The 56448-nt window shown below is 72.1% G+C and carries 53 protein-coding genes (2 of these 53 running past the window's edge); 24 read left to right on the top strand and 29 right to left on the bottom strand.

Going from position 1 to position 56448, the window contains the following annotated elements; genetic code table 11:
* Nucleotides 1-1154, bottom strand: the 5' portion of a protein-coding gene (gene mdeB, locus DA075_RS12355; RefSeq protein ID WP_099953485.1) for an alpha-ketoglutarate dehydrogenase. It extends 1579 nt beyond the left edge of the window; 1154 of the gene's 2733 nt are visible here — the first part of the coding sequence; it begins with the start codon at nt 1152-1154; its stop codon lies off the left edge, out of view.
* Nucleotides 1155-1506: 352 nt separating this feature from the next.
* On the opposite strand from mdeB, the gene gcvT reads away from it, so the two are divergent.
* The 3 genes from gcvT to gcvP all read left to right on the top strand — a co-directional run bounded on the left by gcvT (nt 1507) and on the right by gcvP (nt 6053).
* Nucleotides 1507-2658, top strand: a complete 1152-nt coding sequence (gene gcvT, locus DA075_RS12350; RefSeq protein WP_099953484.1) for a glycine cleavage system aminomethyltransferase GcvT — start codon at nt 1507-1509, stop codon at nt 2656-2658.
* A gap of 82 nt (nt 2659-2740) precedes the next feature.
* On the top strand, nt 2741-3103 hold the full coding sequence (gene gcvH, locus DA075_RS12345; RefSeq protein WP_099953483.1) for a glycine cleavage system protein GcvH: 363 nt from the start codon (nt 2741-2743) through the stop codon (nt 3101-3103).
* A gap of 100 nt (nt 3104-3203) precedes the next feature.
* Nucleotides 3204-6053 carry an aminomethyl-transferring glycine dehydrogenase gene (gcvP, locus tag DA075_RS12340; RefSeq protein ID WP_099953482.1) on the top strand — a complete coding sequence of 950 codons (2850 nt, stop codon included), beginning with the start codon at nt 3204-3206 and terminating at the stop codon, nt 6051-6053.
* A gap of 169 nt (nt 6054-6222) precedes the next feature.
* Here the strand turns inward: gcvP and DA075_RS12335 are convergent, their stop codons facing one another.
* From DA075_RS12335 to DA075_RS12310, 6 genes are all read right to left on the bottom strand, one after another.
* Complete coding sequence (locus tag DA075_RS12335; RefSeq protein ID WP_099953481.1) at nt 6223-6693, bottom strand: hypothetical protein; 471 nt, start codon at nt 6691-6693, stop codon at nt 6223-6225.
* A 298-nt stretch (nt 6694-6991) separates the two neighbouring features.
* A complete protein-coding gene (gene dnaQ, locus DA075_RS12330; RefSeq protein ID WP_099953480.1) occupies nt 6992-7705 on the bottom strand; it encodes a DNA polymerase III subunit epsilon in 714 nt (237 codons plus the stop codon).
* A 51-nt stretch (nt 7706-7756) separates the two neighbouring features.
* Complete coding sequence (gene coaE / locus DA075_RS12325; RefSeq protein WP_099953479.1) at nt 7757-8362, bottom strand: dephospho-CoA kinase; 606 nt, start codon at nt 8360-8362, stop codon at nt 7757-7759.
* Entirely contained in the window at nt 8359-9222 is an 864-nt protein-coding gene (locus DA075_RS12320; protein WP_099953478.1) for a shikimate dehydrogenase, read from the bottom strand. Before DA075_RS12320 ends, coaE begins: the two co-directional genes overlap by 4 nt.
* Nucleotides 9223-9234: 12 nt before the next feature.
* Nucleotides 9235-9855 carry a Maf family protein gene (locus tag DA075_RS12315; RefSeq protein ID WP_099953477.1) on the bottom strand — a complete coding sequence of 207 codons (621 nt, stop codon included), beginning with the start codon at nt 9853-9855 and terminating at the stop codon, nt 9235-9237.
* 6 nt (nt 9856-9861) lie between these two features.
* Entirely contained in the window at nt 9862-10692 is an 831-nt protein-coding gene (locus DA075_RS12310) for a pyruvate, water dikinase regulatory protein (RefSeq protein ID WP_099953476.1), read from the bottom strand.
* A 531-nt stretch (nt 10693-11223) separates the two neighbouring features.
* On the opposite strand from DA075_RS12310, the gene hemE reads away from it, so the two are divergent.
* From hemE to DA075_RS12290, 4 genes are all read left to right on the top strand, one after another.
* Nucleotides 11224-12312, top strand: a complete 1089-nt coding sequence (gene hemE / locus DA075_RS12305; RefSeq protein WP_099953475.1) for a uroporphyrinogen decarboxylase — start codon at nt 11224-11226, stop codon at nt 12310-12312.
* A 256-nt stretch (nt 12313-12568) separates the two neighbouring features.
* Nucleotides 12569-12991, top strand: a complete 423-nt coding sequence (gene hemJ, locus DA075_RS12300) for a protoporphyrinogen oxidase HemJ (RefSeq protein WP_099953474.1) — start codon at nt 12569-12571, stop codon at nt 12989-12991.
* Between the two features lie 37 nt (nt 12992-13028).
* Nucleotides 13029-13892, top strand: a complete 864-nt coding sequence (locus DA075_RS12295; RefSeq protein WP_099956559.1) for an alpha/beta fold hydrolase — start codon at nt 13029-13031, stop codon at nt 13890-13892.
* 5 nt (nt 13893-13897) lie between these two features.
* On the top strand, nt 13898-14656 hold the full coding sequence (locus DA075_RS12290) for an acid phosphatase (RefSeq protein WP_099953473.1): 759 nt from the start codon (nt 13898-13900) through the stop codon (nt 14654-14656).
* Nucleotides 14657-14745: 89 nt separating this feature from the next.
* On the opposite strand, the gene DA075_RS12285 is transcribed toward DA075_RS12290, so the two are convergent.
* Together DA075_RS12285 and DA075_RS12280 are read right to left on the bottom strand one after the other, a co-directional pair.
* The gene (locus tag DA075_RS12285) at nt 14746-15486 is read right to left on the bottom strand and encodes a TerC family protein (protein WP_099953472.1); all 741 of its coding nucleotides are present in this window, start codon (nt 15484-15486) and stop codon (nt 14746-14748) included.
* Nucleotides 15487-15501: 15 nt separating this feature from the next.
* Nucleotides 15502-16416, bottom strand: a complete 915-nt coding sequence (locus DA075_RS12280) for a lipid kinase (protein ID WP_099953471.1) — start codon at nt 16414-16416, stop codon at nt 15502-15504.
* Between the two features lie 500 nt (nt 16417-16916).
* Between DA075_RS12280 and DA075_RS36555 the strand changes: the two genes are divergently transcribed.
* Together DA075_RS36555 and DA075_RS12270 are read left to right on the top strand one after the other, a co-directional pair.
* Entirely contained in the window at nt 16917-17732 is an 816-nt protein-coding gene (locus tag DA075_RS36555) for a hypothetical protein (protein ID WP_099953470.1), read from the top strand.
* A 123-nt stretch (nt 17733-17855) separates the two neighbouring features.
* Complete coding sequence (locus DA075_RS12270) at nt 17856-18965, top strand: thermonuclease family protein (protein ID WP_099953469.1); 1110 nt, start codon at nt 17856-17858, stop codon at nt 18963-18965.
* 22 nt (nt 18966-18987) lie between these two features.
* Here the strand turns inward: DA075_RS12270 and DA075_RS12265 are convergent, their stop codons facing one another.
* Both DA075_RS12265 and DA075_RS12260 read right to left on the bottom strand, forming a co-directional pair.
* The gene (locus DA075_RS12265) at nt 18988-20076 is read right to left on the bottom strand and encodes a nitrogen regulation protein NR(II) (protein WP_099953468.1); all 1089 of its coding nucleotides are present in this window, start codon (nt 20074-20076) and stop codon (nt 18988-18990) included.
* Between the two features lie 238 nt (nt 20077-20314).
* Nucleotides 20315-23188 carry a phosphoenolpyruvate carboxylase gene (locus tag DA075_RS12260; protein WP_099953467.1) on the bottom strand — a complete coding sequence of 958 codons (2874 nt, stop codon included), beginning with the start codon at nt 23186-23188 and terminating at the stop codon, nt 20315-20317.
* Nucleotides 23189-23563: 375 nt separating this feature from the next.
* Here DA075_RS12260 and DA075_RS12255 point away from each other — a divergent pair, with 375 nt between their 5' ends.
* The 4 genes from DA075_RS12255 to DA075_RS12240 all read left to right on the top strand — a co-directional run bounded on the left by DA075_RS12255 (nt 23564) and on the right by DA075_RS12240 (nt 25409).
* Entirely contained in the window at nt 23564-23767 is a 204-nt protein-coding gene (locus tag DA075_RS12255) for a hypothetical protein (protein WP_099953466.1), read from the top strand.
* Nucleotides 23768-23868: 101 nt separating this feature from the next.
* Nucleotides 23869-24336, top strand: a complete 468-nt coding sequence (locus tag DA075_RS12250) for a hypothetical protein (RefSeq protein ID WP_099953465.1) — start codon at nt 23869-23871, stop codon at nt 24334-24336.
* A complete protein-coding gene (locus DA075_RS12245) occupies nt 24333-25046 on the top strand; it encodes a hypothetical protein (protein WP_174800087.1) in 714 nt (237 codons plus the stop codon). Before DA075_RS12250 ends, DA075_RS12245 begins: the two co-directional genes overlap by 4 nt.
* Before the next feature lie 102 nt (nt 25047-25148).
* On the top strand, nt 25149-25409 hold the full coding sequence (locus DA075_RS12240; protein ID WP_099953464.1) for a hypothetical protein: 261 nt from the start codon (nt 25149-25151) through the stop codon (nt 25407-25409).
* Between the two features lie 126 nt (nt 25410-25535).
* Here the strand turns inward: DA075_RS12240 and DA075_RS12235 are convergent, their stop codons facing one another.
* Both DA075_RS12235 and DA075_RS12230 read right to left on the bottom strand, forming a co-directional pair.
* On the bottom strand, nt 25536-25811 hold the full coding sequence (locus DA075_RS12235; protein WP_099953463.1) for a hypothetical protein: 276 nt from the start codon (nt 25809-25811) through the stop codon (nt 25536-25538).
* A gap of 7 nt (nt 25812-25818) precedes the next feature.
* Nucleotides 25819-26028: a hypothetical protein gene (locus DA075_RS12230; protein WP_164712166.1), complete on the bottom strand. Its 210-nt coding sequence runs from the start codon at nt 26026-26028 to the stop codon at nt 25819-25821.
* 435 nt (nt 26029-26463) lie between these two features.
* Here DA075_RS12230 and DA075_RS12225 point away from each other — a divergent pair, with 435 nt between their 5' ends.
* From DA075_RS12225 to DA075_RS12210, 4 genes are all read left to right on the top strand, one after another.
* Nucleotides 26464-27207, top strand: a complete 744-nt coding sequence (locus tag DA075_RS12225) for a Crp/Fnr family transcriptional regulator (protein ID WP_099953461.1) — start codon at nt 26464-26466, stop codon at nt 27205-27207.
* Nucleotides 27191-28276: a PAS domain-containing protein gene (locus tag DA075_RS12220; RefSeq protein ID WP_099953460.1), complete on the top strand. Its 1086-nt coding sequence runs from the start codon at nt 27191-27193 to the stop codon at nt 28274-28276. Before DA075_RS12225 ends, DA075_RS12220 begins: the two co-directional genes overlap by 17 nt.
* 187 nt (nt 28277-28463) lie before the next feature.
* Nucleotides 28464-29180 (top strand): AzlC family ABC transporter permease, encoded by a 717-nt coding sequence (locus DA075_RS12215; protein WP_099953459.1) that lies wholly within the window; start codon nt 28464-28466, stop codon nt 29178-29180.
* Complete coding sequence (locus tag DA075_RS12210) at nt 29177-29497, top strand: AzlD family protein (RefSeq protein ID WP_099953458.1); 321 nt, start codon at nt 29177-29179, stop codon at nt 29495-29497. The genes DA075_RS12215 and DA075_RS12210 overlap by 4 nt, the downstream gene beginning before the upstream one ends.
* 532 nt (nt 29498-30029) lie before the next feature.
* Here the strand turns inward: DA075_RS12210 and DA075_RS12205 are convergent.
* From DA075_RS12205 to DA075_RS12190, 4 genes are all read right to left on the bottom strand, one after another.
* Entirely contained in the window at nt 30030-30452 is a 423-nt protein-coding gene (locus tag DA075_RS12205) for an arsenate-mycothiol transferase ArsC (protein ID WP_099953457.1), read from the bottom strand.
* A gap of 103 nt (nt 30453-30555) precedes the next feature.
* On the bottom strand, nt 30556-31044 hold the full coding sequence (locus DA075_RS12200; protein ID WP_099953456.1) for a UPF0262 family protein: 489 nt from the start codon (nt 31042-31044) through the stop codon (nt 30556-30558).
* 107 nt (nt 31045-31151) lie between these two features.
* Nucleotides 31152-32441 carry a histidinol dehydrogenase gene (gene hisD, locus DA075_RS12195; protein ID WP_099953455.1) on the bottom strand — a complete coding sequence of 430 codons (1290 nt, stop codon included), beginning with the start codon at nt 32439-32441 and terminating at the stop codon, nt 31152-31154.
* Nucleotides 32442-32508: 67 nt separating this feature from the next.
* Nucleotides 32509-32958 (bottom strand): DUF2948 family protein, encoded by a 450-nt coding sequence (locus DA075_RS12190; protein WP_164712308.1) that lies wholly within the window; start codon nt 32956-32958, stop codon nt 32509-32511.
* A 270-nt stretch (nt 32959-33228) separates the two neighbouring features.
* Between DA075_RS12190 and DA075_RS12185 the strand changes: the two genes are divergently transcribed.
* On the top strand, nt 33229-33552 hold the full coding sequence (locus DA075_RS12185; protein ID WP_232388472.1) for a hypothetical protein: 324 nt from the start codon (nt 33229-33231) through the stop codon (nt 33550-33552).
* 190 nt (nt 33553-33742) lie between these two features.
* Here the strand turns inward: DA075_RS12185 and DA075_RS12180 are convergent, their stop codons facing one another.
* Together DA075_RS12180 and DA075_RS12175 are read right to left on the bottom strand one after the other, a co-directional pair.
* Nucleotides 33743-35131, bottom strand: a complete 1389-nt coding sequence (locus tag DA075_RS12180; protein ID WP_099953452.1) for a sensor histidine kinase — start codon at nt 35129-35131, stop codon at nt 33743-33745.
* 24 nt (nt 35132-35155) lie between these two features.
* A complete protein-coding gene (locus DA075_RS12175; RefSeq protein ID WP_099953451.1) occupies nt 35156-35833 on the bottom strand; it encodes a response regulator transcription factor in 678 nt (225 codons plus the stop codon).
* A 234-nt stretch (nt 35834-36067) separates the two neighbouring features.
* On the opposite strand from DA075_RS12175, the gene DA075_RS12170 reads away from it, so the two are divergent.
* The 4 genes from DA075_RS12170 (at nt 36068) to pepT (ending at nt 42648) form a co-directional block, all read left to right on the top strand.
* Nucleotides 36068-37333: an efflux RND transporter periplasmic adaptor subunit gene (locus DA075_RS12170; protein WP_099956558.1), complete on the top strand. Its 1266-nt coding sequence runs from the start codon at nt 36068-36070 to the stop codon at nt 37331-37333.
* Between the two features lie 7 nt (nt 37334-37340).
* Nucleotides 37341-40502, top strand: a complete 3162-nt coding sequence (locus tag DA075_RS12165) for an efflux RND transporter permease subunit (RefSeq protein WP_099953450.1) — start codon at nt 37341-37343, stop codon at nt 40500-40502.
* 272 nt (nt 40503-40774) lie between these two features.
* Nucleotides 40775-41395, top strand: a complete 621-nt coding sequence (locus DA075_RS12160; RefSeq protein WP_099953449.1) for a glutathione S-transferase family protein — start codon at nt 40775-40777, stop codon at nt 41393-41395.
* A gap of 17 nt (nt 41396-41412) precedes the next feature.
* Nucleotides 41413-42648 carry a peptidase T gene (gene pepT / locus DA075_RS12155; RefSeq protein WP_099953448.1) on the top strand — a complete coding sequence of 412 codons (1236 nt, stop codon included), beginning with the start codon at nt 41413-41415 and terminating at the stop codon, nt 42646-42648.
* 1 nt (nt 42649) lies between these two features.
* On the opposite strand, the gene DA075_RS12150 is transcribed toward pepT, so the two are convergent.
* From DA075_RS12150 to DA075_RS12140, 3 genes are all read right to left on the bottom strand, one after another.
* Nucleotides 42650-43918, bottom strand: a complete 1269-nt coding sequence (locus tag DA075_RS12150) for a TetR/AcrR family transcriptional regulator (protein WP_232388477.1) — start codon at nt 43916-43918, stop codon at nt 42650-42652.
* A gap of 28 nt (nt 43919-43946) precedes the next feature.
* Nucleotides 43947-44960, bottom strand: a complete 1014-nt coding sequence (locus tag DA075_RS12145) for an NAD-dependent epimerase/dehydratase family protein (protein ID WP_099953447.1) — start codon at nt 44958-44960, stop codon at nt 43947-43949.
* Between the two features lie 96 nt (nt 44961-45056).
* Nucleotides 45057-46697, bottom strand: a complete 1641-nt coding sequence (locus tag DA075_RS12140; protein WP_099953446.1) for an inorganic phosphate transporter — start codon at nt 46695-46697, stop codon at nt 45057-45059.
* A gap of 330 nt (nt 46698-47027) precedes the next feature.
* Here DA075_RS12140 and DA075_RS12135 point away from each other — a divergent pair, with 330 nt between their 5' ends.
* Nucleotides 47028-47261 (top strand): GcrA family cell cycle regulator, encoded by a 234-nt coding sequence (locus DA075_RS12135; RefSeq protein ID WP_048430796.1) that lies wholly within the window; start codon nt 47028-47030, stop codon nt 47259-47261.
* A 54-nt stretch (nt 47262-47315) separates the two neighbouring features.
* Here the strand turns inward: DA075_RS12135 and DA075_RS12130 are convergent, their stop codons facing one another.
* The 4 genes from DA075_RS12130 to crcB all read right to left on the bottom strand — a co-directional run bounded on the left by DA075_RS12130 (nt 47316) and on the right by crcB (nt 52073).
* Entirely contained in the window at nt 47316-48626 is a 1311-nt protein-coding gene (locus tag DA075_RS12130; protein WP_123834266.1) for a CHASE3 domain-containing protein, read from the bottom strand.
* A gap of 100 nt (nt 48627-48726) precedes the next feature.
* Nucleotides 48727-51261, bottom strand: coding sequence for a sensor histidine kinase (locus DA075_RS12125; protein ID WP_099953444.1), 2535 nt, complete (start codon nt 51259-51261; stop codon nt 48727-48729).
* 68 nt (nt 51262-51329) lie between these two features.
* On the bottom strand, nt 51330-51635 hold the full coding sequence (locus tag DA075_RS12120; protein WP_099953443.1) for an Rdx family protein: 306 nt from the start codon (nt 51633-51635) through the stop codon (nt 51330-51332).
* A 66-nt stretch (nt 51636-51701) separates the two neighbouring features.
* Nucleotides 51702-52073 carry a fluoride efflux transporter CrcB gene (crcB, locus tag DA075_RS12115; RefSeq protein WP_099956556.1) on the bottom strand — a complete coding sequence of 124 codons (372 nt, stop codon included), beginning with the start codon at nt 52071-52073 and terminating at the stop codon, nt 51702-51704.
* A 204-nt stretch (nt 52074-52277) separates the two neighbouring features.
* Between crcB and DA075_RS12110 the strand changes: the two genes are divergently transcribed.
* The gene (locus DA075_RS12110; RefSeq protein ID WP_099953442.1) at nt 52278-54776 is read left to right on the top strand and encodes an esterase-like activity of phytase family protein; all 2499 of its coding nucleotides are present in this window, start codon (nt 52278-52280) and stop codon (nt 54774-54776) included.
* 155 nt (nt 54777-54931) lie between these two features.
* Here the strand turns inward: DA075_RS12110 and DA075_RS12105 are convergent, their stop codons facing one another.
* The 3 genes in view from DA075_RS12105 to DA075_RS12095 are tightly spaced (at most 5 nt apart) and all read right to left on the bottom strand, a layout consistent with a single transcriptional unit that may run on beyond the window.
* Nucleotides 54932-55927 (bottom strand): P1 family peptidase, encoded by a 996-nt coding sequence (locus tag DA075_RS12105; RefSeq protein ID WP_099953441.1) that lies wholly within the window; start codon nt 55925-55927, stop codon nt 54932-54934.
* A complete protein-coding gene (locus tag DA075_RS12100; protein ID WP_099953440.1) occupies nt 55924-56391 on the bottom strand; it encodes a cytochrome c-type biogenesis protein in 468 nt (155 codons plus the stop codon). The genes DA075_RS12105 and DA075_RS12100 overlap by 4 nt, the downstream gene beginning before the upstream one ends.
* A 5-nt stretch (nt 56392-56396) precedes the next feature.
* On the bottom strand, nt 56397-56448 hold the 3' portion of the coding sequence (locus tag DA075_RS12095) for a heme lyase CcmF/NrfE family subunit (RefSeq protein WP_099953439.1). Its footprint extends 1946 nt past the window's final position; 52 of the gene's 1998 nt are visible here — the last part of the coding sequence; its start codon lies beyond the right edge, outside the window; its stop codon occupies nt 56397-56399.

The raw sequence follows: 56448 nt of genomic DNA, 5'->3' as shown, positions 1-56448 counted from the left end.
TTGAGCTTGTCGACGTCGGCATCCGACATGTGGGAGACCAGCGCCTTCACCTCCTCGTCCTCGCCGAAGAAGTGGGCGAGGTTGTAGGCGCCGTCCTTGGCCCCGAGCGTCTGGTACTTGCCGTCGACGGTGGCAGCGAAGCGGCGCAGCAGGGCGTGGTTGGTGTCGCGGGCGAAGATCGCGTCCCATTCCGAGCCCCACAGCACCTTGACGACGTTCCAGCCGGCGCCGCGGAAGACGCTCTCCAGCTCCTGGATGATCTGGCCGTTGCCGCGCACCGGCCCGTCGAGGCGCTGCAGGTTGCAGTTGATCACGAAGGTGACGTTGTCGAGCTTTTCGCGGGCGGCGAGCGTCAGGGCGCCGATCGATTCCGGCTCGTCCATCTCGCCGTCGCCGAACACGCCCCAGACGTGCTGGCCGGCGGTGTCGGCGAGGCCCCGGTCGCTCAGGTAGCGCATGAAGCGCGCCTGGTAGATCGCGTTCATCGGCCCGATGCCCATCGAGCCGGTCGGCACCTGCCAGAACTCGGGCATCAGCCAGGGATGCGGGTAGGAGCAGAGTCCCTCGCCGGCGATCTCCTGGCGGTAATGCTTCAGGTTGGTCTCGGAGAGCCGTCCCTCCAGGAAGGCGCGGGCATAGACGCCGGGCGCCGAATGCGGCTGGAAGAACACGAGGTCGGCGCCCGCACCAGACGCGTCGCCGGCCTGGAAGAAGTGGTTGAAACCAAGCTCGAAGATCTCGGCGGCCGAGGCATAGCTGGCGACGTGGCCGCCGAGCTCGCCATAGGCCATATTGGCCCGCACCACCATGGCGAGGGCGTTCCAGCGCATGATCGAGGTGATGCGCTCCTCGACCGCGAGGTCGCCCGGATAGGGCGGCTGCTTCTCGAGCGGAATGGTGTTGCGGTAGGGCGAGTAGGGCGGCGTCTCCTCGACGACACCGATCTCCCGGGCCTTCTGCTCCAGCCGGTCGAGCAGGAAGCGGGCCCGGGCCGCGCCGCCGTGGCGTAGGACGGATTCGAGCGAGGCGAGCCAGTCCGCGGTCTCGGCCGGATCCGGATCGGCCACGCCGCGCGGTCCCAGAATGGCTTGCCCGTTCGGGCGCTCGTTCGCGTTGACCGGCACGGCCGGGATCGGCTTGGCGCTCGCGCTCATGGCCCTGGTCCTCCCTGTGATCACGCCAGGATAATCCCCCGGTCGCGGCAGAAGCTGCTTCGTTTGCCGCCGGTCCGGGCGTCAGCGCAAAACATTTTCGCGAGACCGGTCGTGCGCGGTCGATCTTGCCGCAGCGCGGCGAGGCGGCCTTCCGCCCATCCAGGCGTCCGATATGGCCTCCCGGGTCGCTCACCGGGTAGCGTCAATGCCACCTTTGTCCTAAGGTCTGCCCAGAGTCGGGCCGTGCGGGGCCGGCCTTCCCGTCGCTCCCCTCGCCGAGGCCGCTTCGGCAGGGGATTTCGGGGTCGCCTGCCCATCTGCGCCCGCGCATGCCTCGGGACACAGCCTCGCGATGACCGCCGATCCGGCCTCCGGCCTCAGCCTGCTCCAGACCCCCCTGCACGCGCTGCACCAGGAGGTCGGCGCCCGGATGGTGCCGTTCGCCGGCTACATGATGCCGCTGCAATACCCGCTCGGGCTCCTCAAGGAGCACCTGCATACCCGCAAGGCGGCCGGGCTGTTCGACGTCTCCCATATGGGCCAGATCGCCGTGCGGGCCCGCTCCGGCGATCTCGGCGACGCCGCCCGCGCCCTCGAGACGGTGCTGCCGGTCGACGTCGTCGGACTGGCGCCCGGACGCCAGCGCTACGGCTTCCTGACGACGCAAGGCGGCGGCATCCTCGACGACCTGATGCTCGCGAATGTGGGCGACCACTACCTGCTGATCGTCAACGCCGCCAACAAGGCCGCCGGCCTCGCCCACCTGCTCGACGCGATCGGCACCGAATGCAGCGTCGAGCCGGTCGACCGGGCGCTGATCGCGCTCCAGGGCCCGGGGGCGGAAGCGGCGCTGGCCCGCCACCTGCCGGTGGTCGCCGAGATGCGCTTCATGGATGCGCGGCCGGTCACCTTCGCGGGCGAGGACGGCGTGGTCGTCCGGTCCGGCTATACCGGCGAGGACGGGTTCGAGATCGCGCTGCCGGCCGACTCCGCCGTGGCGCTCGCCCGCGCGCTGCTCGCCGACCCCGAGGTGAAGCCGATCGGCCTCGGCGCGCGCGACTCCTTACGCCTCGAAGCGGGCCTGTGCCTGCACGGCTCGGACATCGACCACGACACCTCGCCGGTCGAGGCCGGCCTGTCCTGGGCGATCCCGAAGGTGCGCCGCCGCGGCGGGGACCGGGCGGGGGGCTTCCCCGGTGCCGAGCGCATCCTGGCCGAGCTCGCCGACGGCCCGTCGCGGCTGCGGGTGGGCCTGCGGCCGGAAGGACGCACCCCGGTGCGGGCGGGCGCCGCGCTCTACGAGGCGGCCGACGCGACCGAGGCGGTCGGCCGGGTGACCTCCGGCGGCTTCGGGCCGAGCCTGGAAGGGCCGATCGCCATGGGGGTGGTGCCGAGCGCGCTCGCGGTTCCCGGCACACCGGTCTTCGCCGAGGTGCGCGGCCAGCGCCTGCCCTGCGCGGTGGTGCCGTTGCCGTTCCGCCCCGCCGGCTTCAAACGCTCGTAGGCAGAATGGCCTCGGGCCATTCTGCGCGATCCATCATCGTGAGCATCCTTTCAGAGAAATGATGCTTGGAGAGGACGATCCCATGCTGAAATATACCGACGAGCACGAGTGGCTGCGCCTGGAGGGCGACGTGGCGACGGTGGGCATCACCGACCACGCCGCCGAGCAGCTCGGCGACCTCGTCTTCGTCGAGCTGCCGAAGGTCGGCGCCACGCTGACCAAGGGCGCTGCCGCCGCGGTGGTGGAATCGGTCAAGGCCGCCTCCGACGTCTACGCGCCGGTCGACGGCGAGGTGACGGAGGTCAACGAGGCCGCGGTGAGCAACCCGGAGAGCGTCGGCACCGACCCGCAGGGCGCCGGCTGGCTCTACCGCGTGCGCCTCTCGGACCCGTCCCAGCTCGACGGTTTGATGGACGAGGCCGCCTACCGCGCCTCCCTGGCCTGACCTCTCGGGCCAAAGGATCACTCCCGACGGGCGGAGCGTCCCGACGTTCCGCCATTCGCATTTCGAGCCGCCGACAGGGCTCCGACCGAGGCACCTTTCCATGCCGATGGACAAGTACGACCCCTACGACTTCGCCAACCGCCGCCATATCGGCCCGTCGGTGGACGAGATCGCCCGCATGCTGGAGGTGGTCGGTGCCGCGAGCCTCGACGCCCTGATCGACGAGACCCTGCCGGCGGGGATCCGCCAGACCGAAGCGACCGAGTTCGGCGCCGCCCTGTCGGAGCGGCGGGCGATCGAGCGCCTGCGCGCCACCGCCAACAAGAACAAGCTGCTGACCTCGCTGATCGGCCAGGGCTATCACGGCACCACGATGCCGCCGGCGATCCAGCGCAACATCTTCGAGAACCCGGCCTGGTACACGGCCTATTCCCCCTATCAGCCCGAGATCAGCCAGGGCCGGCTCGAGGCGCTGCTCAACTTCCAGACCTGCGTCAGCGACCTGACCGGGCTCGACATCGCCAATGCCTCGCTCCTCGACGAGGCGACCGCGAGCGCGGAGGCGATGGGCATGGCGCGCCGCATCGCGAGCGCCAAGCCCGACACGTTCTTCGTCGATGCGCAGTGCCTGCCGCAGACCATCGCGGTCCTGAAGACCCGGGCCGAGCCGTTCGGCTGGCGCATCGTCGTCGGCGATCCCTTCACCGACCTCGATCCGGCCTCAGTCTTCGGCGCGATCTTCCAGTATCCGGGCGTCGAGGGCGCCGCCCACGACTTCACCGACGTGATCGCCAGGCTCCACGACGCGGGCGCCATCGCCGTGGTGGCGGCCGACCCGCTGGCGCTGACGGTGCTCAAGCCGCCGGGCGAGATGGGGGCCGACATCGCGGTCGGCTCGATGCAGCGCTTCGGCGTGCCGATGGGCTATGGCGGGCCGCACGCCGCCTACATGGCGACGCGCGACGCCCACAAGCGCTCGCTGCCCGGGCGCATCGTCGGCGTCTCGGTCGATTCCCGCGGCAACCGCGCCTACCGGCTCTCGCTCCAGACCCGCGAGCAGCACATCCGGCGCGAGAAGGCGACCTCGAACATCTGCACCAGCCAGGTGCTGCTCGCGGTCATCGCCTCGATGTACGCGGTGTTCCACGGGCCGCGCGGGCTCAAGGCGATCGCGATGCGCATCCACCGCGACGCGACGCGGCTCGCCGCGGGCTTGAACCAGCTCGGCTTCGAGACCCATCCGGACGCCTTCTTCGACACGATCACCGTCACGGTCGGGCCGTTCCAGGGCGTGATCCTGAAGAACGCCGTCGCCAACGGGATCAACCTGCGGAAAGTCGGCAGCGACCGCATCGGCATCACGGTCGACGAGCGCACCCGGCCCGACATCGTCGAGGCGGTGTGGCGCGCCTTCGGGGGCGATGCGCTGACGTATGACGAATCCTGGCCCGAGCCGCGCCTGCCGGCGGACCTCGTCCGCACGTCGGACTACCTGACCCATCCGATCTTCCACATGAACCGGGCCGAGAGCGAGATGACGCGCTACATGCGCCGCCTCGCCGACCGGGACCTCGCCCTCGACCGGGCGATGATCCCGCTGGGCTCCTGCACGATGAAGCTCAACGCGACCGCCGAGATGCTGCCGATCTCGTGGCCGGAATTCTCGGAGCTGCACCCCTTCGCGCCGAAGGACCAGGCCGAGGGCTATGCCGAGATGATCGCCGATCTCTCGAAGAAGCTCGCCGACATCACCGGCTACGCGGCGATCTCGATGCAGCCGAATTCCGGCGCGCAGGGCGAGTATGCGGGCCTGCTGGCGATCCGCGCCTACCACCTGTCGCGGGGGGAGGGGCACCGCACAATCTGCCTGATCCCATCCTCGGCCCACGGCACCAACCCGGCCTCGGCGCAGATGTGCGGCATGAATGTGGTGGTGGTCGGCGCCGACCGCAACGGCAACGTCGACGTGGCCGATTTCCGCGCCAAGGCCGAGCAGCACGGAAAGAACCTCGCCGCCTGCATGATCACCTACCCGTCCACCCACGGGGTGTTCGAGGAGGCGGTGCGGGAGATCTGCGACGTCACCCACGCCCATGGCGGCCAGGTCTATCTCGACGGCGCCAACCTCAACGCCCTCGTCGGCCTCGCCCGGCCGGGGGACATCGGGGCGGATGTCAGCCACATCAACCTGCACAAGACCTTCTGCATCCCGCATGGCGGCGGCGGGCCCGGCATGGGGCCGATCGGCGTCAAGGCGCACCTGATCCCGTTCCTGCCCGGCCACGTGGAAACCGACGGGCGCGAGTTCTCGGTCTCGGCCGCGCCGTACGGCTCGGCGGCGATCCTGCCGATCTCCTGGAGCTACTGCCTGCTGATGGGCGGGCGCGGGCTGACGCAGGCGACGCGCATCGCGATCCTCAACGCCAACTACATCGCCAGGCGCCTCGCCGGCGCCTACGACGTGCTCTACACCGGCACCCACGGACGCGTGGCGCATGAATGCATCATCGACGCCCGCCCGCTGATGAAGAGCGCGGGCGTCAGCGTCGAGGACATCGCCAAGCGGCTGATCGATTGCGGCTTCCACCCGCCGACGATGAGCTGGCCGGTGGCCGGCACCCTGATGATCGAGCCGACCGAATCCGAGACCAAGGGCGAGATCGACCGCTTCTGCGACGCCATGCTGGCGATCCGGGAAGAGATCCGGGCCATCGAGGAGGGCCGGATGGACCGGGCCGACAACCCGCTCAAGAACGCCCCCCACACGGTCGAAGATCTGATCGGTCCCTGGGAGCGGCCCTATTCCCGCGAGGCGGCCTGCTTCCCGGCCGGCGCCTTCCGGGTCGACAAGTACTGGCCGCCGGTCAACCGGGTGGACAATGCCTATGGCGACCGCAACCTGGTCTGCGCGTGTCCGCCGGTGGAGAGCTACATGAAGGCGGCGGAGTAGATATCGCGTCTCTGGAGACGTTCCGGGCCCCCGGAACGTCGAGGCGACGGACAACGACGATGCCCGGGCAGAGCGCGCCCGGTCATCGCCTCGAGCCGGCATCGCGAGGCTCGCGTTGCCTATGCGGGCGATGGCACGCTCCTTCACGGGATTGTTCGCCGCACCCGCATCAGGGACGATGGCCATCCTTCAGAGTCGGCATGGCCGGCGTGAAGGCGAGGTCGTGCTTCGCATCCACGTCGAAAGACCCCAGAAACGCCGGGCACTTCTCCTTGAGGGCCGGTCGCCGCGCGAGCGAGGGGGCTGTCGTCCCCGTCGCCGCCTCGGTGGTGCCCAAGGCGTCGTGAACGAGGATGCTGCCCGTTCCGGAGCGACAAACCCCGACGCGGGTCAATCCGCCCGTATCCATGCCGATGTCGAGCCGGGCTTCACCGCCGCCTGCCTGCTTCACCGTCAGGCTGCGGTAATATTCCGCCAGGAACGGATGAGCGAACCGTCGCTCGAGCGTGACGCTCAGGCCGGGCAGTTCCGCCGTCGCCGCGTCGCGGAACTCGCCGACCCTGTCGTTGCTCCACATCATCCATCCCACGAGGAGGATCGGCAGGCCGGCGACGATCAGGAGCAGCGCTCCTGCCGCCATCAGGGCGTATGTCAGCCCACGCCTCACCCTGCCCTCCGCCCGTTCTGAACTTTGTCGAGCTGATATCCCGCGTCACGACGCGCCGCGTACGGGACGGCACGCAGATCGTCTAAGCAGATCTGCATCGGGCAACTCTGCTCAGCTCCTTGTTTGCGCATCATTTTCGCCGCCGAACCGGCGGCTACTTCGGCGAATGGTGCTTAGTGCGCTGCCATGAAACTTGAACGCCTTCATGCGACGATCCTGCGAGGATTTTTACTCTTCTCGCCTGCCGCAATCCCCGGTCCACGCGGAAGCCTCACCCCGCCTCCCCGAGGTAATCCCGCCAGACCGCCTTCTCCCCCAGCCCCGCCGCGAAGGCGGCATGGGCCGCCAGCTCGGCCTCGGTGAGGCGGCTGCGGGTCGGGCGGGGGCCATGCGCGATCGGCGCAGCCCGCAACGAGGGCCCGGACGGGCCGGCTTGGCCCTCGACCGTCAGCCCGAGCGTCGTCTGCTTACCACCCAGAAGCTCGATATAGACCTCGGCGAGGATCTGCGCGTCGAGGAGCGCGCCGTGCTTGGTGCGGCGGGAATTGTCGATGCCGTAGCGCGAGCAGAGCGCGTCGAGGTTGTTGGCCGCGCCCGGATGCTTGCGGCGGGCGATCGCCAGGGTGTCGACGACGGATGCCAGCTCGATCGCCGGCGGGGCCCTGTCGCCGAGGCGGGCATATTCGGCGTTGAGGAAGCCGACGTCGAAGGCGGCGTTGTGGATCACCAGGGTCGCGTCGCCGCAGAACTCCAGGAAGTCGGGCAGGATCTGCGCGAAGAGCGGCTTGTCGGCGAGGAAGGCGTCCGAGAGGCCGTGGACCCGGAACGCGCCCTCCGAGACCGGCCGCTGCGGGTTGATGTAGCGGTGGAACTCGCGGCCCGACGGGATGTGATTGAGAAGCTCGATCCCGCCGATCTCGATCAGCCGGTCGGTCTTGGCCTCGGTGCCGGTGGTCTCGGTATCGAGGACGATCTCGCGCAGCATCGTGCGGCTCCCTTCGAGAGAGGTGTTCGGGCCTTGTGTAGCGACGAAGCGTTAACCGGCCCGCCTCGCCGTCACGGCGGCGATCACCGCCTCGACTTGCGCCTCGGCCTGGGGAAAGCCCCGATCGGTCTCGATCAGGAAGTCGGCGCGCCGGCGCTTCTCGGCGTCGGGCATCTGCTTCGTGAGGATCTGCGCGAAGGCGTCTTCCGTCATCCCCGGCCGGGCCAGCACCCGGGCGCGCTGCACCTCGGGCGGGGCGGTGACCACCGCGACGGCGTCGCAACCCGCCTCGCCGCCGGTCTCGAACAGGAGCGGCACGTCGAGGACGACGAGGGGCGCCGACGCATGGGTGGCGAGGAAGGCGTCCCGCGCCGCCCGCACCAGGGGATGGACCAGGGATTCGAGGAGGCGCAGGCGGTCCGGCTCGCCGAGCACCGCCTTGCGCAGGGCGACGCGGTCGACCGACCCGTCGGGGGCGAGCGTCCCGGGAAATGCCGCGCCGATGGCCGACGCGGCAGCCCCGCCCGGACCGTAGAGGGCGTGCACGCAGGCATCGGCGTCGTGGACCGGCACTCCGCGCGCGCGGAACATCGCCGCGGTGGCGCTCTTGCCCATGCCGATCGAGCCGGTGAGGCCAAGGATGACGGGCCGGCTCACCCGTGACCCCCGAGGTCGGCGACGATGCGGGCGCGCAAGGAAGGCGTGACCTCGGGCGTGCGGCCGAACCAGCGGGCGAAGCCCGGCACCGCCTGGTGCAGCAGCATGCCGAGCCCGTCGACGCCTGCGAGCCCCCGGGCCCGGGCGGCGGCGAGGAGCGGGGTTTCGAGCGGCACGTAGACGATGTCGGCCACCGCCGCCGCGGCCGGCAGGGGCGCGAGATCGAGGGTGAGCGGATCCTGGCCCGCCATGCCGAGGGCGGTGGTGTTGATGAGGAGCCCGGTGGCGGGAAGCTGGGCCGGCACCGAATCCCAGGAAACCGCGGTGATCCGGGCCGGATCGAGGGCGGTCAGGCTCTCCGCCCGCTCGGCGCTGCGGTTCGCCACGATCAGGCGGGAGAGCCCGCGTTCGAGGAGCCCGACCAGGATCGCCCGGGCCGCCCCGCCAGCGCCGAGCACCAGGGTGGCGCGTCCCTCCGTGAGGCCCGTCGCCTCCGGCCAGCCCGCGCCCAGGCTGGCATCCAGATGGGCGAGGAAGCCCGGCGCGTCGGTGTTGTCGCCGTAGAGGCGCCCGTCCTCGAACCACAGCGTATTGACGGCACCGATCCGCTCGGCCCGCGGGGTCAGCACCTCGACGAGGCGGAAGGCCGCCTCCTTGTGCGGGATCGTGACGTTGCCCCCCACCCAGCCCTCTGCCCCAAGGCTGCGGATGAAGTCCTGGAAGGCGTCGGGATGGACGTCGACGCGCTCGTAGGAGCCGGGCAGGCCGTGCTCGGCGAGCCAGTGGCCATGGATCAGCGGCGAGCGGGAATGGGCGATCGGGTGGCCCACCACGAAGGCTCGGGGATGCGGGGTCGTCATCGGAACATCGTCTCAGAACGCCAGCAGGCCCCGCCCGCGCAGACGCGCGAGCAGGGGCAGGAGCGGCAGGCCCAGGATGGTCGAGTGGTCGCCCTCGATGCGGTCGAACAGGTGGATGCCGACGCCCTCGAGCTGGTAGGCGCCGACGCTGCCGGTGACGGCGGGCCCGGCGGCGTCGAGATAGGCGGCGATGCCCGCCTCATCGAGGGGCCGCATCGTCAGCCGCGCGGTCGCGACGAAACGCTCGACCACCGCGCCGCCGACGGCCAGGGCCACGGCGGAATGCAAGGCGTGGGTGCGCCCCTGCAACCGCGCGAGGTGGACGGCCGCCCCCGCCCGGTCGGCGGGCTTGTGGAAGACCGTGCCGTCGAGGTCGAGCACCTGGTCGGCCCCGATCACCACCCGGTCGGGCCTCTGCGCGGCGACCGCGCCGGCCTTGGCGGCGGCCAGGCGGCCGGCGAGGGCTTCGGGCGACAGGCCGGCGGCCTCCGCCTCGACGGCGCGCTCGTCGACGCCGGGCGCCTGGATGTCCACGGCCAGGCCGGCGGAGGCGAGCAGGGCGCGCCGTGTCGGGCTGGTCGAGGCGAGGAGGAGCGGCGCGGACCCGCGCCAGAGGGAGGGAGCGTGCGGCATCGGCGTCTAGTTGGCGATGAACTTCAGCCGGTGCTCGCGGTGGAGATCGACGATCGCCGCCGCCGTCTCCTCGATCGAGCGCCGGGTGACGTCGATCACCGGCCAGCGGTTGCGGGCGAAGAGCCGGCGCGAGGAGGCGATCTCGTTCGCCACCGCGTCGCGGTCGACGTAGGAGGAGGAATCGTCGGCCTTGAGGCTGAGCAGGCGGTTCTGGCGGATCTGCACGATCCGCTCCGGCGAGGCGATCAGCCCGACGATGAGCGGCTGGCGCAGGGTCTCCAGCACCGCCGGCGGCGGCACGCCGGGGATCAGCGGGATGTTGGTGGTCTTCAGGCCGCGATTGGCGAGGTAGATCGCCGTCGGCGTCTTCGAGGTGCGGCTCACCCCGAGCAGGATCACGTCCGCCTCGTTGAGGTCGAGCGGCAGGTTGCCGTCGTCGTGGGCGAGCGTGAAGTTCATCGCGTCGATGCGCTTGAAGTACTCCGCGTTCAGCATGTGCTGCGCGCCCGGCCGGGCGGTGGAGTGGGTGCCGAGATAGGATTGCAGCAGCCGGTGCACCGGCTCCAGCACCGAGAGCAGCGGCGAGCCGGTGGCCCGGCAGGCCTCCTCCAGCCGCTCGGTCAGCTCGCGCCCGACCAGGGTGTAGAGCACGATGCCGGGTGCCTGCTCGATCTCGTTGATCACCCGTTCGAGCTGCGTGCCGGAGCGCACGAGGGGATAGACGTGCTCGATCGCCGAGACCCCCTCGTACTGCGCCGCCGCCGCGCGGCCGACATTGATCAGGGTCTCGCCGGTGGAATCCGACACGAGGTGGAGGTGGAAGTAGCTGCGGACCACGCGGGCTCCCCGGGCTCGCCGCTCAAGCGCGGCGGACGCACCGATTCCGGCGCCCGGCCTGTCGTCCACCGATCGGCCGCGCGGAGTCGATGAGTGTGGATAATGCGCCGACGAAGCGAGGTCCAGGCGCGAGGGCTGTGGGTTAACGGCGCCGTGCCTCAACAGGCCGGCCGTTAACGCTCGTGGCGGGCCGCCCGTGGGAGAATCCGGGACGCGACACCGCCGATTCGAGTCCGACGGGACCTAAGCCCCACGGGACTCTCGCGATCCTTCGACAATGGAGCAAATCTGTTAAAGCCCTCTTAACGCACCGGCGATGGGGACGGGCTGTGGACGCCGCTGGAGGCCCACGACGCCTGCCCCCAATAGAAAAAACAGATTCCTAGAATCTCTCTTTTCTTTTCAGAGGCCTGGGTGGGGACGGCGATCGCCGCGGGTCGCGACGACGCGCCGGGCTGGCGCCGGGGAGCGGTTCTCGGCATAGGAAGCGAGCCGCCGGCGTGGCGGCACAAGGTTTTCGGGGGGCAGAGCATGGGCGGGACCGCGGGAGCCGGACGGGGGGGCGCGGAGCGGCCGCTCCTGCGGGTGCTGAACGGCGAGGCCCTGTCGCCGCCGCCGGCCTGGATGATGCGCCAGGCCGGGCGCTACCTGCCGGAATACCGGGCGGTGCGGGCCGAGGCCGGCTCCTTCCTCGACCTGTGCTACAACCCCGACTTCGCCACCGAGGTCACCCTTCAGCCGATCCGCCGCTTCGGCTTCGAGGCGGCGATCCTCTTCTCCGACATCCTGGTGGTGCCCCACGCCCTCGGCCAGGACGTGCGCTTCGTGGAAGGGGAGGGGCCCCGCCTCGACCCGCTCGCCGGCCGGCCCGAATTCGATGCGCTGATCGGGGCGGGCGACCCGCGGGTGATGCGCCACTTGGAGCCCGTCTTCGCCACCGTCTCGCGCCTGCGGGCGGAGCTGCCGGCCGAGACGACGCTGCTCGGTTTCTGCGGCGCGCCCTGGACCGTGGCGAGCTACATGATCGGCGGGCGCGGCACGCCGGATCTCGCGCCGGCGAGGGCCCTCGCCGCCCGCGACCCCGCCCTCCTCGACGCCCTAATCGACCGGCTGGTCGCGGTCTCGACCGAGTACCTGGTGCGCCAGTTCGAGGCCGGCGCCGACGCGGTGCAGATCTTCGAGAGCCATGCAGGCAGCCTGCCGGACGTGCCCGCCGGGGAGGCCGGCGACGCGCTCGCGCGCTGGAGCTTCCAGCCGATCGCCCGGATGGTCTCCGGCATCCGCGCCCGGGTGCCCGGCGCCAAGATCATCGTCTTCGCCCGTGGCTCGGGGCTCGACGGCCATGCCCGCGTGGCCGAGGAGACCGGCGCCGACGCGGTCGGGGTCGACTGGGCGGTGGACCTGAAGGCGTTGCGCGCCCGCCTGCCGGCCTCGGTGGTCACGCAGGGCAACCTCCATCCCGAGACCCTGATCGCCGGTGGCGAGGCCCTGGACGCGGCGGTGGACGCGATCCGGGAGGCCACCGCCGGCACGCCCCACATCTTCAACCTCGGCCACGGCATCACCCCGCAGACGCCGATCGCGCATGTCGAGCGGATGCTGGCGCGGCTGCGGGGGTGAGGGAGGGCGGGTTCGTCCTGCGCGACGGACCTGCCGCCCTCTGCGTCATCCCGGTGCCGCGAAAGCGGAACCCGGGATCCGGAACCGCCGACGCTTCAGGACGAAGCGGAACGCCGACCGACTTCTCCTGTCCCGCCAGCGGTGATGGATCCCGGGTTCTCGGCTGCGCAAAGCCCCGGGATGACGCAGAGGACGAGAATATCGCCGAGATAGATTATCGCGTCATCGAATATCCTCCGACAGGGACGATCCCACCGTGTATCTCTGGATCAAGGCCGCCCATATCATCTCGCTCATCGCCTGGATGGCGGCGATGCTCTACCTGCCGCGGCTGTTCGTCTATCACGCCGCCGTGCCGGCGGGATCGCCGCAGGGCGAGACCTTCAAGGTGATGGAGCGGCGCCTCGCCAAGGCGATCATGCTGCCGGGCATGATCGCCACCTGGATCTTCGGCATCGCCCTCGTGGTGATGAGCGGCGCCTACACCCAGGGCTGGATGCACGCCAAGTTCGCCCTGGTGCTGGCGATGAGCGGCATCCACGGCTGGCTGTCGCGGATGGTCAAGGACTTCGCCGCCGGCCGCAACACCCGCAGCCCCAAATTCTACCGGGTGCTCAACGAGGTGCCGACGCTCCTGATGATCGCCATCGTGATCCTGGTGGTGGTGAAGCCGTTCTGAGGGACACGTCCTGTCTCAAGGAGACGTCATGGCGGGAATCGAGACGCAGACCCTCTCCCTCACCCTGGCCGGGCGCTCGTTGAGCCTGCCGGCCGACCGGATCGGCGAGGGACCGCCGGCCCTGCTGCTGCCGGCCCTGTCCTCGATCTCCACCCGCGAGGAGATGCGGCCCCTGGCGGCGCGGCTGTCCGCCCGCCACCGCTGCCTGGTGCCGGACTGGCCCGGCTTCGGCGCGCAACCCCGGGCGCGGGTGGCGCTCGCCCCCGACACGCTCAACGCCTTCCTGGACGCCCTCCTGGCACAGGAGCCCGGGCCCTACGCGCTCGGGGTCGCGGCGGGCCACGCGGCCGGCTACCTCGTCGCCGCGGCGGCGCGGCATCCCGGCGCCTTCGCCCGGCTGGTCCTGGTGGCGCCGACCTGGCGCGGGCCGCTGCCGACCGCGATGGGCGAGGAGCGCCGGCCGCTCTTCGCGACATTGCGCCGGGCGGTCGAGGCGCCGCTCCTCGGCAACCTGCTCTACCGGCTCAACGTCAGCACGCCGGTCGTGTCCCGGATGATGCAGGCCCACGTCTATGCCGATCCGGCCCGGGTCACCCCGGCGCTGCTGGCCGAGAAGCGGCGGGTGACGCACCAGCCCCGGGCCCGCTTCGGCACCGCCGCCTTCGTCACCGGCGGCCTCGACCCGGTCTGGACCCGCGAGGACTTCTTCGCCCTGTTCGGCCCCGGCCTGCCGCCGGTGACGATGCTCCACCCGAAGGGCGCGCCGCGCCGCTCCGGTGCCGAGATGACGGCCCTCGCCGAGAGCGGGCTTGTCCGAAGCGTCGCGATCCCCGGGGCGCTCGCCGCCCACGAGGAATGCCCCGAGGCGGTCGCGGCCGCGATCCTCTCGGCCGAGGCGTGAGACGAGTGCGGGCGCCGCTCGCCCTCTGCCTGGCGCTCGCCGCGAGCATCGCCGCGGCCGAGCCGGCGCCCCAGCCCTACCTGGCGCCGGGCGCCCTCGACGCCGGCGCGATCCTGCCCGCGCCGCCGAAGCCCGGCAGCGCCGGGCACGAATCCGACGCGGCGACCTACGCGGCCACCCGGGCGCTCGCCGGCTCGCCGCGCTGGTCCCTCGCCGCGGCTGACGTCCCGTCCGGCATCGCCGCCCTCCTCGACGGCTTCTCCTGCGCCGCCGGACGGCGGCTCGATCGCGCCCGCCTTCCGGCCCTGGCCGCGCTCCTCGCCCGCGCCCGCCGCGACGTGGTGGCGGTGGTGCGCGATGCGAAACTCCGCTTCGCCCGGCTCCGGCCGCATGTCGGCAACGACGCTCCGCTCTGCGTCGACCGCAGCGAGGCCCTGGACAGGAGCTTCGCCTATCCGTCCGGCCACGCCACCGAGGGCTGGACCTTCGGCCTCGTCCTCGCCGCCCTGATGCCGGAGCGCGCCGCTTCGCTCCTCGCCCGCGCCCGGATCTACGGCGAGAGCCGGATCGTCTGCGGGGTGCATTGGGCGAGCGACGTCGAGGCCGGCCGGCTCGCCGGCAGCGCCCTGTTCGCCGCCCTCGTCGGCGATCCCGCCTTCCGGGCCGACCTCGACCGCGCCCGGGCCGAGCTCGCGGCCGCGCCGTCAGGACCGGCGCCGGAGACGGCCGCCTGCGCCCGCGAGGCGGCGGCGGCCCTGCCGTGAGGCCGGCGACACCAGGATCCCCGAAACGAAAACAGCGCCCGATCGCATCACGATCGGGCGCCGCCGTCAGAGCGTCGGGATGAGGAGCGTCACGCCGCCTTGCGCTTGGCCTGCCGTGCGCGCCGCCCGAGGATGTTGAGCACCTCGACGCCGGCCGAGAAGGCCATGGCGGTGTAGACGTAGCCCTTCGGCACGTGGGCCCCGAAGCCTTCCGCGATCAGCGTCATGCCGATCATGATGAGGAAGCCGAGGGCCAGCATCACCACCGTCGGATTGGCGGCGATGAAGCGCGACAGCGGGTCGGCGGCGAGCAGCATCACGGTCACCGCGGCGAGCACCGCGATCACCATGATCGGCACGTGCTCGGTCATGCCGACCGCCGTGATGATGCTGTCGATCGAGAAGACCAGGTCGAGGAGCAGGATCTGGCCGATCGCCGCCGTGAAGCCGAGGGAGGCGGTCCCGCCGGTCCTCTCCTCCGGGTCCGGGTCGAGGCTGTGGTGGATCTCCTTGGTGGCCTTCCAGAGCAGGAACAGGCCGCCGGCGATCAGGATCATGTCGCGCCAGGACAGGCCCTTGCCGAAGATCTCGAAGACCGGCTGGGTCAGGTGGACGATGTAGGCGATGGTGCCGAGCAGGGCGAGGCGCAGGATCAGGGCGAGCCCGATGCCGATGCGCCGGGCCCGCGACTGCTGCTCGGCCGGCAGCTTGTTGGTGATGATCGAGATGAAGATCAGGTTGTCGATGCCGAGCACAACCTCCATGACGACGAGGGTCGCGAGGGCGGCCCAGGCCGTCGGGTCGGCGGCGAGCTGAACGAGGGACTCCACGGCGAAACGGTCCTCTTACGGGAAGATCGAGGGACGGCCGGTTGGGGCCGTCGGGGCATGGACCTGGATGGCCTTCGACAGCACCCGCACATGGGCGGGGGTGTAGGTCGTCAGCTCACCGTCGGTATTGACCGGGCGCGGCTTCCTGGTGCGCAGGACCACCTCGGTGGTCTGGAAGGCGCGCACGTCGGCGGCTTTCCCCTGCGTACCCCGGCGCAGGGCCGGCAGCAGGGCGAGGAGCCGCCACCAATGGGCGACCTCGAGGCTGTAGAAGTTGAGCAGGCCGTCGTCGACGGTCGCGTTCTCCTCCACCGTCATGCCGCCACCGTAATGGCGGCCGTTGCCGACCGAGACCTGGATGGTGCGCACGGTCTCCACCACGCCGTCATGCTCGATATAGACCGTGAACGGCCGCGCCCGGCGCAGGAGCCGGAAGGCCGCGACGCCGTAGCCGATCGTGCCGAGGCGGCGCTTGAGGTCCGCCGTCAGCTCGCCGGCGAGATCGGCCGAGAAGCCGATGCTGGCGACGTTGAAGAAGTAGTGGCCGTTGACGCAGCCGAGATCGATCGGCCGGGCCGGCACGCTCGCGATCACCTCCGCCGCCTCGATCGGGTCGGCCGGCAGGCCGAGGCTGCGGGCGAGGTCGTTGGCGGTGCCGAGCGGCAGGATGCCGAGCGGCAGCTGCGCCTCGGCCAGCGCCTGGGCGGCGGCGTTGAGGGTGCCGTCGCCGCCACCCAAGATCACCATGTCGCAGGTGGCGGCGTGGCCGTGGATCAGCGCCTTGCAGTCGGTCTCGCCCGGCGGCGGCTCGACCGGCTCGATGCCGCCGCGGCGCAGCACGCCCCTCACGGCGTCGAGGTCGAACCCGCCGTTGCGGGCTTTCTTGTTGACGACGAGCAGGGCCCGCCGCGTCGCCTCAGCGCCGGACATCGGCGCCTCCGGCATGGAGGAAGGGGAATGAAGTCGGGATGACGCGCAAGGCTGCGGGCCCTCCAGTGCGATCGTGCCGCGTCAGCACAAAGGCAGCGAAGGGGTCCGACATCGCGGTCGACGCCTCGAACCGCCAGAGGGGCCCGGACCCGGGGAGACCATGAGGTGGGGTCGCGGCCGCGCTTGGCAAGGGCTCTCTGGCAAGGGCTCTCTGGCAAGGGCTCTCTGGCAAGGGCTCTCTGGCAAGGGCTCTCTGGCAAGGGCTCTCTGGCAAGGATCCCCCGACGCCGAGAGTGAGCCAACGCGAGAGCCGGTCCCCTGCGCTGGTACCGCTCCGTCGGCGCGCCCGGACATCGTCCGAGGGTGTGGGGAGCGTGGGTAGCGGGGAGGGCGCCGGACCCGCAATGGAACCGTAACCGCGGCGACGAACGTTCACTCCGTTACAGTCGCATGCCTGATCCACCTGCGCGATCGTGCTCCTCCCCCCGGGTGCCGCCCCCATGCTCCGTTCCCTCCGGCCCAGCCTTCCCCTCCCGTCGGCCGCCCTCATCGGCCTCGGCCTGACCGCCCTCCTGCCCCCCGCCGCCATGGCGCAGGGTTGGGTCGATCCGCCCAACCGGGCCGCGCCGAGCCCGGCTGCCACAAGCCCCGCTCCGGCGCCTGCCCCCGCGGCGGCCGCGCCCCGCTTCGCCCCGGCCGCCCGGGCCGAGACGCCGAAGGCCCACGCCCCGCGCCGTGTCGCCGAGGAGACGCGCCGGCCCGCCCGCAGCGGGCTTCACGCGGCGACGGCCGCCCGCCGCGCCGCCCGGCTCGCCCGGGCCGAACGGCTCGCCCGGAGCGAGCGCCCGCTCCAGGTCCAGATTCCAGCCCCCGCCCCGGTCGCCGTCTCGGACGGGCAGATGCGCGACTGGGCGGTGGCGTCGCAGCGTCTCGCCCGCGACTACCTGGCGTCGATCTCGGGATCCAACGGGGCGGCCCTCGCGGCGGCGCCGGGCTTCTACGGCAGCCAGGTCGTCTTTCACGGCCGGCCGATGAGCGTCGCCAGCCTGATGTCGGAGAAGCGCCGCTTCGTGCAGCGCTGGCCCGAGCGCCGCTACCGGCCGCGGCCGGATTCCTTGCGCACGGCGTGCAATGCCGGGCTCGCCGTCTGCCAGGTGCGGGCCACGGTCGATTTCTCGGCCTTCAGCCCCGATCGCGGCGCGCGCTCGCAGGGCACCGTCGACCTGGAGCTCGCGGTGAGCCTGGCCGGCGGGCGCCCGGTGATCATCGCCGAGAACAGCCGGGTCGTGCACCGCGACGCGGTGGCGAGCCGCTGAAGGACGGCAGCCCTGTGACAGGGCGCCGGACAGGACCTAGATGAGGCGTTAAGGAGTGCCCGCCGAGGCGGCGGGCGGCTCGGGCAGACCCCGCGGCCAGGGGCGATGGGACACGATGCGGACATGACCTCGCGTGAGCAGTTGCAGGCGCTGATCCGGGCCGAGATCGACCGGCAGCGCCCCGTCGCGGTGGCCCGTCGCACCCTCGAACTCCTGATGGAATCCGCGACCCGCCGGCTCGACGCGCCGCCGGGCTACCAGATCGTCGACCGGGACGGGCGCCCGCGCACCCGCACCGTCGGCGGCGAGGCGGTGCCCCTGACCTTGAGCGACCTCGTCGACGAGCTGCGCCGCCAGCACCCCACCATGTTCCAGCCGCCCGCCGCCCCGGCCGCAGCCGACGCCCCGCGGGACTGGATCGTGGTGAAGCCCGCCGCTCCCGAGCCGCCCGCCCGTCCCGACCCCAGCTCGCGCCTGCGGGACGCCGTGACCGGGCTCGCCGCGCGCCTGCGCCGGCCTGAGCGGAAGCCGGAGGCCCCGGCCGCCGCGCCGGTCGCAGGTCCGCCGGTTCCGCCCGGCGAGGGGCTGAAGCCCGGCCTTGCCCGGCCGAAGCCGCTGCCCGGCCGAGGGTCCTCCCTCCGCCCGGCCTATGCGGTCCTCGGCGGGCTCGCCGTGCTGGGCGTCGGTTACGCCCTGCTCCACGGCGGCAAGGAGCCCGCGCGCGAGGCCGCGGTCGCGCAGGCGCCCGCTCACGGGGCCGGTCAGGGCAAGCTGGCCGAGGCCAAACCCGCGGAGGCGAAGCCGGCCGACAAGAAATCCGCCGAGGCGAAGTCCGCGCCCGCGACGGCGGAGTCGAAGGCGTCCGAGACGAAGCGCGAGCCGGTCGAGACCGGCGCCCTTGTGCCGGAGTCGGCCGGCCCGGTCGCCGGCGTCGCGGAGGTGCTCGACACCGCGACCCTGCGCCTCGGCGGCCGGACCCTGCGCCTCTACGGCGTCGAGTCGGCCAAGGGCGCGCAGGCGAGCGACCTGTCGGGCTATCTCGGAGGCCGCCCGGTGAACTGCCAGCCGAGCCCCGCGAAGACCGCCTGGATCTGCACCGTCGACGGGCACGACCTCTCCGAGGTGGTGCTCTACAACGGCGGCGGCCGCGCCACCGCCGAGGCGACGCCGGACCTCGTCGAGGCCGAGCGCCATGCCCGCGCGGGCAAGCTCGGGATCTGGGCCAAGCCTTAGTGGGTTCCGGCCCGGGTCCCCGTTACCGCAGGCCCGGCGCGCCGAGGAGGGCCACCAGGGCGCCTTGCCGGCTGGTGCCGGTCTTGGCGAACACCGCCTTGATCTGGCTGCGGGCGGTCTCGACCGCGATGCCGAGCGCCGTGGCGGCCTCGTCCAGGGCGGCGCCGCCGGCCAGGAGGGCAGCGAGCCGCGCTTCCGCCGTGGTGAGTCCGAAGACCTGCGTCAGCAGGGCCGGATCGGGCCGCCGCTCGGCCTCGAGATCGCTGGCGAGCAGGAGCGCGCGGGCGCCGAGAAACGGCGAGCGGACGGGTTCGGCCAGGGGCAGGATGCGCAGGACGAGGGGGCGGCGGTCGCGCCGGCGCACCAGGATCGGGCTGGCGAGCGGCGGGCGGCCCGGTGCCAGCGCCTCGACCAGGGCCGCCACCTCGTCCCGCGCCCGGGGATCGGCGATCCGCAGGGCCCCGTCGGCGACCCGGAACGCGGCGTCGAACAGGGCTTCCGCCCGCGGGTTGGCCCCGATCACCCGGCCCGCCCCATCGAGGGCGAGCGCTGCCTGGGCGACCTGATCGAGCCCGCGCAAGGTGCCGTCGAGGGCTGCGCGGCCGAGAGCTTCCGACAGGGCGGCGGCCTGCCCGAGCCGCCCCATCAGGCCGGCGAGGGGCTGCACCTGCGCCGCCTCGAACGGGCCGCGACGCGTCCTGCGCTGCACCGACACCGCCCAATGCTCCGGCCCGGCCCGGAAGCCCGCGACAGCGAACCAGTGGTAGCCGTGCGGCCGCAGCAGGTCGTTGTAGAACGGGGCGCGGGCCATCTCCTCATGCGTGAGGATGTCGTGATCGGTGACGACCTCGCCCCGCATCACCCGCGGCACGGCCCGGGTCCGCAGATCCTTCACGTGCCAGCCCTGCCCGAAATACCCGGCGACCAGCGCATCGACGTCGGGGGTGCACGGGATGCCGGGCGTGCGGCGATGGCTCTGCAGCAGCATCGCGCCGTCGCCCCCGACCAGGTTCGAGACCTCCGTCAGCACGGCGCCCCAGCGCGACGGATCGAGGGCCGCCTCGCCGAGCCGGTCGTCGAGGCAACGGAGCCTGTCGTCGGTCGGGCTCATGAGGGCGCGGCTCCCGGCTTCCTTTGCCGGATGTTACGTCATGAGATGCGGGCAGTCGCAGGTGACCTGGGTCGATCGACAGGATTTCTGGCGAAAGGTCGTGAGTTGTTCAGGATGTGACGGGAGCGGGTTCCTCCCCGCGGGCGGGGAGGGGAGGAACCCGCGCCGCTTCTTCTACGGGAGGTCCCTCGCACCGGAGGCCCCTCGGAGGACGGGGGCTTGCCCGATCCCCCCGCCCTCACCCGAACGCCCCCACCTCGTGCTGGATCATGCCGCTGATCTCGCGCACGAGGCCGAACAGGCGGCGGATCGGGGCGAACAGGGTGCGGTGCTCGGCCTCGTAGGTGCCGACGCCGCGCGGTCCTGCCGGCTCGCCGAAATTGAGGCCGAGCGTCGGGTCCGGCGTCACCGGGAAGATGTCGTCGAGGAGCTTCAGGCAGCTCTCGACGTCGAGGCGCAGGATGCGCTCGATCAGGGCCTCCCGGGTGATGCCGTTCTGCGGCCGGAAGCCCGGGATGTGCACCGCCAGGAACCAGATCCGGTGGATCAAGGCGAGGCGGAGCGCGTGGAGGAGCGCGAGCCGCGGCGTCATCCCGGGCAGGTCGGGGGCCACCATGTGCAGCATCAGGTGGTCGCGGGTCAGCCGCCCGAACAGGCGGCGCAGATGCGGCGCGAGGTTGAGCCGGTCGAGGGCGGCGGCGACCGCGACGATCTCCTCCCGCCGCCCGTCCCGGGTGGCGCGGCGCGCCCGCTCCAGCCAGACCGAGGGGTCGAGGGTGTCGATATAGGCGCGCAGCACGTCGAGGTCGCCGACGGCCGTCGCCTCCTGCACCAGCCGGAAGGCGCGGGCGAAGCGCTCGGAGCGCTCGCGCATCTCGACGAACAGGTCCGGGGCCCGGCCCGCCGCCCGCCCGACCCCGTGCAGGGAATTGGCCAGGAAGCCGAGCTGCTGCAGGATCGCGTTGTTGGGGATCGCCCGCATCTGGCGCGGATGGGTGATGGCGACGGGCCCGCCGCCGTCGGATTGCCGCGCCACCGGGCGCGAGCCGGTGCGGTCGAGCAGGTTCGGCCCGAAGGTGCCGAGGAGCGCCGCGTAGCCCGGATCGTCGACCAGGGTCTCCATGTCCTGGCGCACGCCGGTGAAGAATTCGGTGGCGAAGTCGGCCTCGGCGTAGATCGGGTCGGGCGCGGGCTGGAGCCGGCTGTAGACGTGCTCGCCGATGCGCGCGACCGTGGCCTCGGCGAGGGTCCTGGTGCCGAACAGCAGGTAGCCGTCGCTGCCCTGGAAGCTCGATTCGAGGCTGGTGCGGAGACCGGCCTCGCGGTTGCGCCGCCGCGCGTGGTCGGGGGCGAGATAGGCCAGGCGGTCGGCGAGGCTCGTCGGGTGGGCGCCCCGGCCGATCGACTCGCCGTGGGTGTCGAAGATCACGAGCTCGATGTCGGCGAGGTCGTGCGCCGCCATCAATTCGGTGATGCGGAAGCGCAGCCGCTCGATCCAGAAGGTGGCGGCGAGCTGGCCGACATAGCGCCCCGAATCCGAGTAGCCGAACTGCACCACGAGGCGCCCGATGCGCTTGAGATAGGCGCGCCAGGAGGCTGAGCGCAGCGCGTCCTCGATCACGTGCACGCCCTGTTCGAGCGCGGAGGCCGTCTCGAACAAAGGCGTGATCTCGACCCTGTCGCCGATGCCGAAATGCTGGGCGAGCCAGAGCGCGGCGAGCAGGGTGTAGCCGGTCTCGGTCTCGGCGATCAGGAAGCGGACCGGGTGGGTGCCGTCGACGTGCTTGAGGATCTGGGCGATCGTCATCATCAGCCGGGCGGCGGAGGCCCGCTCGGCGGCGAGCGCCCCGAAATCCACCGGCACCGCCGCCACCGTGTCGAGGAGCGCATTGATCGAGGCGAGGTGGGAGCGGCGCTGGGCCGGGTCGGTCGGGTCGCCGTCCTGGTCGAGCGCCCGGCGCACCGCGTTGTGGACCTGGCTGGCGTTGAGCCGGAAATGCGGCAAACCGTTCTGGAGCCCGTGCGCGGCGACGCCCGCCCGTAAGGTGCAGAGCGTGAGCCGCGCGTCGTCGTCGGCGGCGTCGGTGATCGCCCGGTCCAGGAGGGCGAGGAGGGGGCCGGCCTCGGTCTGGGCCCGGTCGCGCTCGATGATGAGGGCGAGCGCGAAGCGGTGCACTGCCTCGAGCCCGGGCTGGTCGCCGAGCTTCGGCGCCACCGCGAGCTGGCGCAGGACCGCCGCCCTGGCCTCCTCGGCGAGGCGCCGCGCGGGGTCCGCGGCCGGATCGGCGGGAAGCTGCGCCAGCACCCGGTCGAGCTGGGTGCGCTTCGACTCGAGCCGGTAGCGCAGGGTGTCCCACCAGCCGATATCGGTGCGCCCGTCGGTGTCGCAGCCGACCCAGGAGGCGATGACGACAGGCTTCGGGATGAGCTCGCTCCAGCTTTCGGGCCAGCGCACGCGGGCGGCCCGCAGGAGGGCCTCGTTCAGCCCGTCGAGGGCGGCGCGGCCGTGCTGGACCGCGTGCCGGGCCTGGTCGAACTCGTCGTTGAGGGTGATCACCGGGTCGGCCCGGGCCGAGAGCGCGGCGGCCGCCGCGACCGGGGCCTGACGCGCCGCCGGATCGGGCTCCGATGCGGCCTCGGCCAGGAGGCGGGCCACCGCCTTCGGCATCCCGAAGGTCGGGTGGGCGGTGAAGACGGCGGCAAACCGCGTGCGCTCGACCCGGGTGCGGGCGGTCTCGAAGCTCATCTCCGGGTCGCCGAGGGCGGCGGCCGCCACGGCCTCGATCGCCGCGGAGGAATCCGGCTCGGACCCGAGCCCCAGATAGGCCCGCAGCCGCGCCGCCCGGGCCTCCAGCGCCTGGGCGCGCAGGCGCACGAACAGGCCCGCGAGGTCGTCCTCGTCGATCTCGTCCCGGTCGAACAGGCGGCTGATCGCCAAAGCCACGGTCAGGACGGGATTGCGGAACGGGTCCTGGCTCGCCTGGCGGCGCGCCTCCTCGACCAGCCCGAGCAGGTCCGCTTCGAGCGTCTCGGCGGAACGGGTGCCGGAGCCTCGATTGAAAAAGCCTTGGTTGCCGGAGCCGTCCGTGTCGGAACCTTGGAGCCTGTCCATCGGGTCGCTTCGTCCTGTGGCCGGATCACCGTCCGGATCGAGCGGCGCGCGGGCTCGCGCCTGGGGAGCCGTGACGCAAGGAGCGTTCCGCGGCGCACAACGCCACGCAATATGCAGACTCGCGCCGGCGCGCCAACGTTTCGTCCGCCCAGGGTTCCGCAACGGCACAGGTTTCTGATGCAGAAGCGGAGATCATGGTCGCGGCACCGGCTCGGCGTGGGCGCTCCCCGATGGCGAGCCCTGATGCGCCGGTCTGCTGCCGCGAAGACACAGCCCGGGCCAGAATCGCGCCCGGCGCCGCCGCACAATGGTTAAGATTTCGTTAGCGCTTCATACTGACCGGCCCGAAGATGCCGGCTCGCGGAGCAACGCGCCATGATGTCGACCGGAGCCGCCCTGAACGCGGCCACCACCCTCGTCGAAACCACCCTGCCCGTCGGGCTGATCGGGGAGCGCGCCCCGGTGCGGACGATCCACGACGCCGAGGCCGAGGAGGGCCCGGAGGCGCTGCCGGCGGAGGGCGCCCTGCTCGTCGCCATCGAGGCGGGCCTGCGCAAGGCGGGCTACCTGCCGTCCTGACACCAGGGCAGACCGAGCCCGGGCGAACGCCGTGATCGCATGCGCGGCCGGCGCTGTGTGGCCGGACAGGTCGCCGGAAATGCTCTAAGGCTGGCGTCACGATGGACATGATCGTGATTCTGGCTGCCGTGGCAGCCCTGGTATTCGCCGGCCTGGTGCTCGTCTTCGCGCAGGGCCGCGCCCGCAATCCGCCCCTGCGGCTCCCGCACGAGCAGGAACTGGAGGATCGGGGCGACGAGTTGTTTCGCGATTTCGACCAGGATCTCGCCGGCATGCTCGACGAGGCGGCGCGCCATCCGGCGGCGCTGCCCGTCGCCCCCGAGCGCCTGGAGGCGCCCGACGCGGAGAGATTCCGCACCCGGGGCGGCATGACCATCGATCACGACCCGGCGGAGCCCGGCCTGCTGCGCGAGCCCGGCGACCGCACAGTCGACCCTTCCAAGAGCGATCTTTCTAAGAGCGATCTTTCCAAGAGCGATCTTTCCAAGAGTGATCCTTCGAGGAGCGATCCTTTCAGGAGCGCCTCTTCCAAGTTCGATTCCTCCAAGCGCGACGGAGAATCCCGGTGAAGCGTGCCGCGGTGCAGGCCGTCCTTCTGGCCGCCCTCTCGGCTGTTCCCTTGGCCGGTCCGGCCCGCGCGGCCCCCGGGGAGACGGCGCCCGCCTGCCCGGCGCCGCAGGCGGCCGAGTTTTCCGGTGGGAAGGGGTTTCGCCTGTTCGTCACCCGGCAGGGCACCATGACCTGGAGCAACCCGCTGCGGCCGCTCTCGCCCGAGACCGTGCAGGTGCTGCAGGTGGTAATCCGCAACAAGCTCGCGACCGCCTACGGACCCGACCTGTCGGGCCTGCGCCGCGGGCCCTCGCCGGCCGCCCTGGAGGCGCAGAACGGCGCGACGATCCAGTGGGCCGGCAGCCCGGATTCCCTGCCGCAGACCCTGCGCATCCTCGCCGATGACGGCGGCCAGGTCCTGGCCGAGCTCACCTTCCAAGCCTGTGGCGACGCCCCGAAGGTGGCGGAGCCGAAGGCGCCGAAGCCGGTCCCCACCGCCCGCAAGGGTGGTCCGAAGGCGGCGTCCAAATCCGAGGCATCCAAGGCCGAGTCGACAGCGGACTCGAAGGCGGACGGGGCCCCGGCGGACGGTACCGGTCCGGCCGCCGACGCGCCGAAGGCGGCGCCCAGGCGGGCTGCGAGGCCGAAGCGCGAGAAAGCCGCGGCACCGGACAGCGCGCCCTCGCGGACGCCCGGCGGCCTCATGCTGCCGCAGGGTGCGATCCCCTGACGCTTTCCTGAGCTTTTGCCTGAAACACCTCGGCCGTTGCGGCGTTCGTCCGCCGGGCGGCCGATCCCGTTCTCAACGATCCGCTCTCGGAGACGTCTCGCGATGTACGATTCCTGGCTGCGCCTCGGCTTCGACACCGTTCGCCTCGGGCTCGAGGCCCAGACGGTCGTCGCCCTGCGGCTGGCCAAGCTCTCGCTCGGCGGCGCAGCGGCCCAGGCCGAGGCGCAGCGCATGGTGACGGAGAAGCTGGAGGCCGCGGCGGAAGCCGCGATGACGCTCGCCACCGGCGGCACGGCCGAGCGGGTGGTGCGGGATTACCGCCGCAAGGTCCGGGCCAATGCCCGGAGGCTCAGCCGCGGCTGACGCGGGCGCGGCCGTCGACCATCATGCGGCGGGAACGGGCTTGGGCCGTCCCGAAGACCGTGTCCGGCGGGCTGCCCCGACCCGGCCTCCCTCCCTTGCGGGCGATGATCACTTACAGGTGACGGGTCACTTGCGGGCGGCCATCATGTCGTGGGTCAGCACGGTCAGCTTGCCGATCAGGCTGGTGATGTCGCCATGGGTGCAGGACCATTGCGTGCCGATCGCCCCGCCATCGGAGGAGACCGACACCACCGCGACGGAGCGCAGCTTGCCCTCGCGGGCGAGGCGCAGCTGTTCCTGCAGCACCTCGATCATCGAGGCGGTGTTCTCGTCGACGGGGGCCGCGGCCACGGGCTGCGGGAAGGCGACGATGCGGTTGGTTTCGGCGGCGATGTCGCTCATGGGAACTCTACGAACGCTTGAAGGAATCGGGGGTGCGGGAGCAGCGCGCGGCCGCGTCGCGGTCCTGCGGGGATGAACCCGGCAAGGATGAACCCGGCTTGTGCGCGCCTCCGGGATGGTCGAGCCGTCCCAGAAGATCGGCGAGGTTCGCCGGCAGCGCCTCGGCCAGGCAGCCGTCGAACGCGGCGCGCAGGCCGGGAGCCAGGACAGCGGCCATGCGGTCCACGTCGCCGGTCGGTCGGACCGGGGCTAAGATGGCGGGAGCCGGCCCGCCGGGACGATCGTGCATCGCCCGTGACATCATCGCAGCCTCACGCCTCAGGAGCCGCCCTCGCCGCCAAAACTGCCCATCCGGACGCGGATCACAATCCCTGCTCTGTGGCCGAGCTTCCACTTCCGTCCCCGATGTTGTGAGACCGCAACACATCGCGCGTGGCCCAGGACCGCAATATCGATCCGAACTGCACCGTTCCGCGTGGGCCCGAATGCGGCTTCGCCACCTCCTTCATTCGGTGTAGCGAGTGACGATGATTGGGGAATGCTGATATCAATTAGTCAAAAATAGCATGGTTTATCGTTCGATATTAACTTTTGTTAGAAAGATTTGAACAAAAATATGTTATTTAGACCCTGTACGGTAGGGTGGGGCGCTTTGGCTGAGTTTCTCATTCGCAAGCTCGAGAACTTCACGAGCTTGTCATCCGATGACAAGCACGCGCTCGATCAGGCGTCGCGCCAGCGTACACGCCGCATCCGGTCGCGGGACGACATCGTTCACGAGGGTGATCTTCCGCAGGGTGTGAACCTGATCCTCGATGGTTGGGCGTGCCGCTACAAGACGCTGGAGGATGGCCGCCGCCAGATCATCGCCTATCTGCTGCCGGGCGACCTATGCGACCACAACGTGTCGGTCCTGGGCGAGATGGATCACTCGATCGGCACCGTCACCGCGGTCACCCTGGCCGAGATTCCCACCGAGACCATGCGCCAGATGACCGCCGGCCATGCCCGGCTGTCGCAGGCCCTGTGCTGGGAATCCCTGGTGGCGGCGGCGATCCAGCGCGAATGGACGGTGAATATCGGCCAGCGCACCGCCTTCGAGCGCCTCGGTCACCTGCTCTGCGAACTCTACGTGCGGTTGCGCGCCATCGGGCTCACCCAGGGCAATACGTGCGAGCTGCCCCTGACCCAGGCCGAGATCGCCGACACGATCGGTCTGTCGGTGGTCCACGTCAACCGCACGCTGCAGGAGCTGCGCAGCGTCGGGCTGATCTCCCTGCGGGGTCGCGAACTCACCATCCACCGGCCCGAGGCGCTGCAGCGGGCCGTGCAGTTCAACCCGAACTACCTTCATCTGGGCCGCGAAGGGCGGCACCTCGATGCCAATGAGTCGTGAGGCCGACGCGTCAGCAGGAACAGAGACCGGGGAGGAGCCCGACTTTCGCCGGATGGTCGAGAGCATGCCGCATCTCGTCTGGCAGGCGAACCCACTTGGCGACTGGATCTGGGCCAGCCCGCAATGGACGGCCTTCACCGGGCAGAGCCTCGACCACAGCCGCGGCTATGGCTGGCTCGATGCCGTGCATCCGGAGGATCGCGAGCGCACGCGGGACGCGTGGCGGGCGGCATCCCGCTATGGCCACCTGATGATCGAGCACCGCCTGTATCGCCGCGCGGCGGAGGGGAAGGAGAGGGACCCTTATCTCTGGTTCTTCACCCGGGCCGCGCCCCGGCGCGACGACGGCGGCCGGCCGACCACCTGGTTCGGCACCTCGACCGACATCCATGCCCTGCACCTGATGCGCGAGGCGCAGACGCGGTTGATCCACGAACTGCAACGCCAGGGCCGCAACAACCTCGCGGTGATCCGCGGGATCGTGCGCCGCGTCGCCGACACGGCGGTGACGGCCGACGACGTGGTGGCGCATGTCGACGATCGCCTGGCCGCGATGGCCCGGATCCAGGCCGAGGTCTCGCGCGAGCCGTTGTCCGGCGTCGCCCTGGAGGTGCTGATCCGGGACGAGCTGTCCGCCCATGCTCTGCCGGAGCCGAGCGTGCTCGCCGGCCCGCCGGTGCGGCTGCCGGTCGAGGTGGCCGAGAGGCTCGGGCTCGCGCTGCACGAACTGGTGCTGGGTGCGGTGCTCGACGGCCACGACCGGATCGACGCGACCTGGACCACGACGCCGACCCACCTCGTCCTGACCTGGCGCGAGCGCGCACGGCGCGACGCGCCGGCCTCTCGCGCCTTGTCCGACGAAGCGGCCCGTGCTCCGTCGCCGGCCGGACGGCACGATCACGGACCCGACTCCGCGCCCGATGACGGGGTGGCCGGCTGCTCCGGCGGCGGGACCCTGCGCGGCGAGATGCTGGAGCGGATGCTCGCCTACGACCTGCACGCCGTCACCACCATCACCGAGACCGGCAGCGAGCGTGAGGTCATCATCGGGCTGCCGTTGCCGCACTGAGGCGCGATGCGCGGCTGTTTCACGTGGAAACGCCTCGGTCATGCGTCGTGGTGAAGTTTCGTCAACCTTGGCACCGGCGCGTGCGGACGCAGATTCCGCAACCCTGGCAGGCAGATCCGCGGATTGACGCCCGGCGGGCCGCGGCGCAACAGACGAGGCTCCCCCCACCGACACGCTGTCCGCAAACATGTCCCACGCGTCCGCCGCGCCGTTCACCCGGGCCGGCATCCTCACGGGCATCCGGCTCAGCCTGCCGCTCTGGCCCAGCATCGCGGTGTTCGGCGCCGCCTTCGGCGCCGCGGCGGCGCAGCGCGGCGTGAGCCTGGCGGAAGCCATGGGCGCCAGCGCCCTCGTCTATGCCGGCTCGGCCCAGATGGTGACCCTCGAAGTCTGGGGCCAGCCCTGGACGCTCAGCGCACTCCTCGCCGCCATGACGGTCACCGGGCTCATCAACGCCCGCATGATCCTGATGGGCGCCACGATCCAGCCCTGGATGCGCGGCACGCCGCTCTGGCGCACGGCGATGACGCTGTTCGTGCTGGTCGATGCGAGCTGGCTCATCGGCGTACGCCACCGCGCCGAGGGCGGCCGCGACCTCGGCGTGCTGTTCGGCTCCGGCATCGGCCTGTGGCCGCTCTGGGTCGCCTCGACGGCGGCCGGCCACCTCGCCGGCGCCCTGGTGACCCAGCCCCGGGCCTACGCCCTCGACATGATCCTGCCGGTGTTCTTCGCCGCCATGCTGGCGCCGCTCTGGCGCGGGGTGCGGCCGGCCCTGCCCTGGCTCGCCTCCGGCCTCGTGGCGCTGGTGGTGCAGCGCCTGGTGCCGGGCTACGCCTTCATCGCGGCCGGCGCCGCGGCGGGCCTCGTCACCGGCCTCCTCGTCGATGACGGGGCGGCGCGATGATCGACGCCGTTCTCGGCAGTTCCGCCGGCCCCTGGATCGCCATCCTGGCGCTCGCCCTCGTCACCTATCTGTGCCGGGCCTCCGGCGTGATGCTGATGAGCCGGGTGCACCTCACCCCGCGGGTCGAGCGGGGGCTTCGCGCCCTGCCGGGCTCGATCGTGGTGGCGACGGCGCTCCCCACCGGCCTCTCCGCCGGCCTGCCCGGGCTGCTCGGCCTGGTGACGGCGGCCGGCGTCATGGCGCTGACCCGGTTCGAGCTGGCGGCGGTGCTGGCGGGGATGGGCGTGGTGGCGGTCGGGCGGGTGTTGGGGCTCTGATACCATCGCGCTTTCGCATCGACACGTCGATGCGAAAGCATCCGGCGCATCAGCGCCGGCGCCCATTCGGGCTTGGTCAGCGCCTTCGAACGAGTCCGTTCGAAGGCGCGGCGGTATGATAGGCAGCGCGCAGCGGGGACGCCCGTCACTGCGCTCCCGGTCTCTTCCCATTGCCGCCGTGAAGAACGCCGCCATGGGGCCGCGTGCGGGCGATGCAGTCCCGGAACGTCGCCTTGCTCACCGGCGACTGGCGGAACAGCGGCTCGCCGCCCGCGCCGCGGGGAATGCGCAGCGCGTCCACGCAGCTCTGGCAGTAGGGTCAGCACAGTCTGGCCTGGGCGCCGGCCTCGCTCGTCACGCTCCAGGCTACCGCGCCGAGGATCGCCATCCGCAGGCTGCGTGCCTCCATCGCTCGATCTCCCTCTCGCCAGGCGTGGGCGTCCGCCCCACCCGCTCGGTCCTTCCGCTTTTCGCCAGGAGAGTCCACCACGAGGACGGGAGCGCCCTCGGTCGAGGGACGGATTTCCTTACGTCAGCGCAGCCTCTGCCGGATCCGAAACCCCAAACCGTCGCGCACGTCGCGATACGCGTCGAGCCGCTGCTCGCGCGAGCCTTGCGACACCGTCGGGTCCGGGGTCGGCCAGTACTCGACGTCGGCCGCCACCGTGCGGGTCAGTTCCAGGGCCGCGTGGTGGGCTTCCGGCGAGAGCGAGATGATGAGGTCGAAGTTCAGGCCCTCCCACTCCTCCAATTCGTCCAGGGTGCGGGGGCGGTGGCGCGAGGCGTCGATGCCGATCTCGTCGAGGGCTGAGATCATGAACGGGTCGGTGGGCTCGCCGCCGCGGACCCCGGCGGATTGCACGTAGACCGACTTGCCGAAATAGTGCCGGGCCAGGGCCTCGGCGCAGGCCGAGCGCACCGCGTTGAAGTTGCAGACGAACAGCACCGACTGCACCCGCTTGCCCGGTTTGGCTGGTCCGGGTTTCGCCGGGTCCGGCTTCGACGGGTCGGCCCCGACGGGAGCGGCACTGTCCGGAAGGGGACTTCCGGACACCGGCTCAGCCCTTCCAGTGCAGGGCGAAGATCAGGGTGAACAGACGGCGGGCGGTGTCGTGGTCGATCTCCACCTTGCCGTCCAGGCGCTGGCGCAGCAGCTCCGAGGCCTCGTTGTGGACCCCGCGCCGGCCCATGTCGATCGCCTCGATCTGGCTCGGCGAGGCGGTGCGGATCGCCTTGAAGTAGCTGTCGCAGATCATCTCGTAGTCGCGGATCACGCCACGGAACGGCGTCAGCGACAGGAGATGGGTCATCACCGGCTGGCCGTCGGCCGAGGAGATCGCGAAGGACAGCTTGTTCTCGACGAGGCCGAGCGCCAGCGCGTAGGGGCCGCCGTCGTGGTTGGCGACGCAAAAGCTGTTCGACTCCAGGATGTCGTAGATCGCGATGGCGCGCTCGTGCTCCTGGTCGGGGTTGCCGCGCCCGATCGAATCCTCGTCGAGCGTCACCGCCGCCAGGCGCTGTCGCGGATCGGGAGCCTCGCTCGCCATCGGGTCACCTCTTGCGGGTCGTGAACGCGCGTGTCGCGGGGCGTGAAGCAGAGGCGAGCGCGGCCCCCCGCGCAAGCCGGACGTTGGATGATTGTCGCCGTCAACCCTTAAAGGTTCAGGCGGATCGCCACCGAGCGGGCATGCCCCTCCAGCCCCTCCGAGCGGCCGAGCGCGACGGCCGCGGGACCGAGCGCCCGCAGGGCCTCGGGCGTGCAGGAGAGGAGCGAGGTTCGCTTCATGAAGTCGAGCACGCCGAGGCCGGAGGAGAACCGGGCCGAGCGGGCGGTCGGCAGGACGTGGTTGGGACCGCCGACATAGTCGCCGATCGCCTCGGGCGTGTGGGCGCCGAGGAAGATCGCCCCGGCATTGCGCACCCGCGCCGCCAGCTCCTCGGCCTCGGCCGACTCGATCTCGAGATGCTCGGGTGCCAGCCGATCGACCAGCGGGATCGCGTCGACGAGACGCGCAACCCGCACGATGGCGCCGTAATCGCGCCAGCTCGCCGTCGCGATCTCGGTGCGCGGCAGGGTCCTGAGCTGACCCTCGACCGCCGCCGCCACGGATTCGGCCAGCGCGTCGCTGTCGGTAACCAGGATCGCCTGGGCGGCCTTGTCGTGCTCGGCCTGGGCGAGCAGGTCGGCCGCGACCCAGTCCGGGTTGGCGGAGGAATCGGCGAGGATCAGCACCTCGGAGGGGCCGGCGATCATGTCGATGCCGACCTGGCCGAAGACCCGGCGCTTGGCCGCCGCCACGTAGGCGTTGCCCGGGCCGACGATCTTGGCGACCGGCCGGATGGTGGCCGTGCCGTAGGCCAGCGCGGCCACGGCCTGGGCGCCGCCGACCCGGAAGACCTCGTCGACGCCAGCGAGCTTCGCCGCGGCGAGCACCAGCGGGTTGGTGACCCCGTCCGGCGTCGGCACCACCATGGCGAGGCGCGGCACGCCCGCGACCTTGGCCGGCACCGCGTTCATCAGCACCGAGGAGGGATAGCTCGCGGTACCGCCCGGCACGTAGAGGCCGACCGATTCGAGCGCGGTCCAGCGCCAGCCGAGGGTGACGCCGAGCGCGTCGGTCTCGCGGTGGTCCGCCGGCACCTGGGCGCGATGGTAGGTCTCGATCCGGTCCTTGGCCAGAGCCAGGGCGTCGAGGGCGTCGCCTGAGCAGGCCGCCGTCGCGGCATCGATCTCCTCAGGCGAGAACCGGATGGTGTCGGGCGTGAGGTCGAGCCGGTCGAACCGCGTCGTGTAGTCGATCAGCGCCGCGTCGCCACGATCGACCACGTCCCGGATGATGTCGCGCACCGCCGCGTCGACATCCTCCGCCACCTCACGCTTGACCGAGAGCAGGCGGGCGAACTGCGCCTCGAAATCGGGATCGCGGGAATCGAGGCGCTGCATGCGGGGTCCGGTCTCGTTGTCGGCGGGAGCAAAGGATCGCGATGGGACCCGCCGACTGCCAAAAAATTCAGGCCGCGTCGAGGGGCATGTCGAGGGAGGCATGGACCGGCTTGCTCTCGGCCTGCCAGACCGGACCCAGATCCTTCATCGCCGCCTCGATGCATTCCAGCTCGAGCCGGATGGCGCCGCCGCCGGAGAAGACCAGGGTCGCGGTGCCGGACGGCGCCTCGCCGGGCTCGAAGGTGATGGCGAGGAGTTCGAGCGGGCTGTCTGGCTCGTCGCGGGAAATGTTGCGGCAGCGCACGGCGAGCACCCGGTCGAAGTGCAGGCCGGTGAGCCGCCGCCGCGGCGGGGCCCCGTCGGGGCATTCCCAGTCGAAGCGCCGCGCCACCAGGGCGAAGCGGCGCTCGCGGGGCAGGTAGGCGAGGTCTCCGGTCCGCAGGACCGCATCCTGAAGGTGGGTCGAGATGACCGCGAGATCGTCGGCGTCGAGGGCAGCGAGCTTCAGGAGCTCCATCTCCGCGTCCTTCACTGTCGGCGTCCCTGTACTTGGGGCCGGTCCGCCGAGCGGCCAGCCCGCGCTGAAGGAGTGATACTGGGCGTAAGTGGCAACGCCCCCCGCCGACGACAACCGTCGGCCGGCCGATGGCGGGGGACAGGCGATGTCGCGCAAAGCCTCCTGTCGCAACGGCACCGAATCGCCTCAGCCGGCGTTCATGTCGGAGCGCCTAGCGTGACCGGTGGGAAAAGGTCCGACACAAACGTCCGCATCGTGAGGAGAGACCCCGTGAGAACCGTGATGACCGCCGCCCTGGCCGCCCTGACCCTCGGCCTCGGCGTCGCGCCCGCCTTCGCGCAGTACGGCTATGGCGGCTACGACGACGACCGGCCGCGCCGCCGCTACGAGGAGCGCTACGATTACGACCGCCCGCGCTACCGCCGCGACGAGTATGACCGGCCGCGCTATCGCGGCGAGTATGGCGGCGGCCGCTTCGGCCGGATCTGCGTCACCGCCCGCGGCAACTGCCCGACCCGTCCGGCCCCGCTCAACTCGTCCTGCGGCTGCGAGGTCCCGGGCTTCGGCTTCAAGCGCGGCGCCATCGGGTATTGATCGATGCGTCGCGTGAGGCGGGCGGCGACGCTGCGCGCCTCACCGATGCCGGGATGCGACGCGCGGCGCTCCGGACGGCCGCTGCCGTCCAAGCAGACGTGCGTTGGCAGGCCAACGCTTCGTCCGCTCAGGTTCTCGTCGTGCCGCAGTTCTCTGTCGCGAAACCGGCAACCACTTTTGCGACATCTGCTCAGGCGGACACCCGGCCCACCCGCGTCATCGTCTCCCGCGGGCACAGCATCGCGAAGCGGGCGCCGCCGCCCTGCGCCTCTCCCACCTCGACCGGGAAACCGTGCAGCCCGGCGATCGCCGCGACCAGACCGAGGCCGAGCCCGTGGCCCGGGGTCCTGCGGGCGCGCTCGGCACGGTAGAAGCGGCGGAAGACCCGTTCGCGCTCGGACGCCGGGATGCCCGGTCCGGTATCCTCGACGGTGACGAGCGCGCCGCGTCCGGTCTCCGCGAGGCCGACCCGCACCGTCCCGCCGGAGGGCGTGAACTTCACCGCGTTGTCGATCAGGTTTGCCAGCGCCTCGAACACGAGGTCGCGGTCGCCCCGCACCGGTGGAGGCTCGCCGGCGATCGCGACCGCGAGCGAGATGCCGCCATCCTCGGCCAGCGGCTCGAACAGCTCCGCCGCCTCGCGGACCACGGTGGCGAGGTCGAAGGGTGCGAAGCCGGCGGAGCGGCGCCCGTGCTCGATCTCGCCGATGCGCAGCACGGCGGTGACCATCGCGAGGGTCTGGTCGATCCAGGCGAGGCCCTGATCGATCGCCTCGCGGAACTCCTCGACGCTCTCGGCCTGATCGCGGCTGCGCTCCAGGCGCGCCCTCAGCCGGGTCAGCGGCGTGCGCAGGTCGTGCGCCACCGCGTCGCCGACGCTGCGGACCTCCTCCATCAGGCGCTCGATCTCGTCGAGCATCCGGTTGACGTCGCGGGCGAGACGGTCGAACTCGTCGTCCCTCGTCCCGACCGGCAGGCGCCGGCGCAGGTCGCCGCGCCGCAGCTCGGCCAGCGCCGCCTCGGTGGCGGCGAGGCGCCGTCTCGCGCGGCTCGCCAGCACGAGGCCGCCGAGGCCCGACAGCGCGAGGGCCGGCACCAGTCCGAGGCCCGTCGCCCGCAGGATCGTCGCCCGTACCCGGTCGGTCTCGTCGGTGTCGTGGCCGATCACCACCGTGCCGCCGTCGGGCAGCGCCAGGGCGGTGGCCCAGATCTCGTCGGCGATCGGCCCGTCCGTCGTCTCGATCGTCGCGCCGACCCGGGTCGCGTCGCCGTCGCGGGCGAGGCCCGACGGCAGGGCGACGAGGTTGCCGGCCCGCCGCACCCCGCCCGGGCCGTACACCCCGCCGTAATGGGTGGCGTGACGGTCCATGGCGATCCAGGTCTCGACCCGGCCTGCCGTACCGGCCGGGTCCTCGGCGGCGGCCCGCACCTCGAGCCGCAGCGTCTCGGCCAACTCCTCCCGCAGGAACGCCGCCGTCTGCCAGTAGACGAAGCCGAACATCGCCAGCGCCAGCAGCGCCGACCACAGGGCGATGCCGAGCGCCCAGCGGAAGGTGGTGGAGCGGAGAAGGTCAGTCATCGGGCAGACCGGTCATCGGGCAGGTCAGTCATCGGGGATCAGCGTGAAGCCGACGCCGCGCACGCTGTGGATCACCGGCGGCTCGCCGGCCGCCTCGAGCTTGCGGCGCAAGCGGCCGAGATGCACGTCGATGAGGTTCGATCTCGGGGTGAAGCGGTAGTTCCACACCTCCTCGAACAGCAGCGCCCGGGTGACCACCTGGCCGGGGCGGCGCATCAGGTATTCGAGCAGGGTGAGTTCCCGCGGCAGCAGGTCGAGGTCGCGGCTGCCGCGCCGGCCGGTTCCGGCGATCAGATCGATCTCCAGGCTGCCGACGCGCAGGATCGTCTCGCGGGTATCGGCCGGGCGGCGCAGCAGCGCCTCGATCCGCGCGGCGAGCTCGGCCAGCACGAACGGCTTGGCGAGGTAGTCGTCGCCTCCCGCCCGCAACCCGCGGATGCGCTCGTCGACGTCGGCGAGGGCCGAGAGCACCAGGGCCGGCGTGCGGTCCCCGGCGCCGCGCAAGGATTGCAGCAGCGTCAGGCCGTCCAGCCCCGGCAGCATCCGGTCGAGGACGATCGCGTCCCAGGCCTCCCCCCGCGCCCGTTCCGCCCCTTCCGGCCCGGTCGCCGCCCAGGCGACCGCGTGTCCGCGCCCGCTGAGGTCACCCAGGATCTCCTCCGCCGTTGCGGCGTCGTCCTCGATCAGCAGCAGCTTCGCCACGTCTCTCCCTCTGCCTGACGAACGGGCTTTTGGCCCGGATCGCGCTCCCCGTCCCTGCGGAAACAGCAGGATGAACGCGAATTTAATGGCGGTGCCCCGACCCGCGCATAGGTGTTGGAACGACTCCAATCTGGCAGGGTGAAAGAGGTCGTGCTCCTGGCCGTCGAGACCGTCGCGCGCGTTGCCGAGAAAAGCGAGCCGTGCCTTGGGCAACGGGTGGACGGGGCTCCGCCCGTGCGGCCGTCGCGCCCGGGCGGGCCGCCGCCGTGGCGCGGCCTCGTCCTTCTGGCCGCGGTGCTGGCGCTGGCCGGTGGCGGCTGGTTCTACCGCGACGCCGCCGAGACAGCCATCGCGCCCGTCCTCGCCAGGCTCGGCCTGGCCGCGCCGGCACCCGCCCCGGCGGACGAGAGCCCGGCCCCGGCCGATCCGAACCTCGTCACGCTCGACGCCGCCGGCCAGACGCGCATCGGCCTCGCCTTCGGCGCGGCCGAGACCCGCCGGATCGTCCTGCCGGTGCGGGCGCCGGGCACGATCGCCTTCGACGAGCGCCGCGTCACCCACCTGAAGCCCCGCACCGCGGGCCGCGTGCTCACCCTCGCGGTGCAGCCGGGCGATCCCGTGCGGGCCGGCCAGACCCTCGCCACCCTCGATGCCGCAGGACTTCTCGATGCGCGCAACGGCCTGGCGGAAGCGCAAGCCTCCCTCGCCGAGGCGCAGGCCACCGAGCGGGTCGCCGAGCTCAACCTGAAGCGCGGCCAGGATCTCTTGAAGGTGATGGGCGTGGCCCAGGCCGAGGTCGATCGCCGCCAGGTCGATCTCGCCAAGGCGCATGCCGCGACGCTGGCGGCGACGGCCAGGGTCGACCTCTACGCGGCACAGTACGCCCGCCTCGCCCCCGAGCCCGGGGCGCCGGCCGGGACCAGCGCCATCGTGTCGCCGATCGACGGCGTGGTGACGGCGAGCGGAATCACCCTCGGCGAGGTGGTCGATACCAGTCGCGATGCCTTCACGGTGGCCGATCCGTCCCGGATCCAGGTGCTGGCGAACCTCTATGGCCGCGACATCGCGGCGGTGAAGGCGGGCGATGCCGCCACCATCCGGGCGCCGGTGCCCGACCACCCCACCTTCGAGGGCCGGGTCCGCTCGGTCAACGCCGCGATCGATCCCGCCACCAACACCGCTCCGGCCCGCATCGAGGTCGCCAACCCGAAGGGCTCCTTGCGCGCCAACATGTTCGTCTCTGTGGAGATCTCCGCCGATCTCGGGCGCGAGGGCACGACGCTCCCGGCTAGCGCCGTGCAGCAGACCGAGGACGGACCGGTGGCCTTCGTGCGCACGGCCGACGACCGGTTCGAGAAGCGGATCCTCACCCTCGGGGTGCAGCGGGCCGACTGGGTCGAGGTGACGGAGGGGGTTGCGCCCGGCGAGACGGTGGCGACGCAAGGCAGCTTCGGCCTCAAGGCGATCCTGCTGCGCAGCCTCCTCGGCGCGACGGATTGAGGGTGTCATGACGGCCTGGTTCGCCCTCCTGATCCGCCGCCGCTGGCTCGTGCTGGCGGTGGCGCTGGCGGCGGCCGCCGGCGGCCTCGTCAACCTGCGCGGCCTGTCGATCGACGCGGTGCCGGACATCTCGCCCAAGCAGGTGATGATCCTGACGCTCTCGCCCGGGCTCGGGCCGCTCGAGGTCGAGCGCCTGGTGAGCTTCCCCGTGGAGAGCGCGATGGCGGGTGCGCCGGGACTCGCCGGCATCCGCTCGACCTCGCGCTTCGGCGTCTCGGCGGTCTACGTCACCTTCGACGAGGCGATGCCGGTCACCGAGGCAAGGGCCCAGGTGTTCCAGCGCCTGCCCCAGGCCAAGGCGATGATGCCCGCCGGCATCGGCGACCCGCAGATGGGGCCGATGGCGACGGGCCTCGGCGAGATCTACCAGTTCGAGCTGCGCGGGCCGGCCACCTCGCCGATGGAGCTCAAGCGCCTCCTGCAATGGACGATCGCGCCGCGGCTCAAGCTCACCCCCGGCATCGCCGACGTGAACATCTATGGCGGCCAGCTGCCGACCTACGAGGTCCGGGTCTCGGCCGAGAGCCTGCAGCGCTATGGGGTGACGCTCGGCCAGGTCTACACGGCGCTGTCCGAGAACAACCTCGCCCGGGGCGGCGCGTATCTCGAGCACAACGACCAGCAGGAGGTGATCCGCGGCCTCGGGCTGGCGACGGGCCCGGAGGACATCGCCCGGATCGTGGTGGCGACCAATCCCGGCGGCGTGCCGGTGACGGTCGCGAGCCTCGGCGAGGTGGTGGAGGCGCCGAAGGTCCGCCTCGGGGCGGTGAGCCGCGACGCCGCCGGCGAGACGGTGGTCGGCATCGCCATGATGCAGCAGGGCGAGAATGCCAGCGCCGTCGTCGAGCGGGTGAAGGCGACGATCGAGGAGCTGCGCCCGCTCCTGCCCCCCGGCATCGCGATCGTGCCCTATTACGACCGCTCCGCACTGGTCGAGCGCACGATCCGTACCGTGGCGCACAACCTCGTCGAGGGGGCGGTGCTGGTGATCGTGGTGCTGCTCCTGCTGCTGGGCAACCTGCGGGCCGGGCTGGTGGTGGCGGCCGCGATCCCGCTCTCGATGCTGCTCGCCTTCGCGGGCATGCGGGTTCTCGGCCTGTCGGGCAACCTGATGAGCTTAGGGGCCATCGATTTCGGCCTCATCGTCGACGGCGCGGTGGTGATGATCGAGACCATCCTGCGCGCCCGCGGCGAGCACCCGGAGCGCCCGGCCCACGCCGTCATCCGCGACGCCGCGGCGGATGTGGCGAAGCCCGTGATGGTCGCGGTGGCGATCATCATCCTGGTCTACCTGCCGGTGCTGGCGCTGGAGGGCGTGGCCGGCAAGATGTTCCGGCCGATGGCGCTCACCGTGATCCTGGCGCTGGCCGGCTCGCTCCTCCTCACCCTGACCCTGATGCCGGCGCTCGCCGCCCTGGTCCTGTCGGGGCGCGGGATCGGCGAGCGCGAGACCCGCCTCGTCCACGGGATGCGGCGCGTCTACACGCCCGTCCTGCTCGTCGCCGAGCGGCGGGCCGGGACCACGGTCCTCGTCACGCTGGCGCTGTTTGCCGGCAGCTGTGTCCTCGCCACCCGGCTCGGCGGCGAGTTCCTGCCGAAGCTCTCCGAGGGCTCGGTCGTCGTCACATCGGAGAAGCTGCCGGGCATCAACCTCGACGCCTCGCTCAAGACGATGCGGCGGATCGAGGCGGTGCTGAAGTCGTTCCCGGAGGTCAAGCGGGTGGTCTCGCTCACCGGCAGCGCCGAGATCCCGACCGACCCGATGGGCGTCGAATCGACCGACAGCTTCGTCACGCTCGCCGAGCCCAAGACCTGGACCACCGCCCAGACGCAGGACGGCCTCGTCGCGGCGTTCGGCGAGCGCCTGCGCCAGGAGGTGCCGGGCGTCGCCTACGCGTTCTCGCAGCCGATCCAGATGCGCATGGACGACCTGCTGGAAGGCGTGCGCGGCGACGTGGCGATCAGCCTCTACGGCGACGACCTCGCCGTCCTGAAGGACAAGGCCGATGCCATCGTGCGGGCGGTCTCCGGCGTGCCGGGCGCGAGCGACGTGAAGGCCGAGGCCCAGGCCGGCATGCCGGCCCTGTCGATCCGGGTCGACCGGGCGGCGGCCTCCCGCTACGGGGTCAGCGCCAGCGACGTCCTCGACGTCGTCGAGGCGATCGGCGGCCGGCCTTCGGGCTCGGTCTACCGCGACGACAACGCCATCACCGACATCGTGGTGCGGCTCTCCGGTCCCGACCGCGCCGATCTCGAGCGGGTGCGCGCCCTGCCGGTGGGGCGGGGCAAGACCACCGTGCCGCTCTCCCTCGTCGCCTCGGTCGAGGTCGCGACCGGCCCGGCCCAGATCAGCCGCGAGCGGCTGCAGCGCCGCATCTCGGTCCAGGCCAACGTGCGCGGACGCGACGTGCAGAGCTTCGTCATTGACGCGCAAGGAGCCGTGAAGGCGCAGGTGAGCCTGCCGCCGCGCTACTCGCTGGTCTGGAGCGGCCAGTTCCAGAACCTGCAGGAGGCGACCGCCCGGCTCGCCGTGGTGGTGCCGGCGGCGCTCGCGGCGATCCTGGTGCTGCTGGTGGTGCTGTTCTCCGACATCCGGGTGGCGGGCCTGATCTTCCTCAACGTGCCGGTGGCGGCGACCGGGGGCATCCTGGCGCTCTATGCCCGCGGCCTGCCGTTCTCGGTCTCGGCGGCGATCGGCTTCATCGCCACCTTCGGCATCGCGGTGCTGAACGGCGTGGTGCTGATGAGCACCCTGCGCGACCTCGAACGCGCCGGCCTCTCCCCGCGCGAGGCCGCGACCGAGGCGGCGGAGCGCCGCCTGCGCCCGGTCATGACGACGGCCCTCGTGGCGACGCTCGGCTTCCTGCCGATGGCGCTCTCGACCAGCGCCGGCGCCGAGGTGCAGCGCCCGCTCGCCACCGTGGTCATCGGCGGGCTCGTCACGGCGACGCTGCTGACGCTGGTGGTGCTGCCGGCCCTGTACCCGTACGTGGCGCGGCTGCGCTGGCCGTTCGGAGGTTCGGGGCCGTCCGACGAAGACGAGGCGCGGGCTCCCCCTCTCCCCGCGGGCGGGGAGAGGACTTCACCCCCCTTGTCGGGGACGAAGTGAGCGCAGTCGAAGCCGGTGCGAGGGTGAGGGGGTCTCGACGCGTGAGGCTTCTCCGGAAACACCCCCTCACCCTCGCCCTGCGGGCTTCCTGAGCCCCGATCGGAGCTCAGGCCCCTCCCCGCCCGCGGGGAGAGGAGAGGTTCCGCGCCCCTCCTTGCCGACCAGCCCCGCATGTCCTGGGAGCGGACCAGCCGTGACCCGTTCCCCGCAGAACCGGCGCGACTCCGCACCCGAACCGCTCTACTTTCCCGCCCGCATCGGAGAAGCGCAGGATGATCCAGCTCTTTGCCTGGGACACGCCGAACGGCCGCAAGATCAGCGTCGCGCTGGAGGAGATGGGGCTGACCTACCGGGTCGAGCCGGTGGACATCACCAAGGGGCGGCAGTTCGAGCCGGACTTCCTCGCCATCAGCCCGAACAACCGCATTCCGGCGATCGTCGATTCGGAAGGTCCCGACGGGGCGCCGATCTCGGTGTTCGAATCCGGTGCGATCCTGGTCTACCTCGCCGAGAAGACCGGGCGCTTCCTGCCGGCGAGCGGGCGCGGCCGGGTCCAGGCGATGGAGTGGCTGATGTGGCAGATGGGCGGCTTCGGGCCGATGCCGGGCCAGGTCCACCACTTCCTGACGGTCGACGAGACGGACCGCGCCTACGGGCTCGAGCGCTACCAGAAGGAGACGCGCCGGCTCTACGGCGTGCTCGACAGGCGCCTGGCCGAGGGGGACTTCGTCGCCGGCGACCTCTCGATCGCGGATTTCGCCATCCTGGCCTGGGCCTGGCGCCACGCCCGGCACCGGGTCGACCTCGCCGATTACCCGAACGTGAAGCGCTGGTACGATGCGCTGATGGCACGGCCCGCGGTGCAGCGGGGCTTCTCCGTGGCGCTGAGCTGATGAGGGGATCCGACGACATGGTGGACGAGACCGGCCTCCGGGCCCAGTTGGTCGAGCGCTTCGTCCGCTACCTCGCGGTGGCGAGCCAGAGCGACGCCCGGGCCACCACCCTGCCGAGCACGCCGGGCCAGCGCGCCCTCGCCGAATTGCTGGCCGGAGAGCTTCGCGACCTCGGCCTGTCCGACGTGGTGCTCGACGAGCGCGCGATCCTGACGGCGCGCAAGGCCGGCACCCGGCCCGGCGCCCCGCCGATCGGCTTCATCGCCCATCTCGACACCGTCGATGTCGGGCTTTCGGCCGAGATCCACCCGCAGGTGCTGCGCTTCGACGGCCAGGATCTCTGCCTCAATCGCGACCAGGACATCTGGCTGCGGGTCGCCGAGCATCCGGAGATCGCCCCTTACGCCGGCGAGGAGGTGATCGTCGGCGACGGGACCAGCGTGCTCGGGGCCGACAACAAGGCGGCGATCGCCGTGCTGATGACCCTGCTCGCGACCCTGACGCCGGAGGATCCGCACGGCGACATCTGGGTCGCCTTCGTGCCCGACGAGGAGATCGGCCTGCGCGGCGCCAAGGCGCTCGACCTCGCGCGCTTCGCGTGTGACTTCGCCTACACGATCGATGCCTGCGCGCTGGGCGAGGTGGTGATCGAGACCTTCAACGCGGCCGGCGCCGAGATCGTGTTCACGGGCGTGAGCGCCCATCCGATGTCGGCCAAGGGCGTGATGGTGAACCCGATCCTGATGGCGCACGACTTCATCAGCCGGTTCGACCGGGCCGAGACGCCGGAGAACACGGACGGGCGCGAGGGCTACATCTGGTTCAACGGCCTCCAGGCCCATTCCGGCGAGGCCCGCCTGCAGGCGATGGTCCGCGACTTCGATCGTGACCGCTTCGCCGCCCGCAAGGCGCGCCTGCACGCGGCGACGGAGGAGATCGCCGCCCTCTACCCGACCGGCCGGGTCGAGTGCCGGATCACCGACACCTACGGCAACATCCACGACAGCCTCGGCGACGACCGCCGGCCGGTCGATCTCCTGTTCGCCGCGCTGAAGGCTGAGGGCATCACGCCGAAGCAGATCCCGATGCGCGGGGGCACCGACGGCGCGGCCCTCTCGGCCCGCGGCCTGCCGACGCCGAACTACTTCACCGGCGCCCACAACTTCCACTCGCGGTTCGAGTTCTTGCCGGTGTCGGCCTTCGCGGCCTCGTGGCGGGTGACGCGGCGGATCTGTCAGTTGGCAGCGGATTAGGTCACCGCGCCGCTGGCGCGAAGAGCCCCAGGAACAGCGGCCGGGCATAGAGGTCGGCCGCATTGTCCGGCGTGACGCCCGGCACCCAGGCCGGCAGCTCGGCGGCGGCGTTCACCATGCTGGAGACGAGCTGGGCGGCGATGCCGGCATCGTGCGGCCGCACCGAGCCGTCGACCATGCCGTCGACGAGGCAGAAGCCGAAGCGCTCGGTCAGCCGGTTCATGGTGCGCCGCGTCTCGGTGCGCAGGGCCTCCGGCAGGGCGCTGAAGGCGGTGACGCGCAGGAGCGGCCCGCCGGGCCCGAGCTGGCTGCGCACCAGCGTCGCCGAGGCGGTGCAGATTCGGTCCCAGCCGCTGCCGCCGTTTGCATCCGCCGCGTCCTGCACCGCCCGGATCTGCGCGAAGCTGCGGGCGAAGCAATTGGCGACGAGGTCGTCCTTGTTGTCGTTGTGGTGGTAGAACGACCCCTTGGTGACCTTGAGGAGGCCGGAGATCTTCTCCACCGAGGCGCCGCGATAGCCCTGCTGGTTGATGAGGATGGTGGCGGCACGGAGGAACGCCTCCGGCGAGACCTCGCTCTCCTCCGGCGGCGCCTGTTCGGGCAGGAGGACCGGGCGCCACTCCGAGCCCGGGGCCGCGAGGCCGCTCGTGAGGAGGTCGGCCATGCGGACGCCGGCCCGGGCATAGTCCCGCGGCTCGTAGCGGTGGATCCACAGCCGGGTCGAGTGGATCACCGAGAGCAGCAGGTGGGTGCGGGCGTTGCGGTCCTGCCGGTCGAGGCCGTCGTCGTCGAACAGGCCGCGCAGGCGGCGGAAGAGCGCGTTGTAGGCGGAGAAGACGCTCTCGGCCTGGGGGGCGGGGAGCGCCCGCACGTCGTTGAGCACGGCGATGTCCGGTTCCTCGCCCGCCGCCATCGCGGCCCGGTGGGCGACCGCGAGGTCGAGGAGCCGGGCGAGCCGCGCCGGCCCGTCGGGCGCCGCCTCGGCCCGGGCCACCAGCCCGTCGAGCACCCCGATCGTGTGCAGGAAGCAGGCCGCCGCCAGATCCTCCTTGCGACGGTAATAGTAGGTCACGCTGTTCGTCATCAGCCCGACGCTGCGGGCGACGTCGGCGAGCGTCGTGCCCTTCACGCCGGCCTCGTTGATCAGGGCGGCGGCGGCGTGGAGGATCGCGTCGCGCTTCTGGGCGTAGCGCCGGGTCTGGCGCGGCGCCGCGTCGGGGGCGGGCACGGTCTCGGGATCGAGGCTGCGGGGCATCGGGGGATTGAGCACTGTCACGGCTCCCCTGACAAGCCGGTGATTACGCACCCATGCCGTAATGCTCCCGGTACCAGGCGACGAAGGCCGGGATGCCCGCCTCCAGCGGCGTCGCCGGCACGTAGCCGACGAGGTCGCGCAGGAGGTCGGTGCTCGCCTCGGTCCGCTCGACGTCGCCGGGTGGCAAATCGCGCAGGTGGCGCCGCGCCGTCCGGCCGAGGGCCTGTTCCAGGGCGTCGAGCATCGCCGCGACGCTCACCGGCCGGCCGCCGCCGATATTGACCATCCGGTAGGGCGCGACCGGGCTCAGGGTATCGGCCGCCGAGACGCCTCCCGAGCCGGGCGGGGGAGGGGGGGCGTCGATCAGCCGAGAGATGCTCTCGACGAGATCGTCGATATAGGTGAAGTCCCGCACCGCCCGGCCGTGGTCGTAGACCTCGATCGGCTCGCCGGCCAGGATCTTTCGGGTGAACAGGAACAACGCCATGTCGGGCCGGCCCCACGGCCCGTAGACGGTGAAGAACCGGAACGCGGTGGTGGGGATCTTCCAGAGGTGGGCGTAGGAATGCGCCATCGCCTCGCCGGCGATCTTCGAGGCGGCGTAGATGGTGAGCGGCCACACCGCCCGGTCGGTCTCGCGGAACGGCACCGTCCGGTTGCCGCCATAGGCCGAGGAGGTCGAGGCGAAGAGCAGGTGGCGCACCGGATGCGCCCGGCAGCCCTCCAGCACCTGGAAGGTGCCCACCACGTTGCCGGAGACGTAGGCCTCCGGGTGCTCCAGGCTGTAGCGCACCCCTGCCTGGGCGGCGAGATGCACCACCATCTCCGGCCGCGCCTCGGCCATCAGCGCCATGAAGGCGCCGGGCTCCTCCAGCAGGAAGGCGTGCGACGAGAAGCCGGGCAGGCGCTCGAGCTGCGCCAGCCGGGCCCGCTTCAGGGCGACGTCGTAGTAGTCGGTCAGCCCGTCGACCCCCACCACCTCGTGGCCGGCCCGGAGCAGGCGCCGGGCGAGGTGGAAGCCGATGAAGCCGGCCGTGCCTGTCACGAGGAAGCGCATGGCGGGTCCCTGGCGCGGGCCTGAACGTGCCCGCCCCGGGCGGTTACACCGATGGGGGGCGGGTTGCCAGCCCGGTCGCGCCTCGGAACGGATCCCTCAGAAGACCTGCCGCAAGCCCCAGTACAGGACACCCGCCAGCGTGATCGCCGCCGGCAGGGTCAGGATCCAGGCGAGCGCCAGGTTGCGCACGGTCGTCCTCTGCAGGCCGGTGCCGTTGGCCCACATCGTGCCGGCGACGCCGCTCGACAGGATGTGGGTGGTCGAGACCGGCATCCCGTAGGCCTCGGCGAGGCCGATCGTGCCGGCGGCGACCGCCTCGGCGGAGGCGCCCTGCGCGTAGGTGAGGTGCTGCTTGCCGATTCGCTCGCCGACCGTGACGACGATCCGCTTCCAGCCCACCATCGTGCCGAGGCCGAGCGCGAGGGCGACCACGACCTTGACCCAGGTCGGGATGATGCGGGTGCCGTCGTCGAGGGTGCGCTGGTAGTCCTTGAGGGTCTTCTGCTCGGCGTCGGAGAAGGGCGAATGCTCGCCGGTGAGGAGCCGCACCGCGTCGCTGGCGAGATACATGTCGTTGCGCAGGTTCTGCGTCGCCTCCGCCGGCACGTGCCGGATGGCGCCGTAGTTCTTCACCTCGGCGGCGATGTCGTCCGCGAGCCCGGCGAGCGCCGCGACGGCCTCCGGCGCGGCGAGGGCTTTGGCCGGCGCCTCCGCCTTCAAGGTCTCCCCGATCTTGGCCCGGGCGCCGGCGGCGTCGGGCACGGCGGCGGAGCCGGCGTGGTCGCGAAACACCCGGCTCGCGGCTTGTGAGCCCTGCACGAAGGCGGGCGTGCTCGAATCCGGCATGGTGCGGTTGAGCGCGTAGGCCGTGGGGGCGGCGCCGATCAGGATCAGCATGATCAGGCCCATGCCCTTCTGGCCGTCATTGCCCCCATGGGCGAAGGACACGCCGGTGCAGGTCAGGATCAGGAGGCCCCGGATCCAGAGCGGCGGCGGCGCATCGCCCTCGGGCGCGCGGTAGAGGTCGGGCCGTCGCACCTTGAGCACGAGGAGCAGGAGGGCGGCGCAGACGAAGCCGACGATCGGGCTGAACAGCAGCGACTCGAGGACGTTGGCCGCCTGTCCCCAGGCCACGCCCGAGGCGGCGTGGCCCGGCGCCATCAGCTGGTTGGCGAGGCCGACGCCGATCACCGAGCCGATCAGCGCGTGCGAGGAGGAGTTCGGCAGGCCAAGCGCCCAGGTGCCGAGGTTCCACACGATCGCCGCGAGCAGGAGCGCGAAGATCATCGCATAGCCGGCGCCTGAGCCGACCTGAAGGATCAGCTCCACCGGCAGCAGCGTCACGACGCTGTAGGCCACCGCCCCGGTCGAGGCCATGACGCCGAGGAAGTTGAACGCGCCCGACCAGATCACCGCGGCGAGGGGCGGCATCGAATGGGTGTAGATCACGGTCGCCACCGCGTTGGCGGTGTCGTGGAAGCCGTTCACGAACTCGAAGGCGAGGGCGATGAGGAGGGCGAGGCCGAGCAGCGCGAAGGCCCCGAGGGCCAGCGGCGGCTGGCCGGCCTCCTGCATGTCGGCGACGAGGTTGTAGCCTCCATAGGCGAGCCCGGCGGCCAGCACCGCCAGGAAGCCGATCGTCGCCACCGGGTGCACGCCGTGGTCGAGGCGAGGACCGGAGCGGGCGTGACCATGCGCCGCGCCGGTGCGATCGGGGGCGAGGGCGGCATCGGACATGCTGGACTCGGGGCACACTCGTGGCGTCACGGATCCAGCAAGGATAAGGCGCCCAGATGGCAAGTCGATGACGCCGCAGGGGATGGGCCGGAGCCGCCGCGGACACGTCCGGGCTGTCGAAAACCACACGTAAATGCTTAGGGGGCTTGCGTTCTGCGAGACGCAACCCCAAATTCATACGATCACCGCTGCCCCTGCGACGCGTGTGCGCACGGGTCCCAAGGGCCGCGGATCTCATGGGTGGAGAATCCGGTGACGGACCTGCCCTCCACGAACCGGCCCGGTGCCCTTCTGGTCGAGGGTGACGGAAGGCCAGCGAGTCAGTACCCGATGAACCAGCTCGTGCGCATGTCGCATATCGTGACCGCAGACGCCGTCGAGGAGCCCTCCCCGAGCCTCCGGGTTCCGTTCGCCCAGTCGGGCGCCTTCGTCTGCAAATTCATCATCGGCGAACCCAACGACCGTGCGGTCTGCTGCGGTGCGCCGGTGCAGGACGGCAAGAGCTGGTGCGCCTTCCACCGCCGGATCGTCTTCGAGCCGACCCGGCCGGGGCGGCTGCGATAGCAGAGACCGGCCGGGACCGCTACCCCGTCCCGCGTCGTTTTTCTCCCGCCCTTCTCAGGCAGCCCGACCGTAGATCGGGAAGGCCTCCTGCCGGCCGCGCAGCGGCTGGCGGCTGACCTCGCGCCATTCCGCGCCGGAGACGCGCGCCGCATCGAGCGCGGCCTGCGACACCAGCGTGGTGGTGCCGAAGGTCTTGGTCGCCTGTTCGAGCCGGGCCGCGACGTTGACCGCGTCGCCGAGCACGGTGAATTCGAGCCGGTCGTCGTCGCCGACCACGCCGACGAACACCTCGCCGCAATGCACCCCGATGCCGATCCGCACCGGGGCTTCGCGCTGGCCCGCATTCCACTCGGCCACCAGCCCCTCCAGCCGTCCCGCGAAGGCGATGGCCTGGGCGGCGGCGTCCGCCCGCGCCTCCGGCACGCCGAACACCACCAGGGCGCCGTCGCCCATGAACTTGTCGATCACGCCCCCGGTCTCCCGGGCGGCCTGGGCGACGCAGCGCCGGAACCCCGTCACCAGGAGGGCCACCGTCTCGGGATCGGCCCGCTCGGCGATCGCGGTGGATCCGCGCATGTCCACGAAGGCGATGGCCGCGTGGCGCCGCTCGCCGAGCCGCAGGCCGCCGCCCCGCTCCAGTCCGCCGCGCTCGAGGAGGGGCGCCAGCTCCGCCGGCAGGAAGCGCGACAGGGCCGCCCGCCGCGCCGTCTCGCGTAAGGCGAGGACCGCGAGCAGCGCCATGATGCCGACCGACACGACGCTGCCGATTCCGACCAAGGCCTCGATCCGGTGGGCGTGCCGCTGGTAGCCCACCAGCAGGTCGTCCTCCTGGGCGCGCATCGACTCGATGATCCGGCGGATCCCGTCCATCTCCGCCTTGCCCTCGCCGGCCCGCACCAGGGCCAGCGCGCCGTCCCGGTCGCCGGCGCGGTCGAGGGCGAGCGTCCGGTCGAGCTCGGCGAACTTGCGGTCGATGGCGGGGCGGAGCGCGCGGAGGCGGGCCTCCTGAGTCGGGGAGGCGCGCAGCTCCGCGTCCAGCACCGGCAGCTCCGCGGCGATCCGGGCCTGCCCGGCGGTGTAGGGCACCAGGAAGGCCGGATCGCCGGTGAGCAGGTAGCCGCGCTGCCCGGTCTCGCTGTCCAGGAGGTCGGCCAGCACCTGCATCAGGGTCCGGTCGACCGTCAGCGTGTGGGTGATGCGGTGCTGGACGCTGCTCTGCCAGGCGAGCAGCACCCCGTTGGCGGACCCGACCAGCAGCAGCAGGGCCGCCCCCGCGGCGGTCAGCCCGGCCCGGCTGCGCACCGGGCCGAGCCGCGCGCCGAGCGGCCGGCGGGCCGAGGGGCTTGGCGTCGAGTCTGGGATCATCGGCGGGTCCGTCCGGCGCCGGGCGCGGACGGGCCCTCGGCTCCCGGCGATATGGGACGATTCCCTCCGGCCGCCATCGACCGTCCGGCCGACGTCAGCCTCACGGCTGCCCTGCCGCCCGGCGCCGGGCCGGGGCGGCACCGCTCTCCGCCCGCTGCTCCGGACGGATCCCGCCCGGCTCGGCGAGCGGCGCCACGATGGTGCAGACCACGCCCTCGCGCGGGAAGTTCAGGCTCACCGTGCCGTCGAGCTCGCGGGCGAGGCTGAGCTCGATCAGGCGGGAGCCGAAGCCGGTGCGGGTCGGGGGGACGACCGGCGGCCCGCCGCGCTCCTGCCAGCGCAGCGAGAGGCACCCGTCGGCGACGCTCCACGACAGGGCGACCTGGCCCGCCGGCACCGAGAGGGCGCCGTACTTGACCGCGTTGGTGGCGAGCTCGTGCAAAGCCATGGCGATGGAGAGGGCGATGCGGGGCGGCAGGCGTAAGGAGGGCCCGCCGACCGCGAAGCGCGAGGGCGCGCCCGGCCCGTCGAGGGGGGCGAGGGCGTCCTTCACCACCTCGGCCAGCTCCGCTCCCTCCCAGCTCTCGCGGGTGAGCACGTCGTGGACGCGCGCGAGCGCGATCAGCCGCGCCTCGAAAGCCGTTTTGGCGCTGGCGGCCTGTACTCCGTCGAGGCCGCGCAGGCTCTGCATCGCGATCGACTGCACGGTGGCCAGCGTGTTCTTCACCCGGTGGTTCAGCTCGTGGACCAGCAGGCGCAGGTGCTCCTCGGCCCGCTTGCGCTCGGTCACCTCCTGGTGGATGCCGATCACCCGCCGCGCCCGGCCGCCGGCATCGCGCTGCACGATCGCCTGGGCGCTGACCCAGCGCAGCGGCGATCCGTCCGTCCGGATCCGGAACTCGGTGCGGTACTCGGCCTCGCCCGCGAGCAGGGCGGCGAGCGCCGCCTCGATCCGGGCCCGGTCCTCCGGATGCACGGTGCGGGTCCAGGCCTCGCGCGAGAGGGGGGCTTGCCCGAAGATCTCGGCCGAGCGGGCCGAGAGGCGGTGCTGCCCGGAGGCGAGGTCGATCTCCCAGGTGCCGAGCCGCCCGGCGGCCAGCGCCAGCCGCAGGCGCTCCTCGCCCTCGCGCAGGGCGGTCTCGGCGTCCTTGGCCTCGGTGATGTCGACGTTGCAGCCGGTATAGCCGAGGAAGCGGCCGTGATCGTCGAGGCGGGCGACGCCCTCGCACAGGATCCAGCGCGTCGCCCCGTGCCGGTCGATCACCCGTGTCGCGTGGCGGAACGGCGTGCGCGCGGCGAAGGCGCTCTCGAACGCCGCCTCGAAGCCGGGCAGGTCGTCCGGATGGACGATCTCGCGCCAGCGGCCCCCGCTCAGCGTCTCGGTCGAGCGGCCGAACAGGTAGTCGTAGTGGAGGTTGACGAAGACGACCTCGCCCGCGTCGTCGGTCATCCAGATCAGGGCCGGGGCGGAATCGGCCATGTGGCGGAAGCGCGCCTCGCTCTCGCGCAGGGCGGCGAGGCTGCGGCTCTGCTCGGCCAGCGCCTGGTCGCGCTCGGCGATGCGCCGGCGCAGGCTCTGCGAGGCGTCGGCCAGGGTGTCGGCGAGCTGGCGGATCTCGCGGATCGGCGTCGAGACCCGCGGCACCGGCTGGCCGGCGGCGAGCGCCCCGCCCGCCGCGGCGAGCTGGCGCAGGGGCTCGGCGACCCGCGCCCACAGCGTCACCGCGAGCGCCGACGACACCGCCAGCGCCAGGAGCCCGAACCCCCCGAAGGCCAGGACCCAGGTGCGCAGGGGCGCCTCGACCTGCTGCCGGGGGATGCTGGCGCCCACGGTCCAGCCCGCCGCCTTCGCGGTGGTCTCGACGTAGAGGACCGGCCGCCGGCGCCGGTCGATCCCCTCCCAGATGTCCGCGGCGCCGGTCGGGTGGCCGCGCAACGCCGCCTGCATCGGCTGGCCGGCGAGGCTGGCATGGTCCTCCGAGCGGGCGAGCAGGAGGCCGCTGCGGTCGACGACCGCGGTGGTCCAGCCCGGCGCGAGGTCCTGGACCAGGATCTGGTGAAGCCGGTCCACCGGCACCGTGACGCTGAGCACGTAGGCCGGCGCCCCGTCGATCGTCACCGGCACCGCCACGTCGTAGGTCGGCGGCTGCCCGGGCGCGCCGGCGCGGACGCCGCCGATCACCGGCTGCTTCGTCGCCAGCACCGCGGCATCCTCGGGATGCGGGTCCTGCGGCAGCGGCGCGCCGGGGGGCAGGGCGGTGTTGACGAGCTGGGTCCCGTCCCGCCGGCGCAGCGAGAGGCGAAGGCCCGTCGTCTCCGTCACGGCCCGGGCCTGGGTCTCGAACCCGCCGAGGGTGTCCTGACCAAATCCGGCCTGACGCAAGCGCGGCGAGGCCGAGAGGGTCTGCAGCACCGAGACCAGCCCGGCCATGTCCCGGTCGATGCTGAGCGCGATGCCGCGCACGCTCTCGCGGGCATCCTGCTGGAAGCGGACCCGCTCCAGGGCGGCGTAGCGGCCGAGCAGCACGGCGGTGAAGATCAGGCCCGGCCCGATCAGGGCGATCGCCAGGGCGACGAGGTAGACCTGCGTCGACAGCCCGTCCCGCCGCAGGGCGTTGAGCCGGCGGCGGATCATGGCGTGGTCCTCATGACTCTGTCCTGGAGGCCCTGGCGGCGCGCGGGCGGCGCGGCATGGTCAAGGCGTCAGGCCCTGTCGATGTGGCCGAGGTCGCGGCCGGGCTCGATCCGGTCACGCACCCGCTGTTTGAGGGTCTTGATGTCGGGAAATCCCCCGTCGCGCTTGCGCTCCCAGATCAGGGCATCGCCGCAGGTGATCGCGAAGGCGCCGCCGGTCCCGGGGATCAGCGCCACCTCTCCGAGGGCGTCGCGGAACGTGGAGAGCAGCTCCTGCGCCATCCAGCCGGCCCGCAGCAGCCAGTTGCACTGGGTGCAGTAGGTGATGGCGATGCGGGGCTTCTCGGCCTCTGGACGGGGGACGGTGTCGCTCATCTTGGGAAGGACTCCGCCTGCGATCCCCCCGCTTGTCAACCCGCGCAGGATGCGACGGCGCCCGCCTCACGCGAGCTGGCGCAGCACCAGGAGGCTCACCGCGACGCCCGCGATGCCGGCCGCCACCGAGACCGCGACATAGGCCAGCGCCGCCGCGTGCGCGCCACGCTCCCAGAGCAGGAAGGCCTCGAGCGAGAAGGTCGAGAAGGTGGTGAAGCCGCCGAGGATGCCGGTGGTGAGGAAGAGCCGCAGGGCCTGCGGCCCCCCGCCCCGGGCGGCGAACCAGCCGGTGAGCACCCCCATCATGACCGAGCCGGCGATGTTGATCAGCATCGTGCCGAACGGGAAGCTGCTGCCCGCCCGCGCCGCCCAGAGATTGACGCCGTGGCGCAGCGCCCCGCCGAGGCCGGCGCCGAGAAAGACCACCAGGTAGCTCACCGGTCCGTCGCCTCCGTTGATCGGGCGAGGCGACCGCCTCGCGGGAGGCTTCTGCCACGGCCGGCCGCGCAGGGCGAGGCCGTCGGCGCAACCGTGGCCCGCACGCCGCACCGGGTTCCGTTCGGTGCCGATCGGCCACACTCCGTCACGCGACTGTCACCGACCCGCCCCATCGCTGCCGCGAAGTCAGCTCGGGGGCGAATCGTGACCACCATCTCCATCCGCGCCGCTCTCGCGGCGGGCAGCCTGATCGCGGGCGCGGGCCTCGCGCAAGGCCAGTCGATCGAGGCGCGGGTGCCGAACCTGCAGCCCATCGACGGTCCCGTCTCGGTGAATGCCGGCGGCACCACCCTCGTCAACCAGGGTCTCCAGGGCGTCGCCCGGCTGCCGGCCACCACCCGGGACTTCCTCGGCGATTCCCTCGGCTCGTTCTCGTCGCTCGCCGTCGACCTCGCGACCTGGCGGCGCACCGGCGACACCTATGCGGGCACGCTCTACACGCTGCCCGACCGCGGCTACAACAACCCGGACGGCGGCCTGTTCAGCGATTATGCGGGCCGGCTCAACCGGTTCACCTTGCGCTTCACGCCCTATACCGGCGCCGCCGCCCTGCCGCAGGCGACGAGTTCGCAGAGCCAGATCACCCTGACGCCGGATGGCGGCATCGTGCTCACCGACGCCAAGGGCCAGCGCTTCAGCGGCCTCGATCCGGCGGCCGGCACCACCCGCCAGCTCGGCGCCGTGCTGCCGTCGGCCGCCGCCGGCCCGAGCGCCGGGCGGATCAGCCTCGATGCCGAGGGCCTGGCCCGGCGCCTCGACGGCTCGTTCTACGTCAGCGATGAGTACGGCCCGAACATCTACTACTTCAACCGCAGCGGCCAGCTGCAGGGCCTGATCGGCATCCCGGCGGCGCTCCAGCCGGTGACGAACGGCCAGCTCAACTTCAACTCGCTCACCCCGCCCGATACGGGCCGGCGCAACAACCAGGGCCTCGAGGCGCTGGCGCTGACGCCGGACGGGCGCGGCCTCGTCGCCATCCTGCAGAGCGCGACGCTCCAGGATTCCGGCCCGAACCAGCAGCAGCGGGCCAATACCCGCATCCTCTACTACGACGTTTCCGGCAGCCCGACCCCCTCGGCCCCGAGCCGCGAATACGTGCTGCAGCTGCCGGTCTACAACCAGAACGGCAATGGCGGGGCGCCGAACCGCACCGCGGCCCAGAGCGAGATGCTGGCGCTCAACGACACCCAGTTCCTGGTCCTGTCGCGCGATTCGAACGGGCTCGGCACCGGCAACACCACGCCGATCGTCTACAAGAGCGTGCTCCTCGTCGACACGGCAGGGGCCACCAACATCGCCGGCGGCCCCTATGACGGCACGACGCCGATCTCGCCGAACGGCACGTTGCGGGCTGGCCTCACCCCGGTAAAGACCACCGAGGTCGTCGACATCCTCAACCCGGTGCAGCTCAACCGCTTCGGGATGAACCTCACCACCAACCCGGCGAGCCAGACCACCCTGCCGGAGAAGATCGAGGCGATGGGCCTCGTGCCGGTCCTGAGCGAGCGGGCGCCCAACGACTACTTCCTGCTCGTCGGCAACGACAACGACTTCCTGACCCGCCAGGGCGCCATCAACGGCCAGCCCTACGATGCCGGCATCAACAACGACAACATCCTGCTCGCCTACCGGCTGACCCTGCCGACCTACGTCGATCCGCTCTCGCTCGCCGTGATGAAGGCGACGGCGCCGACGGTGCTGCAGGGTCTCGGCGCCGGCGCCGTCGGCGTCGCGGCGTCCGCGACCCGCAGCATGCAGGACCACCTCTCGGCGCTGCGCCGCAGCGCCGGCTTGGCCAGCCAGGGAGCCTGGGGCACGTCCGGCCCGGCGCTCTGGGTCGGGGGCGATGTCGTCTTCGCCGACCAGCCGCGCAACGGCGGCCTGTCCCTCGACCGCACCATCGCGCAAGGCTCGGCCGGCTTCGACCTGCCGCTCACCGGCCCGTGGCGGGCCGGCCTCGCGGTCGGCGGGGGCGGCGGCTCGCTCTCGCGGCCGCAGGGCTTCCGCCAGGACCAGAGCGCCTTCACGGTCGCGGCCTATGGCGGCTATTACGGCCCGACCTTCTACGCGCAGGGCATCGTCGGCGGCGCGCCGATCATCGACCTCTCCGGTCTGCGCCGTCCGGCCGCCTACGGCCTGACGGCCGACGCCAAGACCTCCGCCACCGCGCTGGCGCTGGACGGCGAGACCGGCCTGATCCTCGACCGCGACGCGTTCCGCCTGATGCCCTTCGCGGGCCTGAGCCACTACTCGGCGCGCGTCAGCGGCTTCACCGAGACGGGGGCTGCGGGCAACAACGTGGCGTATGGCGGGATTACGGTGCTCCAGACCACCGCCCGCTTCGGCGCCGAGCTCGCCTATACGGGGTTCGGCGGCATCGTCCCCTCGGTGCGGGTGGCCTACAATCTCGGCCTCGGGCCGCGGCAGAGCGCCGGCCTGTTCCGCCTCGCCAGCGTCCAGAACCCGCTTGCCGCCGCCACGGCCGCGATCCCGTTCCTGAAGTCCGACTTCGTCACCGCCGGCTTCGGCCTCCAGGGCAGCCTGACCGAGCAGCTCGGCTGGCGCGTGGATTACCAGGCGGCGATCGGCACCCGGGCCGGGGTGGCCCACGGGGTCACGGCGGGGCTGCGGTACCAGTTCTGAGGGGGAAGTGGTGGGCGTCCGGCAGCGGGTGCCCGCCCTTCGGCATCGCGAACCCGGCCCTTTCCCGGATCTCTTCCCGCTTCGCTTCAGTCGTGCAGGCCCGTTTCGGGCCGGGACGGGGAGGGCGTAGGATCGGGCGACGAGCGCATCCCTCCTTACCCCCCGAACCGGTCCCGCCACGCGGCCTGCGCGCCCGCCACCGGCAGGGCGCGCGCGTGGTAGACCCCGAGCGCCACCGCCCGCGCCAGCACCCGCGCCGCGGCGTCGCCCAAGCGTGCCAGGTCCCCGACCGGGTCGGCGAGCGGCACGGCGCCGGTCGCGGCGGAGAAGACCAGATCGCCGTCGAGGGGCGTGTGGGCCGGCACGATCGCCCGGGCGAGGCCGTCCTGCGCCATCACGGCGAGGCGGCGGGCCTCGGCCTTGGTCAGGCGGGCATCGGTCGCGACCACCGCGATCGTCGTGTTGGCGCCGGGCATCGGCTTTGCCGGCCAGGCGAAGGCGTCGGGCGGAATTTGTGGCGCGGGGCCTAAGCCCCCGAACTCGGCCCCCTCCTCGAACGGCCCGGCCCAGAAATGCGGGCCGTCCCCCACCGTGACGCGCCCCAGCGCGTTCACCGCCACCAGGGCGGCGACGCGGGCACCCACGCCCTCGACCAGGGCCGAGGCGCTGCCGAGGCCGCCTTTGAGGTTCGCGGTGCGGGCGCCGAGCCCGGCCCCGACCGAGCCTATCGGCACCGGACCGGCGCTCGCCGCGACGGCCGCGGCGTAGCCGAGGTCGCGATAAGGGGGAAAGCGGCCCCAATCCTTGTCGCCGCCGTTGAGGAGATCGAACAGGATCGCCGCCGGCACGATCGGCACCCGGGCCGCGCCGACCGCGAAGCCGCGGCCGGTCTCGGCGAGCCGGGCGACGACGCCCGCGGCGGCATCGAGCCCGAAGACCGAGCCGCCGGACAGGACGAGGGCGTCGACCCCCGGCACGGTGCGCTCGGGATCGAGGAGGTCGGTCTCGCGCGTGCCCGGCCCGCCGCCGCGGATATCGACTGCCGCCACTGTCGGCGCCTCGAAGACGATCGCGGTGACGCCGGAGAGCGCGCGGGCATCCTCGGCGTGGCCGACGCGGATGCCGGCGATGTCGGTGAGGCTGCCGCTCACCGCGGCTCGGCCCGGCGCATCAGGTCGGCGACCGCCTCCTCCTCGGCGGCCGAGAGGGCCTTGGGCGCGGGCGCTTTCCGCCGGCGGGCGGCGGCGGCGAGGGCGAGACCGCCGAGGCCCACCACCAGGACCGGGGTCAGCCAGAGCAGGGCGGTGTGCCAGGCGACGACCGGGCGCAGCAGCACGAACTCGCCGTAGCGCTGGACCACGTAGTGCAGCACCGCGTCGTCGTCGTCGCCCTGGCGCAGGCGCTCGCGCACGATCAGCCGCAGGTCGCGGGCGAGCGGCGCGTCGGAATCGTCGATCGACTGGTTCTGGCAGACGAGGCAGCGCAGGCCGGACGAGATCGCCCTAGCCCGCTTCTCCAGGCTCGGGTCCTTCATCACCTCCTCGGGCTGCACCGCGCCGGCGGCGACGGGCATGAGCAGCGCCAGGGCGAGGAGGGCGGAGCGCAGGGCACGCATCGGGGCTACTCCGCCGGGACCGAGTGGGGCGGCACCGGGCCGGCCGCGTCGCGGATG

This window comes from Methylobacterium currus (assembly GCF_003058325.1).
In the GTDB taxonomy this organism is placed as follows: Bacteria; Pseudomonadota; Alphaproteobacteria; order Rhizobiales; family Beijerinckiaceae; genus Methylobacterium; species Methylobacterium currus.
The sequence above is the reverse complement of the archived record's forward strand: the minus strand, read 5'-3'. Positions and strand labels throughout refer to the sequence as shown.

What these genes read in the sequence shown, in the direction of transcription:
- gcvT (WP_099953484.1), top strand. Translation starts at nt 1,507, where the DNA reads ATGACCGCCGATCCGGCCTCCGGCCTCAGCCTGCTCCAGACCCCCCTG.
- gcvH (WP_099953483.1), top strand. Translation starts at nt 2,741, where the DNA reads ATGCTGAAATATACCGACGAGCACGAGTGGCTGCGCCTGGAGGGCGAC.
- gcvP (WP_099953482.1), top strand. Translation starts at nt 3,204, where the DNA reads ATGCCGATGGACAAGTACGACCCCTACGACTTCGCCAACCGCCGCCAT.
- DA075_RS12335 (WP_099953481.1), bottom strand. Translation starts at nt 6,693, where the DNA reads ATGGCGGCAGGAGCGCTGCTCCTGATCGTCGCCGGCCTGCCGATCCTC.
- dnaQ (WP_099953480.1), bottom strand. Translation starts at nt 7,705, where the DNA reads ATGCTGCGCGAGATCGTCCTCGATACCGAGACCACCGGCACCGAGGCC.
- DA075_RS12320 (WP_099953478.1), bottom strand. Translation starts at nt 9,222, where the DNA reads ATGACGACCCCGCATCCCCGAGCCTTCGTGGTGGGCCACCCGATCGCC.
- DA075_RS12315 (WP_099953477.1), bottom strand. Translation starts at nt 9,855, where the DNA reads ATGCCGCACGCTCCCTCCCTCTGGCGCGGGTCCGCGCCGCTCCTCCTC.
- hemE (WP_099953475.1), top strand. Translation starts at nt 11,224, where the DNA reads ATGGGCGGGACCGCGGGAGCCGGACGGGGGGGCGCGGAGCGGCCGCTC.
- DA075_RS12280 (WP_099953471.1), bottom strand. Translation starts at nt 16,416, where the DNA reads ATGTCCGGCGCTGAGGCGACGCGGCGGGCCCTGCTCGTCGTCAACAAG.
- DA075_RS36555 (WP_099953470.1), top strand. Translation starts at nt 16,917, where the DNA reads ATGCTCCGTTCCCTCCGGCCCAGCCTTCCCCTCCCGTCGGCCGCCCTC.
- DA075_RS12270 (WP_099953469.1), top strand. Translation starts at nt 17,856, where the DNA reads ATGACCTCGCGTGAGCAGTTGCAGGCGCTGATCCGGGCCGAGATCGAC.
- DA075_RS12265 (WP_099953468.1), bottom strand. Translation starts at nt 20,076, where the DNA reads ATGAGCCCGACCGACGACAGGCTCCGTTGCCTCGACGACCGGCTCGGC.
- DA075_RS12260 (WP_099953467.1), bottom strand. Translation starts at nt 23,188, where the DNA reads ATGGACAGGCTCCAAGGTTCCGACACGGACGGCTCCGGCAACCAAGGC.
- DA075_RS12255 (WP_099953466.1), top strand. Translation starts at nt 23,564, where the DNA reads ATGATGTCGACCGGAGCCGCCCTGAACGCGGCCACCACCCTCGTCGAA.
- DA075_RS12250 (WP_099953465.1), top strand. Translation starts at nt 23,869, where the DNA reads ATGGACATGATCGTGATTCTGGCTGCCGTGGCAGCCCTGGTATTCGCC.
- DA075_RS12240 (WP_099953464.1), top strand. Translation starts at nt 25,149, where the DNA reads ATGTACGATTCCTGGCTGCGCCTCGGCTTCGACACCGTTCGCCTCGGG.
- DA075_RS12235 (WP_099953463.1), bottom strand. Translation starts at nt 25,811, where the DNA reads ATGAGCGACATCGCCGCCGAAACCAACCGCATCGTCGCCTTCCCGCAG.
- DA075_RS12230 (WP_164712166.1), bottom strand. Translation starts at nt 26,028, where the DNA reads ATGGCCGCTGTCCTGGCTCCCGGCCTGCGCGCCGCGTTCGACGGCTGC.
- DA075_RS12220 (WP_099953460.1), top strand. Translation starts at nt 27,191, where the DNA reads ATGCCAATGAGTCGTGAGGCCGACGCGTCAGCAGGAACAGAGACCGGG.
- DA075_RS12215 (WP_099953459.1), top strand. Translation starts at nt 28,464, where the DNA reads ATGTCCCACGCGTCCGCCGCGCCGTTCACCCGGGCCGGCATCCTCACG.
- DA075_RS12210 (WP_099953458.1), top strand. Translation starts at nt 29,177, where the DNA reads ATGATCGACGCCGTTCTCGGCAGTTCCGCCGGCCCCTGGATCGCCATC.
- DA075_RS12200 (WP_099953456.1), bottom strand. Translation starts at nt 31,044, where the DNA reads ATGGCGAGCGAGGCTCCCGATCCGCGACAGCGCCTGGCGGCGGTGACG.
- hisD (WP_099953455.1), bottom strand. Translation starts at nt 32,441, where the DNA reads ATGCAGCGCCTCGATTCCCGCGATCCCGATTTCGAGGCGCAGTTCGCC.
- DA075_RS12190 (WP_164712308.1), bottom strand. Translation starts at nt 32,958, where the DNA reads ATGGAGCTCCTGAAGCTCGCTGCCCTCGACGCCGACGATCTCGCGGTC.
- DA075_RS12180 (WP_099953452.1), bottom strand. Translation starts at nt 35,131, where the DNA reads ATGACTGACCTTCTCCGCTCCACCACCTTCCGCTGGGCGCTCGGCATC.
- DA075_RS12165 (WP_099953450.1), top strand. Translation starts at nt 37,341, where the DNA reads ATGACGGCCTGGTTCGCCCTCCTGATCCGCCGCCGCTGGCTCGTGCTG.
- DA075_RS12160 (WP_099953449.1), top strand. Translation starts at nt 40,775, where the DNA reads ATGATCCAGCTCTTTGCCTGGGACACGCCGAACGGCCGCAAGATCAGC.
- pepT (WP_099953448.1), top strand. Translation starts at nt 41,413, where the DNA reads ATGGTGGACGAGACCGGCCTCCGGGCCCAGTTGGTCGAGCGCTTCGTC.
- DA075_RS12145 (WP_099953447.1), bottom strand. Translation starts at nt 44,960, where the DNA reads ATGCGCTTCCTCGTGACAGGCACGGCCGGCTTCATCGGCTTCCACCTC.
- DA075_RS12140 (WP_099953446.1), bottom strand. Translation starts at nt 46,697, where the DNA reads ATGTCCGATGCCGCCCTCGCCCCCGATCGCACCGGCGCGGCGCATGGT.
- DA075_RS12135 (WP_048430796.1), top strand. Translation starts at nt 47,028, where the DNA reads ATGAACCAGCTCGTGCGCATGTCGCATATCGTGACCGCAGACGCCGTC.
- DA075_RS12130 (WP_123834266.1), bottom strand. Translation starts at nt 48,626, where the DNA reads ATGATCCCAGACTCGACGCCAAGCCCCTCGGCCCGCCGGCCGCTCGGC.
- DA075_RS12125 (WP_099953444.1), bottom strand. Translation starts at nt 51,261, where the DNA reads ATGATCCGCCGCCGGCTCAACGCCCTGCGGCGGGACGGGCTGTCGACG.
- DA075_RS12120 (WP_099953443.1), bottom strand. Translation starts at nt 51,635, where the DNA reads ATGAGCGACACCGTCCCCCGTCCAGAGGCCGAGAAGCCCCGCATCGCC.
- DA075_RS12100 (WP_099953440.1), bottom strand. Translation starts at nt 56,391, where the DNA reads ATGCGTGCCCTGCGCTCCGCCCTCCTCGCCCTGGCGCTGCTCATGCCC.